A 42,084-nucleotide genomic window follows, 5' to 3' on the forward strand; every position below is an offset into this window, starting at 1 on the left:
AACCCCTAAAACCTAACACCTGTATGACTTTCAATTGCCTTGTCACCCCGTGAAACTTTATAGTTAGCAGGTTATGCATAAAATGGTTAAATATTTTTGAATAATGCGACCCTATATTACGGTAACTTGGCCTATGGCCACGCTTGGCCATAGGCCACGCCAAAGGCGAACGCGAACAAACCACTCGCTATTGCATCAAGACAATGTTGGAGTTATCAATTAGGCTTCTTATTTATTATTTAAAATATCACAAAATCCCCCTTCCTGGTGAAACCATTATATAATTCAGCAACGCCCAAAAAAAAGCAATAACTTGATAGGGTAAACAAGGCACAGATAAGCTATTAGGTATATTTAATGAATTGGAACCGTATTTGGAAAATAGGGGTAGCAGTCGCGATCGCCCTAGTTTTGGCCATCGTTGCCTACCTGGTGATAGCACAACAGAATCGACCCATCCCCGATATAGGCTCTACAGGCACCAGTAACCCTGAGCCAGAGGTGGTTGACTCAGATGCAGAGCCTTTTACCCTGCAACTGCTCCATGCTTCAGATTTTGAGGCTGGACTGGCCGCATTGGAAGATGCTCCTCGGTTTTCCGCCGTCCTGAATGCTCTCAAGGAGGACTACCCCAATACCCTTGTCCTCTCCTCTGGAGACAACTACATTCCCAGTCCGTTCCTGTTTGCGGGCAGCGATCCTAGGTTGAACGAGACCCCTGTCGGAGAAGCTAGTATTGGTCATGCCAATATCGAAATCCACAATCAACTCGGTATCCAAGCTTCCACCTTTGGGAATCATGATTTCGATCTCGGCAGCAAGGAAGTGCGGGATATCATTCAACCTGATGGAGCTTACCGTGGGGCGCTGTTTCCCTATCTCAGTGCAAACCTGGATTTCAGCACAGACCCTAACCTATCAAGCCTTATTAGTGCAAACGGTCAAGAAGTCAGTACTATTCCGGCAGGACAGGTTGCGGGGACTGCAGTGATCACCGTCAATGGTGAGCAAATTGGTATTGTGGGAGCAAGCACACCCCTTCTGCCTACCATCTCTTCCTCTGATGGAGTCACGGTGTTCCCGGAAAATCCAACAGACTATGATGCCCTGGCTGCTAACATCCAAACTGCGGTGGATGAACTGACGGCTACAGGCATCAACAAGATTATTCTCCTAGCTCACATGCAACAGTTGACCATTGAGCGGGATGAGTTAGCCCCTCGTTTGCGGGATGTAGATATAATCGTGGCGGGAGGGTCTCACACCTTACTTTCTGATGCCACCGATCATCTTCGGCTGGGAGATACCAGTGGCGGTTCCTATCCTATTCTCAAAACCAATAGAGATGGAAATGCGATCGCTGTTGTGAACACGGATGCCACCTATAAGTATGTGGGTCGTCTGGTGGTGGACTTTGATGCAAACGGTATCCTGATTCCCAGCAGTATTGACCCCAACATTAGTGGAGCCTACGCCACAGATGATCAAGGAGTTGAAGCGGTAGGAGGAACCCCAGATCCAGAGGTTGTAGAAATTACCAATACCCTGGATGAAGTGATCAGTACTCAGGATAGCAATATTTTTGGCAATACCAAAGTTTTCCTGCGGGGCGATCGCGCTTTTGTCCGCACCGAAGAAACCAACCTGGGTAACCTAACCGCTGATGCTAACCTGGCCTATGCCAAAACTGTAGATGCTACAACCGTGTTTTCCTTCAAAAATGGAGGTGGCATCCGTTCCAACATCGGGGTGATTAGCGCTGCTAACGGTGGCATCGACCCCAATGACTTTGAACTGTTGCCCCCAGCAGCCAATCCTGAAGTGGGCAAGGAAGAAGGGGAAGTTTCCCAACTCGACATCACAAACTCCCTCCGTTTCAATAATGGAGTTACCCTGTTTACTGTCACAGCGGATCAATTGCTGGAAACCATCGAGGATGCGGTAGCAGCAACAGCTCCAGGTGCGACTCCCGGCCAGTTTCCCCAAGTCGGTCGGCTTAAATTTAGCTTTGATAGCACTCGTCCTGCTAATGATCGGGTTCTATCTTTGGTTGTCCTGGACGATCAAGACCAAGTTATCGATATAGTGGCTCAAAATGGTGAATTAGTAGGGGATCCCAGCCGCACCTTTCGTGGTGTTACCATTAGCTACGTGGCTGATGGCGCTCCCTTATCCACCTTCTTGAGTGCCAATGCAGCTTTGTTCAATCGGGTTGATTTCTGGGGTGAGCCGGATAGCAATGGCAATGGGATTTTAGATGCTGAAGAAGACCTCAACAAAAACGGGGTCCGAGATGGTGCGCTTTCTGAACCTTTCGATGGTTTTGCCAATTTTGCCTCCTTTGGTTCCGAGCAGGATGCCCTGGCAGAATACCTCAATGAATTCTTCCCCACGGCAGCTAATGCCTTTAATCAGCCTGATACTGACCCGGCATTGGACGAGCGAATTCAGAACCTGGCTTTCCGGGAAGATACAGTCATTCCTGAATAACCAAGCATTGCTGAATCAAGGGATGAAATGACTGGGGTGGGCATCCTGCCTGCCCGAAAATGAAACCCACTGGACTGACACAACTAAAATGGTGCTTTAGAAAAATCCCTCAATCCCTTGTCAATTAAAGTTTTTACCAAAAATATATTCTACTACTTTAGCTGTGTCAGTCTACTACTCATTATAACGGTTATCCTTTGTTGCGGTAAGCATCCCGCTCACTATTGAAGGATAATAGTGCTAAAAGTTTTAGAAAAAATAATGGCTGCCAAAGACCTATTCCATGATGCTGTAAAACAAGCACTCCGAAAAGACGATTGGATTATCACAGCAGATCCCCTAAAAATTAAAATTGAGGGAGTTAAGCTTGAAATAGATTTAGCAGCAGATAAAGTTATAGCAGCTCAAAAAGCAGAACGAAAAATAGCAGTTGAAATAAAAAGTTTCCTCAATACTTCGGCAATTACAGATTTTCATGCGGCACTAGGTCAATTTTTAAACTATCGTCTAGCATTACAAATGAGCGAATCAGATAGAATACTTTATCTGGGAGTTCCTGTTGATACATTTGAATCATTCTTCCAATAAAAATTGCCCCAAGAAGCCGTTAAGGTTTATCAAGTAAAATTACTCATCTACAAGCCTGTTGAAGAGGTAATAATCGAATGGAAAAATTAGAAAAGTACCGATTAATAATTCGCCAACTATTAACTAATCATGCCACATTAGAAGCGAATAATTCAGATTCAGAGATTGAAGGTCAACTTATTTTTGATACAGAACATGACCATTATCAACTTCTAGATATCGGCTGGGATGGACTCAAACGAGTTTATAACTGTTTCATCCATTTAGATATCAAAGATGGTAGAATTTGGATTCAGCGAAATATGACAGAAGCTGATTTGGCACAAGATTTGGTGGAAATGGGTATACCAAAAGACGATATTATTCTCGGTTTACATCCCAGTTATAAACGTCCTTACACAGGCTATGGAGTGGCTTAGTGATATTCAGCTTATGGGCTATGGCCACGCTACTTGAGGTACCATTGGTCTTTGGGCAACGGCTGATAGCTAAACTGATCGCTGACCGCTTAATACTTACGTACTAATAGCTTTTCTGACTCAACAATGAAGACTCCTTGGTTAAAATTACTTCTCTTCAAACTTTTTCTCAGTTTCCTGACAGTATGCCTAGTCTTTGTCACTGCCACACCAGTCAAGGCATCTCCCACCGTAAATAGCTGCCCTGAAGGTATGACCTTCATTCCTGGGGGCACTTTCAAGATGGGTTCCGACGTTTACTATCCTTCCGAGCGCTCTGCGGACGATGTTACCGTTGAGAGCTTCTGCATCGATAAATACGAAGTCACTAATGGGAAATTTGCCAAATTTGTCAAGGAAACGGGTTATATTACAGTAGCAGAGCGCCCCCTCTCTTCGGAACAGTTTCCCGACTTAACAGAGGAGCAACGGGCCCCTGGTTCCCTAGTCTTTCAGATGCCGGACAATGGGGTTAGACCTGTGGGTTACCTGAGCTGGTGGAAGTGGACTCCTGGAGCTGACTGGCAACATCCCTTTGGTCCGAAGAGCAACATTAAACGTAAAAAGAACTATCCCGTCGTCCATGTTGCCTATGAAGACGTTCAAGCCTATGCTAAGTGGGCAGGCAAGTCAGTACCCACAGAAGCCCAATGGGAATATGCTGCTCACGGTGGACTCGATGATGCTACCTACAGCTGGGGTGAGCAATACTCCGCCAAGAAGGCGAATACCTGGCAAGGATTCTTCCCCTTTTTCAACACCAAAGCTGATGGTCACACCGGCACTGCACCTGTAGGTTCTTTTGAACCCAATGGTTATGGTTTGTATGACATAACTGGTAATGTCTGGGAGTGGACTTCAGATTGGTATAGCATCGGTCACAATGGCAAAGCCCACAGTCTTAATCCTATAGGACCTAATCAAAAAGAAAGCTTCGACCCCAGAGAACCGGGTGTTGCTAAACATGTAATTAAAGGCGGGTCTTACTTATGTGCTCCTAATTATTGTAGTCGCTATCGTCCTGCTGCTCGGGAGTCTCAATCACCGGATACAGGAACGACTCACATTGGTTTTCGTTTAATTATATAATGTCCAGTTGAGATGACTAGGAGTTGCGCATTGACAAGAAATACAAAATATGCAGATGATATTGTTGTTCTTCATTATATTTTTTAAATATGGAAGTATTTGACTATGATCAAATCAGAGCTACTTTGCTTAAAGGGCCTCGTGTAACCTCTCTCCTGAACCATTTTGAGAATATTGCTGCGGGTACATCTCAAGCACCTACACAAAGCATATATGCAGCCTCTGACTTTTTAAGTAAAAGCAATGAATACCGAGAATATCATACTGTATTTCAACGCAATATAGGAACATTCTATAAACATCTCTGTGCCAGTATTCCCTTTTTTATAGAAGAGCAATGCCGAATCGGTGTAGCTCTACAAAGGTTAGCAAAACACCGACTAAAAGATGAGAAAAATCCTTTTACTTATTATGAGACAAGTTCAGCAGATGGAACAAATGCAAGAACACTGGCTGAATATTCCCAAGGCATGATTAGGACTTTAACTGACTCTCCAAATCCAGCCAATGGAGAAAATTTCCATAAGCTTTGCCAACACAGCTATTCCGATTTTTATATCGGACCTTTTGCAGACATCACCCCTGAGTATATTTCAGCAAGAAACGATCGTCCTTATCTCAAATATGGTTTTGATGTCATCTATGAAAATACAACATTTCAAATGTATGATCCTAATCGTAAAGCTCAAATTGCATATGTGAAGCGATTACTTAAAAGTGATGGATTAATGATCTTTTGTGAAAAGCTGATTAATCCTGTCCGTGATGAGTATGAAAGGAGAGAACATCTAAAGGATAACCTGTTTAAGCCCCATTACTTTACTAAAGCTGACATCGATCAAAAAGTTTCGCAGATCCTTGAAGAGATGGAACAATGTCAAGTGACCTTGGATGAGTTAGTATATTCTATAAGTTATCACTTTAAATATGCGTATATGATCTGGAATAGCACTAATTTTTATGAACTTGTTGCATCTAATGATCGATCTAATTTGGAAAAATTTATTTCTTTCCTTGGGGAACATTATGTTCCGGCTCCTTTTTTATGTGAAGAAGTTTTAGTAAAACCACTTCTTTAATGTGTTAAGTAGGTGGGCATAAATAAACGTTAAAATAAAAAATACGAAAATGAAGCTGAAAGCCTTTATTAAAGGGTTTTTAAGCATTTTGAATCTCAATCGCTATTTTACGGATAATTAAGCCCACCTACTTAATTTATAATTTTAATGTGTTAAATAGGTGATTAATGATTACAAAATTATTGCTATCTGGTATCTTTATAGGCTTCTTTATTGCCTTGCCTTTTGGTGGTAACGCAGTCCTTTGTACAAAAAATACTTTATCTTATGGTAGCAAGTATGGCTTGGCTACAGGACTAGGAGCGGCTACTGCTCATACTACCTATAGTTTTATAGGATTTTCAGGACTCGTTGCGGTTAAATCCTTATTATCAACTCACCTTGGAATATTAGAAATAATAGGTGGGTTCTTTCTCTGCTACTTTGGAGTTTCTAATATCCGCAAAGATATATCCGATATTAATGCAGATAATATGCAAAAGTCAGGATTAATAAAAACGTATCTGGGATCGACACTTTTTGCCCTAACAAATCCTAAAAGCATAATCGTAGCGAGTATCCTAATAACTGAGTCAGAAATTTTTAATATGATTGACTATAATGAAGTTTTTTTATTGACTGTAATCCTATCCAGTATTTTCATGGGTTCAGCCCTTTGGTGGTTAATATTAGTGACTTTCCTCAGTTTGATGAAAAAACTATTAAACCCAATATATTTGGTTGTTTTGAACCGTATTGCTGGAGCATTAGTAATCTTTTTTGGTCTATTTTTTTCGGTGTTGGGATTCGCAAAGATCTGGCTTTTTCCTCACAGCACCTTACAATTTATGGCCTATAATTCGTAATCAGCTCGATCAAGTTTATCTTGTATGGTGGCTTGAACTATGAAACCAATCCACTACAGGCGTTTAATGAAAATGATATATACTTAGTCATAGTATGAATATTTTTGAAAAACTCGAATCCAATGTACGCATTTACAGCAGATCGTTCCCCATCCTATGCAATAGCTTTTTTTAACGAACCCTAAAACTCTCAAAAAAAACTTTTTAAAACCCTTGACAAATAAAAATATAATCATTACAATAATCAATATAAACCAAGTTGAACTTTATCACGATGTCAGAAACCTTTACTCGCAATTTCAAGAAACAACCAACTCAGCACACTCTGAAAGGTCCTCGTCAATCAGTAATTGAGAGTATGCAGATGCTGTATGCCCTAGGCTATGCCGAGATTGCTGAATGGACTCCTCTGGAACCGACTAATATTCCAGGTGAAGTGATGACGACTATGACCAAGTATTGGCTGTTGCCATAACACCTTAAATTTTGGGGGGGTTTCCCCCCTTCACCAAGGGTTTTGGAAACTTCTGACATATGTGATTGACATAGCCGTGGATAGTATTTCTACGGCTATTTTTTTTGTAAGTATATGCGCTACGGACACGCTGCGCGAACAGCAATCAGCTGACTATAAATGTAAAAACCTACTCCCTCGGTGCGCTAATGCACGTCAACTTTTGCCTCTAGCATGCATGCCTAAAGCCATTGCGCATAGCGCTTATTGACAAGATTGGTTTGGTCGGTAAAAATAGCCTTGTTTGCCTTGAAGCGGATCAGCAATTACAGCCGAGAAATCTTAGCTCATGAAAAAAAGAACGTTCTTAGTTTTCCTATCGATTCTATTATCAGTGTTTTGCCTAGGAGGTTTTTTTGGATGTCCTCCTGCTGCTGCCGACTATGACCCCTTAGTCTCTTGGAATCAGGGTGCGGCTAAGCAAAGGATTTTTGAATTTGTGCAAGAGGTTACCAATCCCAACAGTGATAACTACGTTCGTCCTAGCGGACGCATCGCGGTCTTTGATAATGATGGAACCCTGTGGAATGAAAAACCAAAAAATATTTACGGGTTATTTATCAAAGATATGCTAGGGAATGCCTTTTCCACTAAAAGGAATGCCATTTTTGAAGACCTCAAACTCCAGGGATTAACACCGGAAGACTATAAACAGAAGGCGAGGTTCTTTCTGGATAATTCAAAGCATCCCGACTTTGGAGTGCCATACATAAAGGTTACTTACCAGCCCATGGTTGAACTGGTCAATTATCTCAGCAGTAATGATTTCAAGGTCTATATTTGTTCTCGGGCGGGACTTGATTTCATTCGCTCCTATGCCGAAGATGCCTACGGTGTTCCCCCTGAAAATATTATTGGTACCACTGTCCAAACCAAGTTTATTACCAAAGACGATGGCTCTCATGTTTTGGTTAAGACGCCAATATTGGTCAAACCGATTAATAATAACGAAGGTAAAGTAGTGGACATTGACCGCTACATTGGTAAAAAACCAATTATTACAGTTGGTAATTCCGATGGTGATTTAGAAATGCTTCAGTACACTGACGAGCAGGAGGGGCCAGCTTTGATGATGCTGGTTCACCACGATGATCCCCGCGAATATGTATATGATATAGGTGCGGAGAATGCTCTGCGGGAGGCCGAGGCTCGTGGTTGGACAGTTATCAGTATGAAAGAGGATTTCGTAACAGTGTTTGGAAACGAAATCGATAAATCCCAGAAAGAATTTCAATCCGAGAACCGATCTGGATATGAAACAGAATCTAAATACGAAGGATTAATCCGCTCAGTAGTTTCTGATCGCTATCCTAGACCGTGACAGTAAATGCCAACCCCTACTTACTACTGATGGCTTCACTCCCTAATGGCTAATTTCAGGCTTTGGCAAAAGTCCCCAATGGCTGACAACCCTTCTGATGGGGTGCCATTTGCCAAACGCTTTACGATAGCGCTACCGACAATCACTGCATCTGCCCCCCAATCTTTGACCTGCTTAGCCTGTTCTGGCTGGGAGATCCCAAAGCCAACCCCAATGGGCTTATCGGTTACACCACGCATCTGATTGAGTAAGTCTTTTACCCGTGATTGCAGCTGAGTTCTCATCCCGGTGACACCGGTAACACTGACCAGGTAAATAAAGCCCTGAGACTGTTTAGCGATCGCTTCAATCCGTTCTGTTGGTGAAGTTGGTGCCACTAACAATATCACTTCAATCCCAAGCTCTGCTGCAGGTTTCAGCAAGATTTGAGCTTCTTCCAGGGGTAAGTCAGGCACCACTAACCCTTTCGCCCCCACTTCAGCAATCTGCTCTAAGAAGGAATTAATCCCTCGGTTGAGAATGGGATTGTAGTAGGTAAATAGGACAATTGGCGCTTGTATCTCTGGGCTAACGTCTTTTACCATTGCCAGCACATCATCCAACTGCACACCTTTTTGTAATGCTCTAGTAGCAGCAGCATGGATAGTTGGACCATCGGCCAAAGGATCGGAATAGGGTACTCCCAGTTCAATGATGTCAGCACCGGATTGGTCGAGTACCCGCAAGGCTTTGGCTGTGGTTTCTAAATCGGGATCCCCAGCGGTAATAAAAGGAATCAGAGCACACTGGGAGTTAGATCTCAGGGATCCGAAGCAATCGGAAATTTTTGTCATTGGTCATTCGTCATCTAGTTTTGCCCCTGCCCCTCCTGCTTAAGGGGGGATATGGAGGAATCGCCCTCTGCCTTGGTCAAACGCTTTTCCTGTTCCACCTCTGCTTGGAGTTGGGCAAGTTCTTCTGGTGTCATTTCTTCGAGTCGCTTTTGCAGGACAGCATCTTTATAGTCTTTCACCTGCTGGTTATAGGTCATGGTTTGGGTCAGGGCTCGAAACAGGTAGGTTAGCACCCACCCAAATAACCCCCCAACCAAGAGGACTTGACTCCAAATCCCGGCTTGGATTTGATCGTACCCAGCGAGCTGAAAGATCAAGTAGGCTATGCCGCCAGCAGCAAAGATACCAAGGGCAATTCCAATCGCGTCAATTCGTCGCATGAATTACTAATGATCGCTTAAGTAACTAACTTACCCTTGTGGCTGACGCCGCTTGGGGCGGAGGTTTAAGATTGGACTGAAGAGTAATAAACCTGGAAAGAATAAGAAGACCAGGAAGTACATGAAGCCCCGCTCGAAGGAGCTAGCAACGTACCACCGTTTCTGTAGGTAGAGATAGATGGCGAGAGGGAATACCAATAAGTAGGCTCCTGCCAAAGACAGGTATAGTATCGCAGTAATCATAGAATTTTGGTTTAGGACACAGAAGACAAAAATGCGTTCGCGTAGCGTGACATGCAGGTCAATCGCTCAACCCTACTATATTACCTTAGGTCGAACATGCTGCCCTGTGTTCCCCCAGAGGCAGACTTTGCCCCATCTTAAAAATTTCAAAAATTTCAATACTATACTTGCATAGTAGGCTCAGTTCATGGTTAAATAGATAACAGTGAAATCACAGTGGTTGATGGGTAAATCAAAACCCACAGCTATGTGATATCAACCAGGGGGCGTGGCGGAATGGTAGACGCTACGGACTTAAGGAAATTGAGCACTGATGGAGAAATCTGTCATGTGAATGCTCTCAAACTCAGGGAAACCTAAGTCTGGTAACAGATAAGGCAATCCTGAGCCAAGCCGGGAAAACCTCTCGGAAGGTGCAGAGACTCGACGGGAGCTACCCTAACGTAAAGCCGAGGGTAAAGGGAGAGTCCAATTCTCAAGAGCCAGCTATGGCAGTAGCGAAAGCTACGGGAGAATGAAAATCCGTTGACCTTAAACGGTCGTGTGGGTTCAAGTCCCACCGCCCCCATTTTTATCAGAGCATGGCAAAAAAAGTTGCTAGATGACTGTGGTTGGTTAACTAAGGGTTGCTAACCAAACTATGGCGCTATAGTAACTAAGTCCGCACCTCAAAAACCTGCCGAAAATATCAAGCTTGCCCTATTTGCTTGATAAGTACTGGCGTTGCTTCTTCAAGGAAAATACTTTAGAGTTTTTATCTATACCAAACGGTAAGATATTTTTACTAATAAATATAAACCATAAGCGCGTCTGACGATGCGGTTTTTAACGGATCACTTCTTTGCTACTTCTGGTGCTAACAAAACCATTCCTAGTGACCCAGGTACAAACCAATTATGAATTGGGGTTGCATAAATTTTTAAATTTGCTAATATGGTTAAAGATTTCACGAATAGAAAAAATTTGAGTCGAATTGCTGGTTTGAGTATTGGCTTTGAAGAGGTCAGTATCAGCCAACAATAAAACCCCTAATTGCTACTAGCATGGATATTTAGCAATTGTACAGGGTACTGATTAAACTAGCTTGGGTGCAGATAATTTTTCTTTCGTTTAACTCGATTATGGCTGTGGCATGACGTACTCTAAAATAATGGAAAAACATGACACTGAACATAGTCTTCAAAGAAGCATTTAAACCCAATAAATTTAAACCAAATAATAGTAAAAATAATCCAAACTCTTTACCAGAAGTTAGCCTCAGTACCACACCTAAACTATTAATCGAATCTGAGGGAACTGTTGGTAAGGTTAACCTTAGCCTGAGTGAACCTCCACCAGTAGACGGAATAACCGTAACCGTCACTGCCCCGGAAATACTAGAATTCAATCTGGAATCTTTGGCAGTAACAGGAGGAGAAATAGTAGTACCTCCGGTAGCATCAGATTTATTCGGTTTTACCATTAAGCTGACAGAACAAGATGCAACGGTTAGCTTGGCTGTGGCCGATGATGGGCAAGTAGAAGGGCTAGAGGCAGTAACCTTTACCCTAGAAGAACCACTGGGACTTTTTGAGCCAACTTTTCAAGTCAATCCTGAAGCTAATCGTGGCACGTTTCTAATTCGGGATACTCCCAAAGTTATCCCTATTCAAGATAGTCCAGATTCTTTACCAGAAGTTAGCCTAAGTACTTCTCCTAAACTATTAATCGAATCTGAGGGAACTGTTGCTAATGTTAACCTTAGCCTGAGTGAAGCTCCACCAGTAGAAGGAATAACTGTAACCGTCACTGCTCCTGAAATACTAGAATTCAATCTGGAATCTTTGGCAGTAACAGGAGGAGAAATAGTAGTACCTCCGGTAGCATCAGATTTGTTCGGTTTTACCATTAAGCTGACAGAACAAAATGCAACGGTTAGCTTGGCGGTGGCCGATGATGGGCAAGTAGAAGGGCTAGAGGCAGTAATCTTTACCCTAGAAGAACCACTTGGATTTTTTGAACCAACTTTTGAAGTCAATCCTGAAGCTAATCGTGGCATCTTTGTAATTGCGGATAGTCTCGAAATTTTCGATGGCTATACTCTATTTTAGGGGTTTACTGATATTAGTATTCCCCCATTTTAAGATAATACTTTGATTGCTGCTAGTGGTTCAAATTGATAAATTTTACATGGTATTGATACCGCTAGATTCGGTGCAGGTGATTTGTGTTTTTATAAAGAATAAGTTGATAATTTTTCAATTAGGTTAGGTAGAAATTTTTAGGTGTTAGGGCGCAGCGAGCAGGGAGAAGAGGTAAAGATTTTGTGTACCTCATTAGGCTATAAACCGCTAGATCAGGATTTAAGCATTAACGTTACCTGTAGGGTGGATGATTAATGGATCCTACAGCTTAAGGACGAGTCGCCTTTGTCGGTTTGGTGATTAATTAGATGAATCAGCTCAGCTAGAGAAAATTAATGATTAACCCAGCAGCGGACTATGATTCCCCCTGGAAAGACACCCTGGAATGGTACTTTGAGCCCTTCATTGCCCTATGCTTTGCCCACATTCACAGTGAAATTAACTGGTCTCGCCCTTGTGAATTCCTCGACAAAGAACTGCAAAAGGTGGTGCGAGACGCGGAAGTAGGACGTCGATTGGCTGACAAATTGGTTAAGGTCTGGCTCAACAATGGTCAAGAAGCCTGGATCCTAATTCATGTGGAAGTCCAAGGGAAAAAACAGACGGAGTTTGCCAAACGGATGTACACCTACCACCATCGGATTAGCGGACGCTACAATCGACCGGTTGCTAGTTTAGCAGTCTTGAGTGATGCTAACCCCCAGTGGCGACCAACCCAATACAGTAGCGAAATCTTCGGCTGTAAAATCCAGTTCAATTTTTTGATGGTGAAACTGTTAGACTACAAACAGCAGTGGCCAGAATTAGAACAAAGTGCCAATCCCTTTGCCACGGTGATCATGGCTCACCTGAAAGCAGTTGATACTCGCAGTGATGGCCAGCAACGGAAAATCTGGAAAATGGCTCTGACCAGACGATTGTACCAGCAAGGGTATCAGCGACAAGACATCCTAAACTTATATCACTTCATCGACTGGGTAATGCACTTACCCTCAGCACTAGAACAAGCCTTTAGTGAAGAACTTAACCAGTACGAACAGGAGGTCAACATGAAGTATGTCACGAGTATCGAAAGGTTGGGCATTAAGCAAGGTCGTCAAGAAGGTATTTTAGAAGGTCGTCAAGAAGGTCGTCAGGAAGAAGCTGAGCGACTGCTACTACGATTGCTTCACAGGCGCTTTGGAGACCTATCCCCTGAGATTCAAGCTCGTGTGAAGGGGTTGAGTGTCGAAAAGTTAGAACAGTTAATGGATGTGGCCATCGATGTAGACTCTGTTGAGCAATTAGTAGACCATCTGCCAGCACTACCGGAAGCCGCTGATTAAAACAACTCCTGATATATAAATCCAAGTTCTGTTCCATACCCCACACCCCACACCCTATAGCCTAGATTCTGTGTAACCATTGAGTATAGGGATGCTGAACTAAATTGGAATTGAAGTATCTCGGATCATCAGATACTTCAATTCCAATCCATTCTGGTAGTTCAATGTCCTGATTTTCATCAGTTAGTTCAACTTCTGCCAAAATTAATCCTTGATTATCCCCAGCAAACTCATCCACTTCCCAAATCAAGCCAGCGTGTTCAATTTTATAACGAGTTTTCTCAATTAGTGGACCCTGGCACAAAGTATCGAGCATTTCTTGAGCATCGGAGCCTGGGATAGGATACTCATACTCTTTTCTAGAAAAACCCACCTTGGGACTTTTGATAGTAAGATATCCTTGATCTCCCACCAGGCGCACCCGGACAGTAGTGCGGTTAGTTGTACGAATGTAACCTTGGCGATAAACACTACCAGTGCCTAGTTTCCGCCACTCTTCGCCTTTAACTAGAAATTTTCGTTCGATTTCCGTTGCCATGGGTAAAAATTATAGTGTGAATGGGTATTATTAGTCATTGGTTAATTAAAAATTGACCATTGTTCATTAACTATTGTTGATTGTCAATTTTAAAATCAGAGCAAATCCGAACCATTATGCTTATTGCTATAGTAATCAAAAACTTTATAATCTTGCCTATTTAGTTAGCGATTGCTTCATATTAAAATACCAGAGTTAATCCGGATTCTTTTATTGTCGCAAGAAATATAAAAATAGAGAGCCAATTTCGTAGAGTTCCTATATGAGTAAATCTACGGTGCGGCTAATGTAAGTAAAATTATCAGGATAAACATCGATGTCCCAACAATCAACAAGCCAAAAGAGTGGAGCAGTAGCATTAATTGATGAAATGAAAAAATTTGCCAAATTAGCTGAAGAGTTAGAAAAGCAAACTAAAGACTCTAGCGAACAAGGCTATTCAGGCAAAGGCCATAACATCTGGTGAATGAGTATAGTTAGGAGAAAAGAACTATACTCACACTCTTATTGATTGGCTAAACGGATGTAGGGTCAACGAGGGTAGGGTCAACGAGTAAGTTAAAGATTTTCAGGTTTAGGAATCGGGATGACTACGAGCAAGATTTTCACCCGATTACCACACCCGATTACCACACCCGGTCACTCCACACTCTCTTATCCTACAGCCGTCACGCCTTCAATCTCCTCATCGGCGAGATCATACAACTCCCGTAACTTCTGTAAGGTTTCGTGATCCGGTTCCCAGAATCCTCGTCCATTTGCCTCTAACATCCGGCCTACAATATTCCGAAATGCCTCAGGATTTGCCTGTCGCAACCTCTTGGCCATTTCTTCATCCAAGGCATAAGTATCTGCTGCTTGGTCATACACCCAGTTATCTTGAAAATCAGCTGTACCCCCCCAACCAATCAATGCTGTCATCCGTTGGGAAATCTCATAAGCTCCCCCAGACCCCTGATTGGCCATCGCTTCAGCCCACTTGGGATTGAGTAACTTTGTCCGATACTCCAACCGCAACAAATCCTCTAGCTTCCGGGGTGTAGTATCCTTTGAGAAACTTTCCACAAAACTGGCATTAACGGTCTTACCCCCTTGCTTTTCGGCTGCTCGCTTCAAGCCTCCAGTATTGGCATAGTATTCTTGAATATCCGTCAGCCCATATTCCACTGAATCAATTTCCTGGACTATACGACTGGTACTTTTTAGCAACTGCTCCATGACTTCCGGACGGGCTTGACCTTTATCTTGCCGTCCATAACTAAATACATTGCGGCTTTGCCATGTATTCGCTAATTCATCTCCCGATTCCCAATTACCATCGACTACTTGGTCATTGACCAGAGAACCATAATCTCCGGCTGGATTAGAAAACAAGCGAGCAGAAACATTATCTACCCCTTGCGATCGCAACGCTAACCCATGCTTGCGGATAAAATTCTCTTCCTCCGGTTCATCTGCCTCAGTCGCCCTACGGAACAAATCATCCAGCAGCTCAACAATATTGACAAAACTATCCCTAAAAATCCCTGAGAGATTTGCCAACACATCAATTCTAGGATGACCCACCTCAGCTAAGGGTATCAAAGCATACCGCACAATCCGTCCCGTTCCTTCTTTAACAGGTACTGCACCTACTAACTCCAATAAAATGCCCAAGGATTCCCCACGAGTCTTGATCGCATCCAATCCCCATAGCATTACCGCAACAGTTTCCGGATACTCCTGATGTTCCTCAAGATGCTGGGCAATAATTTTCCTGGCCACCTCCCTTCCCCGTTCATAAGCTGCTGGAGAGGGCATCCGATAAGGATCCAAAGCGTGAATATTCCGTCCTGTTGGCAAAACCCCAGGACCATCCCGCAACAAATCCCCCCCAGGAGCCGGAGGAATATACTCCCCATTCAACCCCCGCAACAAATTGCTCAACTCTTCCCCAGTCTGCATCAACAACTCACCAATCCGTAACGCCTCCTCAACCTTCTCATCCTCGACCTGTTCACGTGCTTCGGGTGTTTGGGATTCAAATTCTCCATCGACAATGGCTTTAACCATTGCTTCCGGGACATCTTCCCCAAAATAAGCCCGGAGGTAAGACCCTAACTGTTCCGAATCAGGCACTTGACCTAGAGTGTGCAGCCCAGAGGAAAACAACCGTTGTTCGACCACTAGCAGGTAATCGTACAACTTGACAAGATAGCGATTGAAGGAATCAGCACTAAACATCTGGGCATTCTCTGGACTGAAAGCAATTCCCAAGCCCTTAGCATCCTCAAAGGGACAATCGGTATCTAACCCACTATCCACAATCTTTTTACAAATTGCTTCTTTCAAGGCATAGTTCTTTTCAGGATCTTCCCGATACTCCGAGATTAAATCCCGTAGCACTACCAACTCCTTATACAAACCAGCCCGACCATAAGGGGGTACATTATGGGAAATCAACACCCCATAACCCCGACGCTTGGCTAACATTGACTCTGAAGGATTATTGGCGGCATAGATATATAGATTCGGGATATTTCCTAGCAAAATATCCGACCAAGAATACCCCGTATTCCCCAGGGGCGAACCAGGCAACCATTCCACGGTGCCATGCATGCCAAAATGTACCACCGCATGGGCATCAAAATCATTCTGTAACCACTTATAAAAGGCAGTGTACTGGGGATGTGGGGTCATGTCTCGCTCAAACATCAGCCGCATCGGGTCTCCAGAAATACCCAGGGGTGGTTGTACCCCAATCCAGACATTTCCTAACTCAATCCCACCAATCTCGAACTCATCCCCATTGGTTTTGATTCCTGTACCAGTCAAGGATTGCCATTGTTTTTCAATACGGGTAGTTAGCAAGTAGCCTAGCCATTCTTGTAGGGTTTTAACGTTAACTGTGGTTGCTGGTTGCTGGTTGCTAGTTGCTGGTTGCTGGTTAGAACATTCACCATTCAAGCTGTCACTATTAAAGCTGTCACCATTCAAGCCTTCGTCTGCTGCTTTCACCCAGCGGATTAGTTCTTCCCCATCTTCTGGTAATTCCCCAACAGTGTAACCTTGCTCTTTTAGAGTATGGAGGAATTTAAGAAGCGATCGCGGTACATTCAATAAGGCTGCTGTTCCTGTTGCTCCATACCCAGGAGGGAAACCATAGAGAATAATTGCAATTCGTCTTTGGTCTGGTGGGGTTTGTCTGAGTTGAATCCAACGCTTTACCCGTCCAGTCAGTCGCTTAACTCGTTCGGGAATCAGATAAATATTTTCTCCGACTAAACCACCTAGGGGTACAGTATCAATTGCTCCATCCAATTCCGGCAATGCATATAAAACGACACTTTGCAACCCCCCAATGCCTTGTCTTGTCCAAGAGTAAATATCTTGAATCAGTAGGGGTGCAGCAATACAGTAAGGGACATTCTTAGCAGTGAGAATACGTTTAGCTACAGCCACCTGTCTTCCTGCCTCCATAGAACCAGCTGGACCCCCTACCAACGGGAAACCGATGGTAGACACAATGGCATCAACTTCTACAGCGTCTTTAGACAGGGAAGGAGTTTCTACGTTATCCAGTTGCCGCTGTTGGGTTTCATAAGTAGATGTCATCCAATCCCGCACGGCTACATGACCTTCTACACCATTGATAAAGATGGGTAAAGGAGTTAATCCAGCTTCCTCAAAGTAGCGAATTAACTGGGGAATATAAGGTTGTTTTGTAACTACATGTTTGCGATAAAGCAGAATCCCGACAACAGGGTTTTCTCTAAGGTTGTGTTGAGAAGCTAGCGGGCTGGTAGGGCTTTTCCCAATAAGGTTTAATTGTTTAACGTTGAAGCTTTTGTACCATTCTAGGTATTGTCGTGGGGATTCAAAATACCCGTCGTAGTCCGGATGGAGTAGCCCCATGTTTGGAGTTTCCACTGGTGGCGGAATTTCTCCGACTTTCAGCTCTAAGTATTTCTCTGCCAGAGTCCAGAACATAGATGCCACATTGTCTGAGCCACCAGCATTCCAGTAACCGTAGATAATTAGCCAATTACGCAAGTCTTGGACTTTTCTAGCAGGAATATATTTCAGCAGCTTCGGACCAATTTTCAAAAAGCTGATATAACCGGCTAAGCGGTCTTCTTCCCGACCGTTGCTGAATTTGTCGAGGATGAATTTTACTGGCTTGGGCATCCCCTTGGGTTTATCCCCAATTTTGAACTGACCAATTTGAGTCAGGCTGATCAGTTCTAGAGCTGACTCGAATACCAAGCGGATGGGAATGTGTTGGATGCGATCGCGTAACCATAACACTTGGTCATAATCGAATAGTAGACTACCGAAGAAGACTTGGGCATCTTGGAGGGCAGCGTCTACAGTATCAGGGTTGGCAGTGATTTCGCGATCGCTAAATACTCTAATATCCAGTTCCGGACAGCGTATGGTGGCTAACTCAGCAGCTTTGCGATACAAGTCAGCGTTGAAGGATTCAAATCCTGCTATCAGTACAATGCGTTTCATGGAAGCAGATCGAAATAATTCTTTACACTTCGATCATATTTGATCATAATCGTTCTGATCGGCTAACCCTCCCAGTGGCCTTGGGTAAGTCGTGCCATGATTGAGAATAATTGCTAATGAGACTTCGGCGCAGTTGTCGGCAACTTCGGAGCTTGGAACAGGGAACTTCGGATTAATAATTGACGATAACAGTATCCAAAAATACTTTGATCAGAGGTCTATTGCTAATTGATAATTGTTAAATTACCCAACTCTACTTGATAGTATTCCTTCCCTCTTTTATTCTATCAAAACTTGCCATCGCCCGTCTTGCCAATTCCTTAATCTTAGAATTGATCACCCTGAGGTAAATTTACCATCAGGGCCCTTGCGATCGCTAATTGAGATTAAGCTCTGCCAATTTTATCAATCAGCAAGTTTTTCAAGTGTTTCAGGGTATTAGCAGGACATATCACCTGATTAGATCGAAACCACTGATTAAGGTCTTGTTCCAAAAGATGCAATTGAACATGGTACTGCTCACAATGGGGATTTTGAAAATGATATCTGAAGTGAATGTTTTGTGGCCTTGAGACAGTAAATCCGCTGATTTTACGATAGGGTACAAACCAAAACTGATAACTGTTAGAATTGGTATTATCCTTAGTTTCCACCTCTACCCCTAAGTCCGTAAAGGTAATGATTTTGCCGACTGTAGTATCAAACTCCCAATCTTGAGCCTGAGCGAATTTCTTTCTCAGATTCTTTTTCCAGATCGTGGCAACCTCAGGAGTGGGATACTCACCTACGAGGTCAATTAGCTCCTGTTTAGCACGCTTTAAGTTACCAGTGGCACGATTTCCCAAGAGGTTAAGCGCCCTCTCTAACGCCTCTGCCGTGCTAGGGATTTTGGGTGGTAAATTCATAATCAATTGCTGCTTGTTTTTTTTCTATCAATATCAACAGAGCTATCAATACTCGATCCGGAAGATAATCCCTGATTACACCTAAATACAGCGGTTTTAAATTCGGTCATGTACAAATCTCTGGGTTTTATTTAGCAAGAGTTGGCACCTCAAATAAATAAATAATACTTGCTATAGTTTTCTTAGTTTGCTTTATAAGCTATTGCTCATTTAAATTGGAGATTATTTAGTTATACAAAAAATGTCAAACCCTCTCCCCTGCTCCCTACTCCCTACTCCCTAAAACCCCAAGGGCGTAAGTCCATCACGCAATTTATAACTTCTATATTTGGTAAGTGATTAACCCGAGTTAGTATCAATCATCTTGCCAGTGTCATGGAAAACTCCCGAATTTTTCTACAGTTGTCAAAAAATTGGTCATAATCAAAGATAAAAGTCAGGTAATCATTTAGAGTTAGAGGTACTGAAGATGAGGATTTTACTAGTAGAAGATGATGAGCGGATTACTGACGCCCTTGCTGAAGACCTCACCGACCAGCATTATGTCGTGGATGTTGCCAATGATGGTCAAGTGGGTAGGGAACTAGTAGAGAACTTCAGCTATGATTTAATTTTGTTAGATGTGATGCTGCCAAAGATGGATGGTATTACCCTTTGCCGCAAGTTGCGCTCCAAAGGCGACCTTACTCCCATTCTAATGCTGACGGCTCGGGATACCATCAGTGATAAAATTTTAGGACTGGATGCTGGTGCAGATGATTATCTAGTCAAACCCTTTGATTTAGGGGAATTGTCAGCTAGGATTCGGGCCTTACTGCGCCGGGGAAATACTACCTTACCACCTGTACTGGAATGGGATTCCCTCCGCCTTGACCCCAGTACCTGTGAAGTCTTCTATAAAGACAACCTCTTGTCCCTAAGTCCAAAAGAGTATGCTCTGCTAGAATTTTTCCTGCGCCATCCTCGCCGTGTGTTTAGCCGTGCTCAAATCCTGGAAAACCTCTGGTCCTTTGAACGACTACCAGAAGAAGCAACCGTTAAAGCTCATATCCGAGGTTTACGACAAAAACTCGACGCAGCAGGAGCTCCCTCTGATTTGATTGAGACAGTCTATGGTTTGGGTTATCGTCTGAAAGAAAATCCCTAATCTAATTATTCAGTTGTTACTGTTGAAAGTTGCAGGTTGGCAGGTTGGCAGGTTAGCAGGTTGGTAGGTTAGAAGGTTGAATGTTTAAGGTATTCCTGAAGTAAGGAATGATATCAAGTATAGTTGGGTCAGTTAGGGATTACCAATTACTAATTACTAATTACCGATTAAGCTGTTGTGCGTTTTTTGCCTTTTGCCTTGTGCCTTGTGCCTTTTGCCTTGTGCCTTGTGCCTTGATAAAACCCATTTTAAATGCGTTTTATATTACTAATTATTAATTACTAATTACCAGATGTTTAAAGGTTTGCGCTGGCGTCTTCTGTTGTATTACCTGATGGTAATGGCGGCAATTTTAAGTGTATTTGGTGCGGGTGTGTATGTGTTTTTAACACAGAGTCTGTACCAGCAACTTGACAAAAAACTACGGACTTTAGCCCAATCCGCAGCCCCATCATTTACTGAAGTAGAAGTGAAAGGGAGTCAATACATTGAACAAGTTGATGAAGTCCCCTGGCGAGATATCTTTAACCGAGACCAACAAAGCCTAGAATGGTTTGATGCTAACGGGAAACTATTGGCAAGGCGAGGTGTGATTGTATTGACTTTCCCGCCAAAACTGGGTTCCAAGACTCTACAACTCCCCAAGACATCAGAGCCAATTAGGACCTTTACAATTTCTGTCTTTAAAGACACCTCGAAACCAAGCCAGCCATCCCTAGAGGGTTATATTCGAGCCAGTCAATCCACAGAAGATGTAGAAATTGTCCAAAGCCAACTATTTTGGGGATTAGGAATGGGAGGAATGATCGCTCTAGGGTTTGTTGGTATCGGTGGACTTTGGCTGACCCAGAAAGCTCTTGAGCCGATTGAGCAAAGTTTTAAGCAGCTTAAACAGTTTACTGCTGATGCCTCCCATGAATTGCGCAGTCCTCTGACAGCAATTAAAGCCTCTGTGGATGTGATGCGAAATCATCCTGAGCGAATTCATCCCAAGGATGCTAAGAAGTTAGTGGCTATTGCTAGCGCTACAGATCAGATGAGCTACTTAGCAGAAGACTTACTATTTTTAGCTCGGACTGATGCAGCCTTGTCAATCCCGACCCGAAAGTCAGTCCCAATTTCCCTCAATACAGTTTTGCAGAATGTGGTGGAATTGCTAGAATCATTTGCTCAAGATAAGCAGATTTATTTGGAATATAAGTGCCTGACAACAGTGTCTGTAATTGGGGATGAAGGGCAACTGACCCGTTTATTTTCCAACTTGCTAGAGAATGCCCTGCAATACACACCCCCTAAAGGAAAAGTGGTTGTTACTGTTGCCAAACAGAATCGCTGTGCCCTGGTCATGATTGAGGACACTGGCATTGGTATTGCCCCTGAACATCAGCCGTTTGTATTTGATCGCTTCTGGCGTGCGGATAAAGCTCGTTCTCGCCGAGAGAGAGGCACGGGGTTGGGACTTGCGATCGCTCAAGCAATCACTCACAGTCATGGGGGGAAAATAACCCTTACGTCTCAGGTTGGGGTTGGTAGCTGCTTTCAGATACGTTTACCGCTGGTTTAGGAAAATAGCTTCTAGGTTGGGATTTTCTTTTGAAATCATATAGCAATTCTACGACTTGTGAGGTACAAATTTCTGGTTTTTAGGGAGCGGGGAGCAGGGAGCAGGGAGCAGGTAAGAGTAACCCATCCCTAACCCCTCCCAGGAGGTGAAGAGGTAAGAGGTAAAAAATAATGTGTACCTCATAGCTACGATAAATGCTATATAGGGATCCGTGTAGGAATGAATTGTGATAATTTTTGATGCCATATTCCCTACTCCCTACTCCCTACTCCCTACTCCCTAATTTCTAACTTCCTTACCGACTTTTTTACTTTTGGGTAATAATCTCAAACTATGAAGCCGTTTAGTTGGAAAGCGTCAACTATACCTAGCATTCAGGAGAGATTATCTAAATGAAAACTCGCATTAAGTTGCTAACAGGTATTCTGGGATTAGGTGCTCTGATCAGTTTCCCGGCAATAGCGCAAGAAAAAACAGAAAACTCAGTTAAAGATGCTCTCAATGGTGCAACTGAGTCTATTACTGAGTCTATAGTAGAAAGCGCCCCCGATTCCTTGAGTAAACCCCTTCAAGAGGGTGAAAAGGTAGAAATGCCAGCTACTACTGAGGCTGAATCTACAACCAGTAACCTAGTAGAGCAAGCTGCGAGCAATGATCAATTCCAAACCCTTGTCAAAGCAATTGAGGCAGCAGGCTTAACGGAAACCTTAGCAGGTGAAGGACCCTACACGGTTTTTGCTCCCACCAATGATGCTTTTGCTGCACTGCCAGCAAATACTTTAGACAGTCTACTACTACCAGAAAACAAAGAGGTACTGGTAAAGCTGCTAAAGTATCATGTTGTAAGTGGTGCAGTTCCTAGCAGTGAAATCCAGTCGGGAGAAATTACCACTATGGCTGGAAAATCAGTGACAGTACAAGTGGGTGAAGACGGTAATGTTAGTGTCAACAATGCCCAGGTAACTCAAGCAGATATTAAAGCTAATAACGGCATTATTCATGTTGTTGACCATGTAATTCTACCGTCAAGATCTCATGCTCAATCGGAACCAGCACCAACAGGAGTCATGCAAAATTCAGATGGCGAATTAAATTCGCCAACGGAAAGCGCACCTGCTGAATAAATTTGGTGTTTTTGGTAATTATATCCCGTTCGTTTGACTACTTATTAGTCAGGTTTATTCGAGACTTTAATAGTGTCAAGTTTTAGTTAATACTTCTTAACGCTTAAAACGTCGGAATTTACCTAAACAATAAGTAATTAACCGAACTCGATTGGAGTAAATAAAAGTAGAGAACAAGGAGAAACTAAAGATGAATAAGTTGATGCCAATTTTACTAGGTGGAGTGATTCTGTTTGGTGCTGCTGCTTGCGATGATGCTAAGACAAGTGATGAAGCCTCCTACTCTATAGATCAAAAAGATGAAGAACTAGTTACCTTACGGCCTGAAGGAAACCAAGGCGATGCTATGCTCCAAGGAACCCAACAGGAAATCGAGGCAAACCTTGGAACTACTCAAGAGCAAAATCAAGCCTTGGGTAACTTAGAAAACTTTGATGAAGATCAGCAACTAGCCAGTTTAGTACTTAATAATTTGGCAACCAATCTCCCCAATAGCCAGTTAGAAGTTGAAGCGGCAGAGGGAATTGTGACTATCTCAGGAAAAGTCTCGTCTGATGATCAATTGAGTCAGATTGCACCTTTGGCAATCCAGGTTGAAGGTGTTCAGAGCGTGGATGTTCAAGCTACTGTCAAAGAGCCAAACAGCTGATCGCTGATCTGGTCAAGTACCACTCTGTTGTTGCCAATGTTACCTAATTGATGTAATTATCTAATCCATAGAGAGGAGTTAGTCGCCTATTGCTTTTGCCATAGTGGTAGGCGACTTTTGTTGTTGAGTGTTCCTCGGCTTTAATTCATGCTGTATCAATCCGATTTGAGTTGTGAAACAGTGTAAAAGCGGAAAGATGGGGAAGATGGTTAAAAGGAGAAAGAGGGGCAGGAGGGTGAAAATGCTTCGGTGCCCTTGACCGTGATGGCGAACGCGCCCCGCGTGACCTACGGTCAAGGGATTGCTCGCCATCACGGGTCGCTCTTGAAGAATAGTAGTTATTGTCAATAAATTAATTGCCATGGCTATAAATAGCAATTGATTGTGATTGGAGCAAGGGTAAGAATACCGATAAAAAGATTAAGATTGGCTTGGATTATCAGTGCATCCGTTTTTATAGCAATCTTGTATGATTCCTCAACAGTGACAGTTTGCAACTCAAACTGACGAACTAAGGGAGCATTGTTTACCTAGGAATTAGGATTGCTATATCCTTGTGGTGCTCAAGGGGGATAGGATTGTTGAAAAAGTCCCCAAATTCTTGGATCAGGTGCAACTTAGTATGATCATCAAGTCAATTCCTGTTGAAACCATAACCGCCCAGCAAATCATTGATACTTGTCTTCGCATGAACAGTCTTGGTATCAATCAAGGTACCAGTGGTAATGTGAGTGTCAGGGTTAGAGACAGTATCGGTGAGGCAATAGCAATTACTCCCAGTGGACTAGACTACGAAGAGCTCACTCCTGATAAACTATGCAAAATTTACTTCGGCAAAGACAAAGAAGCTGTTTTTGCTGAGAATAATCGTTATTTACCCAGCAGTGAATGGCGATTTCACTATGACATACTGTTGAATCGAACTGATGTCAATGCTATTGTCCATACTCATAGCATCCATGCTACAGCATTGGCTTGTATGGGTATAGCTATACCCAGCTTTCATTATATGGTGGCTAGGACAGGTGGGAGCAGTATAAAAGTAGCTGATTATGCTACCTTTGGCACTCAAGAACTTAGCAACAACGCCCTAAAAGCACTGGAAAATTCCCTTGCCTGTTTGTTAAAAAATCATGGTATGATTGCCTGTGGCAAAGATTTAAGCCACGCTCTGAAAGTCGCCCAAGAGCTAGAAACCTTGGCTCAAATGTATATCAAAATCCTCAGCGTTAACAAGATTTATGGAGAACCTCAATTATTGAGTGATGAAGAAATGCAGATAGTTATAGACAAGTTTAAAACCTATGGAGTTCAGCCAAATATTGATAATGGGTGATTAGATAGTAATATCTTATAGAATTTATCAAATAATCAAATAGTTTAGGTACACAAGTTTTTGATTTTCCGGAATAGGGAATAGGGAACAGGGAATAGGGAATAGGGAATAGGGAACAGGGAATAGGGAATAGGGAATAGGGAACAGGTAAAAAATAAGTGTATACAACCTCATTAATATCAGAACCCCTATAGATATTACCATAGGGATAATTAGGGGTACTATAGTTAAAGTGTTAACAAAATTAAGCAAAAAATTAAAATTAGTTAACACTAGGCAATAAAATATTAATAAAATATATATTTTTAGTTAAATTTTCAGTTTACAATCCACCATTGGAATTAAGGATGTGATAAAAAATAAACTTAACGACAGAAGACAATTATGGTCACTGCCCCTACACCAAAGACAACACCACAGCCAACGGTCAAAATCGGCCAAACTAAGCTGCTGATTAATAACGAATGGGTAGAGAGCGTCTCTGGGAAACGATTCGAGACGATTAACCCTGCTACAGGAGAGGTGATCTGTGATGTGGCTGAGGCTGATGCCCCAGACGTTGATAAAGCAGTAGTGGCGGCTAGGACAGCCTTTACCAGTGGAGACTGGCCGAAAATGTCTGCCACCCAGCGGGGGGAGTTACTCTACAAGCTAGCTGATTTAATCGAAGCAAACAAGGAAGAAATAGCACGGCTGGAAACCCTAGACAATGGGAAGCCCTATAGTGATTCCTTTAATACAGATTTGTCCCTAGTCATTGGCTGCTATCGGTACTATGCTGGCTGGGCAGATAAGATTCAAGGCAAAACAATTCCGATCAACGGACCCTACTTCTGCTACACGCGCCATGAACCTGTGGGAGTGGTTGGTCAGATTATTCCTTGGAACTTTCCACTGTTGATGCAAGCTTGGAAGTTAGGCCCAGCATTGGCAGCTGGTAACACCGTGGTGATGAAAACGGCGGAACAGACTCCTTTATCAGCGTTGCGGATCGGTGAACTGATTCTCGAAGCAGGTTTCCCTCCTGGTGTGGTGAATCTTCTCTCAGGCTATGGACCAACCGCTGGGGCTGCGATTTCACATCATATGGATATTGATAAAGTTGCCTTTACCGGCTCCACTGAGGTAGGGCATCTAATTATGGAAGCTGCTGCTAAGAGTAACCTCAAGCGGGTCACTCTAGAACTTGGTGGTAAGAGTCCTAACATTGTCTTTGCTGACGCTGACATGGATAAAACCATTGAGGGCGCTCACTTTGCCCTGTTCTTTAACCAAGGACAGTGCTGTTGTGCTGGTTCCCGGCTGTTTGTGGAAGAGAAGTGCTATGACGAGTTTGTAGACAAGTGCGTGAAACGGGCGCAAAATCGCACAGTTGGTGACCCCTTTGATGCCAACACAGAACAGGGTCCCCAAGTGGATCTCGAACAGTTCAATAAGGTGATGAGCTATATTGAGTCTGGTCAGCAGGAAGGAGCTCAGATGTTGTGTGGTGGTGGCCGAGTTGGCGATCGCGGTTACTTCATCGAACCGACAGTGTTTGTTGATGTCCAAGATCAGATGAAGATTGCCCAAGAAGAAATCTTTGGACCAGTGATGAGCATTATTAAGTTCAAAGATATTGATGAAGCGATTAAGCGGGCAAATGATACCATGTATGGCTTAGCAGCAGCCGTGTGGACACAGGATATTACTAAAGCTCATGCGATCGCAAACAATGTCCGTGCTGGTACTGTCTGGGTGAATTGCTACGATGTGTTTGATGCCGCTGCTCCCTTCGGTGGTTTCAAACAGTCTGGGATTGGTCGTGAACTTGGGGAGTATGGCTTGCAGCAATACACCGAGGTTAAGACAGTGACAGTTAAATTGTAGCATTGTAGCAATCTAAAAGCCTGGGTTTTACTATCAACTACCCGAAAAGAAGGTTAGTAAACAGCACAAGAAAATGTCGCAGAGTCTACCAAAAACTCTTATTATTTGTTAGACTTAAATTAGGGTAACACCGACAGGGATTATTATGTAACTTAAATTAAAGCCGAAAACCAAGGGTTTAATAGTTGCGCTCTCTATCCCGGTGTAACCAACTTTGTTGACATTTTTATGGCGCTCGCGGGATATTCCGTCAGAGCTTTGGGAGATACCCCCTGGATGTGAAAGCATCTTGCATTAGCGGGCCTTGGTCTATTTTGGTAGACTTTGGTAGCTAAAAAGTATCGGCTACAGCTAGTTAGTTGGTAATTTAAGACAAGATAATGGGTAATGGGGAATTGTCAGCCAATTTCCTATTGCCCATTACTTTATGCTCTGCTCAAGGTTCAAGTTAAAGTTCAGGTAAGCATTGAGCGTTCAGCGGTGAGCTAAAAGCTCACGCTACGCGAACAGCGGTCAGCGGTCAGCGCTCAGCGGTCAGCTAAAGGCTCACGCTGGGCGAACAGCTTTGTGGAACAGGGTTCTAGCCTGTGACTTAACTCAGATTAAACAAATGGTTACCTGTTGTCTTGATGCAGTCGCTCATGGCGCATGGGTCTGTGTGCGGAACCTGCGTCCGCACCTTGTAAGCCCCGTGGAAACCCCCGCATGAAGGCGCTGCATCGCTTATTCAAAAGTACCGATCTAGTAGCACCATCTGTAGCCCATTAGCTGTTCGCGTAGCGGTGCATAGCACATAAGCTGAAAGCTGATATAGCGCTACGCGCCAGGCATGCTAGCAATAGGCATGAAGCGCAATAGTGAAGAAAAAAGCTTACTAATCAAGGGATTGAGCTATTTTATTTTTCATTCATTTGTCTTAACCATAGTGCGTAGTGCTATAGCTGATAGCTTACGTTATTTTTTAAGATTTCTTGATCCGGATCAATTTAGAAAAAAAACAAGTGTTCAGTGTGAGTTTTCCAATTAACAGCAGTTTATTAAATTTTGTTAAGGACCCTTGGCTCACATCGACTAAGATAGAAGAGAATTGGATAAAAGGGCTAATTAGAGAGATTCAGAAGGTTTCATGAAATACGGAATTGATATTGGTCACAACTTGCCCGCTGATACAGGAGCTCAAGGTATCAGAGTAGAAGATAAAATGACTAGGGACGTCGGAACGAGAGTAATTTCCAAATTGAGAGACTTGGGACATCAGGTAGTTGAATGCAAGCCTAAAAGTGCGAGTACTTTGGGCAGCTCACTGCGGCAACGGTGCAATATTGCCAATGCTAATCGAGTTGATCAGTTTGTTTCAATTCATTTTAATGGGTTTAATGGTCAAGCTAATGGAACAGAAGTATTTGCGATTAGTGATACTGCCAAAAAAATTGCCCAGCCAGTTTTAGAAAAAATAGTCGAGTTGGGTTACTTCAATAGAAAGGTTAAAAATGGCTCTCATTTATATGTTCTGCGATATACCAATATGCCAGCAATTCTAATAGAAAGCTGCTTTTGTGATTCCCAGAAAGATATGGAACTCTACGATCCAGAAGCATTGGCTAATGCAATTGTTCAAGGATTAACAGGAGAAGAACCACCAACTACTAAATCTTCCTCTGACGATAATGTGCTGGAATTACAAAAATCTCTCAATCGCCTAAAAATCAAAAGTCCTGCTGGTCAGCCATTAGTAGAAGATGGATCTCTTGGTCAGGCGACTATCGCAGCAATAAAAACATTTCAAGCTATTGTAGGAATTAACCAAACTGGTATTGGTGACTCGACGACATGGCAGACTATTAATCAGATTCTTGAGCAACCCATACTTAGACCTAATCATGCTGCAGGTACCACGGTAAAATATCTCCAACGTCGGGTGGGAACTCAGGCAGATGGTATCTTTGGTTCAGGCACCGCAAGTGCTGTGATCAGATTTCAGAAACAAAAGGGTTTAACGGCTGATGGTATCGTCGGAGCACAAACGTGGAGTAAATTGATTGACTAGCAAGGCTTTGAGCGAAGTTTAGCCTTGAACAGGTGCGACCCGTGGCGAATTTAATTACGGGTCAAGCGCACCTCAAGCAGTTGCCTCACGTCTCACCCGAGCGATCGGGGAGGGTGAGATTAATGGCCGACAGTAATTAGAAGAGTTCAAGATAATAACGAATATTACTCGTTATTAGGATACTTTTCCGTTAACAGGATAAGATAGTCTAATGCTCCATATAATCGGGACAATTTATCAATGGTAAAATTTTCGATATTTTGAGTAAAAATATCCCTTTTTAATCGTCCAAACTGCCATAAATTACCATCAGTAACTATGCCGTAAACAGGACGTTGAATATCTTGAGGTGCGACCCGTGGCGAATTAAATTCGCCAACGGAAAGCGCACCTAAGAGTTTTTGGGAAGCTACCAATTCGGCAAGGCATTGTCCCCAACCTTGTTGAAAATCATTTTTCTTCGCTTCAATAATAATAACCAGTGGTTTTTCTAAAACCGTTTTTCCTAATTCTGATTTTGTCGAAAATATGTAGTCAGGAGTCCCTGACAGAACTTGGTCATAAAAGATGCTTTTTTGAATCCAGAAAGCATAGGTTTTATAGTATTTTTTATAGAGTTCTCGCAACAAGGGAGAAATGATGATTTCACTCCGGGAGGCTTCCGAGCTGAATACATCTATCGTTTCTTTATAAAACTCTAGGTCTTTCAAGAAAATTGCGGGTGGGTCAGTGTCTTGAGAAACTATAAACGTTCCTTCTTCGTATTTAATTTGGTAGTGTTTCTGTACATCAGCTATAGTTTTAAAATCACTAAATGCCATAGTTTATTATCAGTCTCCTGATCGGGTCTAATTATATCTTAGACATCACACTAAGCACCTAAACAAAATTAATTTCCTACTACCAATCTCTGTAACCCTTACATCGTAAGGTTTTGAGTTTTGGAAAATGTGTAATTAATTTTGTGCACCTGCTTATCTGGTTATGATATTGGAACAGATGTGCGGCGTAGCCTAAGAGACTGTTGATCAAGTAAATTATAAAGTACATCTTAAAACAGCGATTCGTCGCTTACTGTCATAGCACTTACCAAGGATAAAGAGCGTTCGCGTAGCGTAGCCCTTCGGGCTAATCGCTCTTAAGCAGAAAATACGAGTATAAATACTTAATCAACGACGAAAATCAAGACAGTTGCGGACGCAAGTGACCCACGCAGACCCAAAACCACTCTGTATTGCATCAAGACAGCATGCCCATAGGCCATAAGCTGATAACTGATAGCTGATAACTGATAGCTGATAACTGATAACTGATAGCTGATAACTGATAGCTGATAACTGATAGCTGATAACTGATAACTGATAGCTGATAACTGATAGCTGATAACTAATAACTGATAGCTGATAACTGATAGCTAAAAAATTAACTTATGAAAAAATCGATATTCAAAGAAAACCGAAAGTATACATTTAGTGACTATTTTGCGATGACCAATCCCACTGAGGAAATTGTTGGTGAGTTTGGTTACTCCTTTGCTATTGAAGTAATTGACCTCCCTAAGTCTAGCAACTATGACCTAGATATCATTCAACAGCTCAACCATACCTACTACACCATTATTCCCAAAATAAACATTACCTCGGAAATTGCCAAACGGGAATTTCTGATTGCCCCACTAATCCTGGAAATTGCCAAGCTGCTCCCAGTTAAAGTCAATGTTGAGTATCCCCTAGACATTAACGATCAGCTAGGGGGAGCCCTAGACTACTTATTAAAAAGTCACCAAAATCTGATTATTATAGAAGCAAAAAAGAAAGATATTGATGGTGGTTTCAACCAGTTAGCAGCAGAACTAATTGCTTTAGATAAGTATGAAGAGAGCGAATCTATTGAAATTCTTTATGGTGCTGTCACTCTGGGGGATATTTGGAAATTTGGAATCCTGGAGCGGAAACGGAAGCACATTGCCAAAACTATTCAAAGTCAGACTATTCCTAGGGATACAGAAGAGATATTCTCAATTCTGATTGGAATACTGAGCTTAAAACAAGAGCAGACTTCAATTAAGCTGTAATCTATAATCTATAATCTATGACCTGCAACCTATGGTCAATGGGGAGTAACCGATCATGATTATTGTCATTGACAACTACGACAGCTTTACCTACAACTTAGTACAGTACCTAGGAGAATTGGGTAGCCAATTACCTGTGGCATCAGAGATTCAGGTCTATCGCAATGATAAAATTGATATACAGAAAATCCGCGAGCTCAACCCAGATGGGGTAGTGATTTCTCCAGGCCCAGGACGTCCTGAAAATGCTGGGATATCAAGTGATATCTACAGCATTTTGGGGTCAAATCTACCCATTATAGGGGTTTGTTTGGGTCATCAAGCCTTGGGTCAGGTATTTGGCGGGAAAATTGTTTCGGCACCAGTATTGATGCATGGCAAAACCTCAGAGATTCATCACACTGGGGTTGGGGTTTTTCGGGGATTACCCAATCCTTTCACAGCGACTCGCTACCATAGCTTAGTTATTGACCGTAGCTGCTGTCCTGATGTCTTGGAAATCACGGCTTGGGTGGATGATGGCACAATTATGGGAGTTAGACATCGGAACTATACACACATAGAAGGCGTCCAATTTCATCCAGAGAGTATTTTGACCTGTTCTGGTAAGCAACTTCTAAAAAACTTCTTAGAATCGCTGCCAGCATCTGCTACTCTCTCTATATCTCCGTGAAAATAAACTTGTTTCCAAGAAACCATGAAACGGCGACAGTTGATGCGCTATGTGAGTGCTGGTGTACTCACAACTCTTTCAACCGGCTTAGCTTCTGGACTCAGTTCTTACCAAGCACAGCCATCACGCAATGTATTGACAGTAAAGTGGCTTGGTCATACCTGCTTTTTATTTACTGGGGGTGGTGTGCGAGTTTTAGTCAACCCATTCCAAACCATTGGGTGTACGGCTAAATACAAATCACCAAAAGTAGAGGCAGATTTAGTCCTAATCAGTAGCCTACTACTAGATGAAGGAGCAGCGGAAGGGATACCGGGGAGTCCCCGGCTCCTATTTGAACCGGGTATTTTTCAAGTAAATGGGCTAAAATTCGAGGGAATTAGTATTCCTCACGACCGAGTCGGTGGACGTCGGTTTGGTAATAACGTGGCTTGGAAATGGACTCAAAATGGTATCAATATCCTACACCTGGGAGGAGCAGCAGCCCCTCTAGATATTGAGCAGAAAATTTTGATCGGGCGTCCTGATTTAGCGTTGATTCCAGTGGGAGGGGGACCAAAAGCCTACAACCCTCAAGAAGCTAAACAGGCATTTGATGTGCTTAAGGCAAAGATCATGATTCCTACTCATTTCCGAACCAAGGGGGCTGATGCCGAACAGTGTGATATTTTACCAGTGGAGGAGTTCTTAACATTGATGAAGGACACACCCATACGCCGTGCCAAAAACGATACCATTAGGATTAGCTCAGGGGATTTATCCCAAGATGGGTCAGTGATTCAACTAATGAGTTACAACTACAACTTTTAAATGCGCTTGCCTAGCCCCTTACCCAGACTGCAACCGCCTTTCTGGATTGGTGGAGTGGTGACAGTAGGCATGATTTTCTGGATTGAAACCCTACGGCAGTTTGGGTTTGTTGTTCCAACTCCCTTTATACTTCTTTTCTTTGCTGTTGCCCTAACTGCCAGTATCGACGGATTACTTGCTGGAGTTACCAGTGCCACAGTATGGGCAATTTACCTAATCTATGCTTCTGCTGTTCACTTTGGCCCACCGAGTTTAACCGGGGGTTCAGTAGAGGTGAGTTTGGGGATTCTAGTGGTGGTCTTACTGGCTGTGCGGCTCGGCTGGATAAAAGACCAGAATCAGAAGCTGATCCAAAAGTTACGACAAGCCAGCCTTGAGCTAGAACGACGGATTGAACAACGCACTGCTGAACTCTTAACTGCTAATTCTAGACTAGCCAATGAGATTCGCGGACGCATTCTGGCTCAAGAAGCCCTCGGAAAAAACGAATTGGCATTACAGTTAAGCCAAAATCGACTCGAAAGTATTTTGAGTTCCCTAGAGGATGTGGTTTGGTCCGTGCGCCCCCAAACCTCCAGACTGCTTTACCTCAACTCCGCTGTTGATAATCTTTATGGTTATAGCATATCCGATTTTTTAGGTAACTCAAATCTTTGGCTAGAGGTAATCCACCCAGAAGACCGAGAACGAGTTCAGCAGAAGCGCAATTTTTTCAACAATAACTCATTGCCGTTGTCACCCCAATCACTCCTGGCACTTGACGGTATTGACTTAGAATATCGAATCGTGCGGTCTGATGGGCAGGTGCGCTGGATTCGTGATCACGTCCAAATTCATACCGATACCCATGGCTACCCGATACGCATTGATGGTATTGTCACAGACATTACCAAAGCCAAGCAAGTCGAGGAAGCTTTGGGAGAGAGTGAGCGAAAATTCCACGCCATCTTTGACCAGACCAGTCGATTTACATGGCTGCTGCAACCAGATGGTACCTTGCTCGAAGCCAACCAAACTGCCCTTGACTTTAGCGGATTAACTCTGTCAGAGATTGTGGGTAAACCCTTCTGGCAAATCCAATGGTGGCCACAGTCTACTCAAACCCAGAATCCTTTAAAAAATGCGATCGCTCAAGCAGCTAGGGGTGAGTTTGTCCGTTATCAAGGGTCGGTGCTAGGGTTACAGGGTCAAGTGATCACGATGGAGTTTTCCGTTAAACCGTTGCGGGATGAGAACGGAAATATAGTGTTGTTAATCCTAGAAGGTCGAGATATTAGCGATCGCATCAGAGCAGAAGCAGCAACTCTAGAGGCTCAAAACAAGGACATACTGCTTAAAGAGATTCACCACCGGGTCAAGAACAATTTACAAATTGTTTCAGGAATTCTTTACCTCCAATCCCGATATATAGATGATGAAAGTATCCTGGAGGTCCTCTGTGAAAGCCGCAATCGTCTCCAAGTCATGGCCTTAATCCATGAGAAATTGTATGGCTCTAAGAACCTGAGCCAGATTGACTTCCAAGATTATATTCAATCCCTGACTAAGGACTTATTAGAATCTTACGCCTGTAGTAATCATCCCCCTAGGATTAAAGTTAATTTTGTTAAAATATTTATAGACATTGACAGGGCTATTCCCTGTGGTTTAATTATTAATGAATTAGTATCGAATGCCCTCAAATACGCTTTTCCAGAAGGAGATAGCGGTGAAATTATTGTTGACTTTAAGTGCCATGAGGATAACTATTTTGAACTGATGGTCAGTGACAATGGTCTTGGCATCCGAGAAGGTATAGATTTAGCTAACCCCAAGACCCTCGGTCTACGGTTAGTCCATACCCTAGCTACTAAGCAACTCAAAGGTGAGGTTGAGTTAGATACAAGTCATGGTGTTATGTTTAAAATTAAATTTTCATAAAGTTTAAACTTGTTTAAACAAGCTTAAAGCATTAGGAAATTTTTGAAGACCCACCTCGAATTGTGATATAGAACTATCAGGTTGTGAGGCAGTTAGCTAACCGGCAGCAGACAACCAAAGAAAAAATTATTAACGTAAGGAGAGCACACTGGCTTGGCTTTTAGGTTAAGACAAGGGACAACCCAAAGTAACTTGAAAAGCAATTCCATAACTAAGAAATGTCACAAATAAACATCTTAGTGGTTGAAGATGAAGCGATCACAGCTGAAGTTATTGCTGAACAGCTCATACAGTTGGGATACACCGTAACCGATAGCGTTACCTCTGGCACGGGCGCTATCAGCAGCACTGCCAAGAACCAACCTGATTTAGTCCTGATGGATATTACCTTAGATCCAAATGATATAGATGGCATAACTGCTGCTCAGCGCATCCGAGAGCAATTCCAGATTCCAGTAGTCTATTTGACAGCCCACTCTGATGAGACTACCCTAGCCCGAGCTAAGAAGACAGCACCGTTCGGGTATCTGATCAAACCATTTAACGAACGGGAATTGCGGGTAGCGATTGAAACCGCCCTCTATCGGCACCAGCTGGAAAAAGAGTTACTCAAACAGCAGGATCTGCTAGGCACAATACTCAGCTCCACTAATGATGCCGTGATCGCTACCAATGAAACAGGGGCAATCACCTACATTAACCCAGCAGGGGCAACCCTCACTGGCTGGACAGTAGCAGAAGCTTCTGGGCAAAGCATTACAGATGTGATTCAAATTGTAGACGAACTCACTGATACCCCACTCCAGAACCCAGTCATGGAAGTGCTTCAGGAAGAAAGGGTCATTTTTAGGGATCAGGGTATAGGTTTGATTGCCAAAGACGGTAGCAAGATCCCGGTGGGAAATAGTGCTTCCCCCATTACAGAAGAAGATGGTAGCATCAAGGGTGTAGTTCTTGTGCTGTGGAATATCAGTAAACAGCAAAAACCCGAATTATTGGCAGTAGAAAGAGCAAAATTGCCAGCAAAAGCTGGCGCTAGCATACAAGCGGAAGCTCAAGCGGGTCAACTATTGTCTGCAGTAAAAGAACTAGGGGAACTGAAATCTGACCTAATCGCTAGGATTTCCCATGAGTTTCGCACTCCCCTATCGATTATTTTAACTGCTGCTGAACTCCTGCAAAAATACGGGTCTAAGTTGTCACCCCACAAACAAGAAAGAAACTTGTATCGGATTCAATCATCAGTGATGCGAATGACTCGAATTATGGAGGATGTTCTGACCTTAAGCAAGGCTGAATCCGGTGAACTCCAGCTCAACTGTGTGCCAGTAGATGTGGTTGAATTCTGCCGCAGTTTAGTGGAAGAGCACCAAATCATGGTGGGAAAGCGCTATACTATCGGTTTGATTCCTCAGGATTCCCCTGGCCTAGTTGAGCTGGATGAACAAATCCTACGGCAAATTTTGAGCAATTTGCTGACCTTAGCAACTCATTACTCCTTGAAGGGTAGTATGATTGCTTTGGAAATGTTTTGTGAAGATAACCAAATTGTGTTCCAGGTAAAAGACCAAGGCCGTGGGATTGTGCCCGAAAGTCAGGGACAATTATTTGAAGCGTTCTTCCGAGCTAGTAATATTGGTTCTATGTCTTCTTCAGGAATGGGGTTAAGCATGATCCGCAAGTTTGTGGATTTGCATCGTGGTCAAATTACCTTAACTAGTCAAGTCGGAGTTGGGACAACCTATACGGTAAAATTGCCATTAACCAGTTCTATCTAGGTGGGGTTGGGCTAAAAAAAATATAGCTAACAACTAAAATAACTAAGGATGATTCCACAAACCGAATATAAAGAACGTCGTGAACAGTTGATGAGTAAGATTGGCAACGGAACCGCAATCTTTCGGAGCGCCCCGGTTGCCATTATGCATAATACTGTGGAATACAATTTTCGACAGGATAGCGATTTTTTTTACTTGACAGGTTTCAATGAACCAGAGGCCGTAGTTGTACTAGCGCCCCATCACGAAGAACACCGATTTGTTCTGTTTGTGCAACCGAAAGAACCAGAGAAAGAAGTCTGGACAGGCTATCGGACAGGTGTGGAAGCAGCAAAAGAAAGATTTGGTGCGGATGAGACCTATCCGATTACTGAGTTGAATGAGAAGCTACCTCAGTATTTAAAAAAGGCCGATCGAATTTATTACCACTTGGGACGGGATAAACCCTTCAATAATACCATCCTGAAACACTGGCAAAGGTTGATGGCACTTTATCCCAAAAACGGCACCGGACCGATGGCTCTCGAATCCACTAACTTAATTCTATATGGGATGCGCCGGGTTAAGAGTACTACGGAATTGACGTTAATGGGTCAAGCTGTGGAAATCTCTGTGGATGCCCATAACCATGCTAGAGCATTTACTCAACCTGGACGTTATGAATATGAAATCCAGGCAGAGCTAGAACATAATTTTCGGCGACGAGGTGCCATCGGACCGGCTTACCCGAGTATAGTAGCATCTGGTGCCAATAGCTGCGTCCTACACTATACCGAGAACGATCGACAGATGCAAGACGGGGATTTACTACTGATTGATGCTGGTTGTTCTTATGGGTATTATAACGCTGATATTACTCGGACATTTCCAGTGGGTGGTAAGTTTACCCCAGAGCAGAAAATTCTGTATGAGTTGGTATTGAAGGCACAGTTGAATGCGATCGCACAAGTTAAACCAGGGAATCCCTTTAATCAATTTCATGACACTGCTGTGAAAATCCTAGTGGAAGGGTTAATCGATTTGGGGCTCCTGGCTGGTGATAGTGAGGAAATTATTAAAGAGGAGAAATATAAACATCTATATATGCACCGCACCGGTCACTGGCTCGGGCTGGATGTCCATGACAGTGGAGGCTACAAACAGGGGGAAAACTGGCAGATTTTTCAGCCCGGTAATGTAGTAACAGTGGAACCAGGACTTTATATTGGTCCTGATATTGAGCCTGTGGAAGGTCAGCCAGCTATTGATCAGCGCTGGCGCGGGATTGGGATTCGGATTGAGGATGATGTGTTAGTGACTGAGTCAGGGAATGAAGTCTTGACTGCTGGTGTGCCGAAATCCGTAGAGGAGCTAGAGACTTAAGCTATTGTGCATCTACACCAAGATATCAGCCCGTGGGTGGTGCGTTGTAGAATTAAGAATGGTGAATTAAGAATGGTAAATTAAGAATGGTAAATTAAGAATGGTAAATTAAGAATGGTGAATTAAGAATGGTGAATTAAGAATTAAGAATTAAGAATGGTGAATTAAAAATTAAGAAGGTAGAATTAAGAATTCTAGGTTCTAAAGTTGAAATTATGTATGCTGACAGAAAACCTTCAACTTTAAATTGATAATTCCCAATTCTAAATTCTAAATTCCCAATTCTAAATTCTAAATTCTAAATTCTTAATTCAAAACGTCTTTGCGGTATGGGTTAGTGGATCAAACTCAAATCGCTGGTCGTAGTTTGTTTCCCCATAAATATTAAAGGTAATTGTTGGTTCATCTCCCATTGCTTCTACACTATGGATTGCATCAGAGGTAAAACTAATAATATCTCCAGGGAATAGGATTTTTTCCCCAACTTGTTCGATGCGATCGCAAAAATCTGGGTCATCAGTACGCCGCCAAAACGTGTTTTTTTCCTGGCCACTGATCACCGCTACTACTCCCCATGTACCATGGTTGTGAATGGGAGACACTCTTCCCGGTAGCCAGACTACATTTTGGACGGTTAAGGGATAATTGATTTCATCATAAAGCATTTGCACCGACCAGCCTGGGTCAGGGTTAGGTTCAAGATATTCACCCTGTAGCCAATAGGAACTAGTGAGTAAGCGACGTACCAAAGGACGAATGACTTGGAGCAGTTGGCCCTCATCGTTAATCTGATCAAGAGTATCCTCTAGGTCAGTCAGAAACCGATAGAGTCGATAGGGTTTTGTTGACCATTCCCAGTCACTAGGTATCTCACAAGATTCACAGTCCCCTTGATTCGTCACCAACCAATCACTACTTTCCATACAGTTTACCTAAGCAAGGTTTTCCATATATGTTTTATAAGCTATCAGGTTTTAGGTTTTAGGTTTTAGGTTTTAGGTTTTAGGTTTCAGAATACAGCGTTTTTCATAACTATAAGGTACACATAATTTTTTCGCTGTTACCTCTTCCCCTCCTAGGAGGCAGGGCTGTTTCAAAGTCTGAGTGAAATTTGACTGGTGGGAAAGTAGCTAAAGTGCTACTGGTCATTTCTCAGCTCTTCCTCAGTTATCTCTCAGTTGTAATTCAGTTTAAACCAATACAGTCTAAGCCATTTCAATTAGCACTCATGTACAATGCAGTTGACACTCCCCGGTCATTAGACGCGAGGATTCTTTAATCAACGACTCGACTTGCTGAACCTGGCCGGAACCAAGAACAGTAGAGGCCAAATCTCCTAAAGCGTTTAGGTCTGTGACCCAAGTTCCGGTGTGCCCCACCGTACTCAAAGCTCTTTTAAGGATGTTGATTGCGGCGTTGTGTTCGCGAAGCGGTTCCGAAGGAACATCCCTATCTAGCTGACATCCACACTTACAGATGTGAGTCCTAGTCGATAGAGACTTTTTAACTATTTCGCCGCATCCGGAACAGTTTTGGCTAGTATAGGCGGGATTAACTGCGACAGTTACTTTTCCAAATTTAGTTCCAAAATGTTCCATCCATTTCCTGAATTGATACCAACCTGCGTCATTAATAGATTTTGCAAGACAATGATTTTTTACTAGATTTTTAACTCTCAAGTCTTGCCTTACGGCACGCTGCGCGAACGTAGGCCACCAGGTCGTTAGACCGGATTACGCAACGAGCCAGTCTCTTAGCATGTTCTTCACGCTGCCTACTTATCTTAAGGTGTGTCCTACCTAGCCTATTAATAGCTTTCTTCCGGTTAGCAGAGCCTTTCTTTTTTCGAGAAACCCGGCGTTGATGGAATTTAAGACGTTTTTCTACTGTCCTGTAAAAACGAGGATTGGGTTCAGTCTTTCCAGTGGAATCAGTATAGAAGTCTTTTAGCCCGACATCTAACCCAATGGCTGTACCAGTCGGATCTAATTCTTCTTTAATTTCAGCTGAAACACAAAACTGGACATAGTAGCCATCAGCCCGGCGGACTATCCGAACTCGCTTTATTTGCTTCTTATCAAAACCCCACAATTCCCAAGTTCCCTTCAACTTGAGCTTTCCAATCTCCTTTTTATCACTAAACGTAATTGACTTCTTGTCAGGGGACAACTGCCACCCAGACTGTTTGTACTCCACTGAGCGACAGTTTTTTTTGAACTTAGGAAAACCTTTCTTTCCGGGTACTTTTTTCTTGCAGTTGTCAAAGAAACGAACGATTGATGACCATGCTCTCTCAGCACTAGATTGCCGAGCAGTAGAGTTCAATTCATTGGCAAAAGGAAAGTTTTTGGCAAGGACGGCGCTGTATTTGTTGAGGTCGAATTTATTAGCACCTTTGTTGTCCATCCAGTACCTGAGACAGCTGTTGCGTATGAACTTAACTGTCCGGATCGCCTCATCAATAGCGGAGTATTGATGCCTTTTCCCCTTTGCTTTGAATTCTAAAACAATCACCAGTTTCTTGAAGTTACCGTAAGAATAGTGGAGCCTTAATCAAACAGTTTTAAACCTTTTTGCATAGCCGACCAACCATAAAGGCGACCCTATTCTAAGGTTTCGTCTGGGACCTCAACTGTCCTTTACTTTATTTTACAACACCCAGACTAAACTTTCGGATTATTTAGGAATATTTTTCTCACGGCGCGTCAAGCCGCTATTCGCTTTCAACCCCGTGTCTTTAGACCGGGGATGAAAGCGTTTATAATTTTATAAAAATTAACCTTCATTAAAGCAAAGGAGGGAAGTGCAATGAAAATTAAGTATATTGCTACTATCGCTGCTGCCTCAATTGTCACTCTAGGACTAGTAACATCCTGTGGTGGTGGTTCCACAACCAATACTGCTCCTGGTGAGAGTACTACAGAGCAAGGCAATCCTTGTGCTGGTAAAAAGAATCCTTGTGCTGGCAAAAAGAATCCTTGTGCCGGTAAATCCAATCCTTGTGCAAGTAAAAAGAATCCTTGTGCCGGTAAATAAGGTTCGTTGACCATGTCCACCGATGATCACCGGTACCTAAGATGCTGTGATCATCGGTGGATTTGCCCCTATTGCTGTTGGTGTGATGGCAGCTTAGCATTTCCCTAGGCATACTACCTGGGCATACTAGGCGATTACTCAATTGCTGCCTCGCGCTATGTCTGTGCCAGCCGCTCTTCCCTTGACCTGTAGGATTTCTAAGCCATCTGATCATAATACGTTGGAACAAAAGTTTGACAGGTTGTCATGTATATGACAGCTTGTCATATAATTGAACCGTTGACAGTCATGGTTCAATTTTTTTATGAAAAACATAGCATTGAAAAAGCTACTATCACTGCTAGTGGTAACGGTCTGTATCTTAACCTTTACCTATGGTTGCGCTGGCGACACTACAGCGACTGTTCCTCCAGAAACCACACCTGCCCCAGCTGCTCAAGTTGCCCAAGAGGTAGAATCCCCAGCGGAAACCACTGAGGTGGCAGAAGAAGAACCCGCCCCAGCCGAAGCTACTGAGGTGGCAGAAGAAGAACCCGCCCCAGCCGAAGCTACTGAGGTGGCTGCAGCACCTGAGACTGCTGCCGCAGCTGGTGCAGAAACTTACACTGTAAAAATGGGTACAAACAATGGGCAACTAAAATTTGAACCAAGTACTCTTACCATCAAAGCTGGTGAGACTGTCAAGTGGGTGATGAACAACATTGGTCCTCATAATGTTATTTTTGATGACTCCCCATCACTGACTCACAAAAACATGTTGATGGCTAAGGGTTCTTCCTATGAATCTACCTTTGATGAGCCTGGTACATACTCCTACTACTGTGCCCCTCACCGTGGTGCTGGCATGGGAGGCACAATCATTGTTGAAGCTGCATCATAGTAGCACTAGCACTAGGGCTGTTGATCAAGACTTTATTTTGAATGTGAAAACCACACAGCTTTCACAGGATTAACCATTCTAAGACTTACGCGATCGCAAATCGTGGTAGTTTAGTGAATCGAAATCAGGACTTACCCAAGCACTATAACCCTAGGGTATAACCCGTTAAGGGCGCAGGGTTTGCGCCCTTAACGGGTTTCAAATCAGGAAGAAATAAAGAAGTTTGACAGCTTGTCTTTTGACGGAAAGAAAAACATGATCTGACAATCCTTTATGGACTAGCCCACTTGTTTTTTTAATCTCATGAGACAAATTGCATTGAAAAAGCTATTATCACTCCTAGTCGTAACGGTCTGTGTCTTGACCTTTACCTATGGTTGCGCTGGCGACACTACAGCTACTGTTCCTCCAGAAACCACACCTGCCCCAACTGCTGCAGTTACTGAAACCGTGGAATCCCCAGCGGAAACCACCGAAGTAGCAGAGGAAGAAACTGCTCCTGCTGAACCAGAAGCAGTAGCAGAGGAAGAAACTACTCCTGCTGAACCAGAAGCAGTAGCAGAGGAAGAAACTACTCCTGCTGAACCAGA

The 42,084-nt window shown here is 43.1% G+C and carries 33 protein-coding genes and 3 pseudogenes; 27 read left to right on the top strand and 9 right to left on the bottom strand.

Translation table 11 applies throughout. The annotated features are described in order from the left end of the window. Positions 1–357 precede the first annotated feature (357 nt). From AC4II3_RS08415 to AC4II3_RS08450, 8 genes and pseudogenes are all read left to right on the top strand, one after another. Positions 358–2,490 (top strand): bifunctional metallophosphatase/5'-nucleotidase, encoded by a 2,133-nt coding sequence (locus tag AC4II3_RS08415; protein ID WP_488013819.1) that lies wholly within the window; start codon positions 358–360, stop codon positions 2,488–2,490. Positions 2,491–2,751: 261 nt separating this feature from the next. Further along, positions 2,752–3,168: pseudogene (locus tag AC4II3_RS08420) on the top strand (XisH family protein). After that, on the top strand, positions 3,156–3,497 hold the full coding sequence (locus AC4II3_RS08425; RefSeq protein WP_488029271.1) for an element excision factor XisI family protein: 342 nt from the start codon (positions 3,156–3,158) through the stop codon (positions 3,495–3,497). Before AC4II3_RS08420 ends, AC4II3_RS08425 begins: the two are co-directional and overlap by 13 nt. A gap of 126 nt (positions 3,498–3,623) precedes the next feature. Continuing rightward, positions 3,624–4,625: a formylglycine-generating enzyme family protein gene (locus AC4II3_RS08430; RefSeq protein ID WP_488016823.1), complete on the top strand. Its 1,002-nt coding sequence runs from the start codon at positions 3,624–3,626 to the stop codon at positions 4,623–4,625. An 89-nt stretch (positions 4,626–4,714) separates the two neighbouring features. Further along, positions 4,715–5,704 (top strand): class I SAM-dependent methyltransferase, encoded by a 990-nt coding sequence (locus AC4II3_RS08435; RefSeq protein ID WP_488016825.1) that lies wholly within the window; start codon positions 4,715–4,717, stop codon positions 5,702–5,704. Positions 5,705–5,871: 167 nt separating this feature from the next. Further along, complete coding sequence (locus AC4II3_RS08440; protein WP_488016827.1) at positions 5,872–6,549, top strand: LysE family translocator; 678 nt, start codon at positions 5,872–5,874, stop codon at positions 6,547–6,549. Between the two features lie 274 nt (positions 6,550–6,823). Further along, a complete protein-coding gene (locus tag AC4II3_RS08445) occupies positions 6,824–7,024 on the top strand; it encodes a hypothetical protein (RefSeq protein WP_488016829.1) in 201 nt (66 codons plus the stop codon). A gap of 328 nt (positions 7,025–7,352) precedes the next feature. Continuing rightward, positions 7,353–8,384: an HAD family hydrolase gene (locus tag AC4II3_RS08450; RefSeq protein WP_488013506.1), complete on the top strand. Its 1,032-nt coding sequence runs from the start codon at positions 7,353–7,355 to the stop codon at positions 8,382–8,384. 35 nt (positions 8,385–8,419) lie between these two features. On the opposite strand, the gene trpA is transcribed toward AC4II3_RS08450, so the two are convergent. Genes trpA through ndhL form a run of 3 tightly spaced genes read right to left on the bottom strand, consistent with a single transcriptional unit; the run spans position 8,420 to position 9,873 of the window. Next, a complete protein-coding gene (trpA, locus tag AC4II3_RS08455; protein WP_488013508.1) occupies positions 8,420–9,217 on the bottom strand; it encodes a tryptophan synthase subunit alpha in 798 nt (265 codons plus the stop codon). 14 nt (positions 9,218–9,231) lie between these two features. Next, a complete protein-coding gene (locus AC4II3_RS08460; RefSeq protein WP_488013510.1) occupies positions 9,232–9,597 on the bottom strand; it encodes a DUF3007 family protein in 366 nt (121 codons plus the stop codon). 30 nt (positions 9,598–9,627) lie between these two features. After that, entirely contained in the window at positions 9,628–9,873 is a 246-nt protein-coding gene (gene ndhL / locus AC4II3_RS08465) for an NAD(P)H-quinone oxidoreductase subunit L (RefSeq protein WP_293095318.1), read from the bottom strand. 1,127 nt (positions 9,874–11,000) lie between these two features. Here ndhL and AC4II3_RS08470 point away from each other — a divergent pair. Both AC4II3_RS08470 and AC4II3_RS08475 read left to right on the top strand, forming a co-directional pair. After that, a complete protein-coding gene (locus AC4II3_RS08470; RefSeq protein WP_488029270.1) occupies positions 11,001–11,930 on the top strand; it encodes a hypothetical protein in 930 nt (309 codons plus the stop codon). A 368-nt stretch (positions 11,931–12,298) separates the two neighbouring features. Continuing rightward, on the top strand, positions 12,299–13,288 hold the full coding sequence (locus AC4II3_RS08475) for a DUF4351 domain-containing protein (protein WP_488013514.1): 990 nt from the start codon (positions 12,299–12,301) through the stop codon (positions 13,286–13,288). 61 nt (positions 13,289–13,349) lie between these two features. On the opposite strand, the gene AC4II3_RS08480 is transcribed toward AC4II3_RS08475, so the two are convergent. Next, positions 13,350–13,826 (bottom strand): CYTH domain-containing protein, encoded by a 477-nt coding sequence (locus AC4II3_RS08480; RefSeq protein ID WP_293051327.1) that lies wholly within the window; start codon positions 13,824–13,826, stop codon positions 13,350–13,352. 316 nt (positions 13,827–14,142) lie between these two features. On the opposite strand from AC4II3_RS08480, the gene AC4II3_RS08485 reads away from it, so the two are divergent. Next, positions 14,143–14,292: a hypothetical protein gene (locus AC4II3_RS08485; RefSeq protein ID WP_488013517.1), complete on the top strand. Its 150-nt coding sequence runs from the start codon at positions 14,143–14,145 to the stop codon at positions 14,290–14,292. Between the two features lie 188 nt (positions 14,293–14,480). Here AC4II3_RS08485 and bchH read toward each other — a convergent pair whose 3' ends face one another. Both bchH and AC4II3_RS08495 read right to left on the bottom strand, forming a co-directional pair. Then, complete coding sequence (gene bchH / locus AC4II3_RS08490; protein ID WP_488013519.1) at positions 14,481–18,320, bottom strand: magnesium chelatase subunit H; 3,840 nt, start codon at positions 18,318–18,320, stop codon at positions 14,481–14,483. Between the two features lie 386 nt (positions 18,321–18,706). Then, a complete protein-coding gene (locus AC4II3_RS08495; protein WP_488013521.1) occupies positions 18,707–19,225 on the bottom strand; it encodes a hypothetical protein in 519 nt (172 codons plus the stop codon). Between the two features lie 469 nt (positions 19,226–19,694). On the opposite strand from AC4II3_RS08495, the gene AC4II3_RS08500 reads away from it, so the two are divergent. The 7 genes from AC4II3_RS08500 (at position 19,695) to AC4II3_RS08530 (ending at position 28,961) form a co-directional block, all read left to right on the top strand. Further along, entirely contained in the window at positions 19,695–20,372 is a 678-nt protein-coding gene (locus AC4II3_RS08500) for a response regulator transcription factor (protein ID WP_488029269.1), read from the top strand. 292 nt (positions 20,373–20,664) lie between these two features. Then, positions 20,665–21,936, top strand: a complete 1,272-nt coding sequence (locus tag AC4II3_RS08505) for a sensor histidine kinase (RefSeq protein ID WP_488016766.1) — start codon at positions 20,665–20,667, stop codon at positions 21,934–21,936. A 392-nt stretch (positions 21,937–22,328) separates the two neighbouring features. Further along, positions 22,329–23,060 carry a fasciclin domain-containing protein gene (locus tag AC4II3_RS08510; protein WP_488016767.1) on the top strand — a complete coding sequence of 244 codons (732 nt, stop codon included), beginning with the start codon at positions 22,329–22,331 and terminating at the stop codon, positions 23,058–23,060. Positions 23,061–23,250: 190 nt separating this feature from the next. Further along, positions 23,251–23,709: a BON domain-containing protein gene (locus AC4II3_RS08515; RefSeq protein WP_488029268.1), complete on the top strand. Its 459-nt coding sequence runs from the start codon at positions 23,251–23,253 to the stop codon at positions 23,707–23,709. Positions 23,710–24,331: 622 nt separating this feature from the next. Next, positions 24,332–25,045 (top strand): class II aldolase/adducin family protein, encoded by a 714-nt coding sequence (locus AC4II3_RS08520; protein ID WP_488016992.1) that lies wholly within the window; start codon positions 24,332–24,334, stop codon positions 25,043–25,045. Positions 25,046–25,429: 384 nt separating this feature from the next. Then, entirely contained in the window at positions 25,430–26,914 is a 1,485-nt protein-coding gene (locus AC4II3_RS08525; RefSeq protein ID WP_488016996.1) for an aldehyde dehydrogenase family protein, read from the top strand. Between the two features lie 1,126 nt (positions 26,915–28,040). Continuing rightward, positions 28,041–28,961, top strand: coding sequence for an N-acetylmuramoyl-L-alanine amidase (locus AC4II3_RS08530; RefSeq protein WP_488017316.1), 921 nt, complete (start codon positions 28,041–28,043; stop codon positions 28,959–28,961). Between the two features lie 164 nt (positions 28,962–29,125). Here AC4II3_RS08530 and AC4II3_RS08535 read toward each other — a convergent pair whose 3' ends face one another. Further along, positions 29,126–29,782 carry a hypothetical protein gene (locus tag AC4II3_RS08535; protein WP_488017318.1) on the bottom strand — a complete coding sequence of 219 codons (657 nt, stop codon included), beginning with the start codon at positions 29,780–29,782 and terminating at the stop codon, positions 29,126–29,128. A gap of 608 nt (positions 29,783–30,390) precedes the next feature. On the opposite strand from AC4II3_RS08535, the gene AC4II3_RS08540 reads away from it, so the two are divergent. The 6 genes from AC4II3_RS08540 (at position 30,391) to AC4II3_RS08565 (ending at position 37,578) form a co-directional block, all read left to right on the top strand. After that, positions 30,391–31,035, top strand: a complete 645-nt coding sequence (locus AC4II3_RS08540; protein ID WP_488011939.1) for a hypothetical protein — start codon at positions 30,391–30,393, stop codon at positions 31,033–31,035. Positions 31,036–31,090: 55 nt separating this feature from the next. After that, entirely contained in the window at positions 31,091–31,708 is a 618-nt protein-coding gene (locus AC4II3_RS08545) for an anthranilate synthase component II (RefSeq protein ID WP_488011941.1), read from the top strand. A gap of 24 nt (positions 31,709–31,732) precedes the next feature. Then, positions 31,733–32,518: an MBL fold metallo-hydrolase gene (locus AC4II3_RS08550; RefSeq protein ID WP_488011943.1), complete on the top strand. Its 786-nt coding sequence runs from the start codon at positions 31,733–31,735 to the stop codon at positions 32,516–32,518. Continuing rightward, entirely contained in the window at positions 32,519–34,438 is a 1,920-nt protein-coding gene (locus tag AC4II3_RS08555) for a sensor histidine kinase (protein WP_488011945.1), read from the top strand. 218 nt (positions 34,439–34,656) lie between these two features. Next, a complete protein-coding gene (locus AC4II3_RS08560) occupies positions 34,657–36,216 on the top strand; it encodes a hybrid sensor histidine kinase/response regulator (protein WP_488011947.1) in 1,560 nt (519 codons plus the stop codon). A 48-nt stretch (positions 36,217–36,264) separates the two neighbouring features. Further along, positions 36,265–37,578 carry an aminopeptidase P N-terminal domain-containing protein gene (locus tag AC4II3_RS08565; RefSeq protein WP_488011948.1) on the top strand — a complete coding sequence of 438 codons (1,314 nt, stop codon included), beginning with the start codon at positions 36,265–36,267 and terminating at the stop codon, positions 37,576–37,578. A 311-nt stretch (positions 37,579–37,889) separates the two neighbouring features. Here the strand turns inward: AC4II3_RS08565 and AC4II3_RS08570 are convergent, their stop codons facing one another. Both AC4II3_RS08570 and AC4II3_RS08575 read right to left on the bottom strand, forming a co-directional pair. After that, positions 37,890–38,501: a cysteine dioxygenase family protein gene (locus tag AC4II3_RS08570; protein ID WP_488011950.1), complete on the bottom strand. Its 612-nt coding sequence runs from the start codon at positions 38,499–38,501 to the stop codon at positions 37,890–37,892. 303 nt (positions 38,502–38,804) lie between these two features. Next, a pseudogene (locus AC4II3_RS08575) lies at positions 38,805–40,092 on the bottom strand (RNA-guided endonuclease InsQ/TnpB family protein). A gap of 294 nt (positions 40,093–40,386) precedes the next feature. On the opposite strand from AC4II3_RS08575, the gene AC4II3_RS08580 reads away from it, so the two are divergent. From AC4II3_RS08580 to AC4II3_RS08590, 3 genes and pseudogenes are all read left to right on the top strand, one after another. Then, positions 40,387–40,614 (top strand): hypothetical protein, encoded by a 228-nt coding sequence (locus tag AC4II3_RS08580; RefSeq protein WP_488011952.1) that lies wholly within the window; start codon positions 40,387–40,389, stop codon positions 40,612–40,614. A 556-nt stretch (positions 40,615–41,170) separates the two neighbouring features. Then, a complete protein-coding gene (gene petE, locus AC4II3_RS08585) occupies positions 41,171–41,494 on the top strand; it encodes a plastocyanin (RefSeq protein ID WP_488011962.1) in 324 nt (107 codons plus the stop codon). 303 nt (positions 41,495–41,797) lie between these two features. Further along, positions 41,798–42,084, top strand: a pseudogene (locus AC4II3_RS08590) (hypothetical protein); the annotation flags it as partial.

This window comes from Moorena sp. (assembly GCF_982860115.1).

Coding starts and splice junctions, on each gene's coding strand:
- AC4II3_RS08415 (WP_488013819.1), top strand. CDS start 358: ATGAATTGGAACCGTATTTGGAAAATAGGGGTAGCAGTCGCGATCGCC.
- AC4II3_RS08425 (WP_488029271.1), top strand. CDS start 3,156: ATGGAAAAATTAGAAAAGTACCGATTAATAATTCGCCAACTATTAACT.
- AC4II3_RS08430 (WP_488016823.1), top strand. CDS start 3,624: ATGAAGACTCCTTGGTTAAAATTACTTCTCTTCAAACTTTTTCTCAGT.
- AC4II3_RS08435 (WP_488016825.1), top strand. CDS start 4,715: ATGGAAGTATTTGACTATGATCAAATCAGAGCTACTTTGCTTAAAGGG.
- AC4II3_RS08440 (WP_488016827.1), top strand. CDS start 5,872: ATGATTACAAAATTATTGCTATCTGGTATCTTTATAGGCTTCTTTATT.
- AC4II3_RS08445 (WP_488016829.1), top strand. CDS start 6,824: ATGTCAGAAACCTTTACTCGCAATTTCAAGAAACAACCAACTCAGCAC.
- AC4II3_RS08450 (WP_488013506.1), top strand. CDS start 7,353: ATGAAAAAAAGAACGTTCTTAGTTTTCCTATCGATTCTATTATCAGTG.
- trpA (WP_488013508.1), bottom strand. CDS start 9,217: ATGACAAAAATTTCCGATTGCTTCGGATCCCTGAGATCTAACTCCCAG.
- AC4II3_RS08460 (WP_488013510.1), bottom strand. CDS start 9,597: ATGCGACGAATTGACGCGATTGGAATTGCCCTTGGTATCTTTGCTGCT.
- AC4II3_RS08470 (WP_488029270.1), top strand. CDS start 11,001: ATGACACTGAACATAGTCTTCAAAGAAGCATTTAAACCCAATAAATTT.
- AC4II3_RS08475 (WP_488013514.1), top strand. CDS start 12,299: ATGATTAACCCAGCAGCGGACTATGATTCCCCCTGGAAAGACACCCTG.
- AC4II3_RS08480 (WP_293051327.1), bottom strand. CDS start 13,826: ATGGCAACGGAAATCGAACGAAAATTTCTAGTTAAAGGCGAAGAGTGG.
- AC4II3_RS08485 (WP_488013517.1), top strand. CDS start 14,143: ATGTCCCAACAATCAACAAGCCAAAAGAGTGGAGCAGTAGCATTAATT.
- bchH (WP_488013519.1), bottom strand. CDS start 18,320: ATGAAACGCATTGTACTGATAGCAGGATTTGAATCCTTCAACGCTGAC.
- AC4II3_RS08495 (WP_488013521.1), bottom strand. CDS start 19,225: ATGAATTTACCACCCAAAATCCCTAGCACGGCAGAGGCGTTAGAGAGG.
- AC4II3_RS08500 (WP_488029269.1), top strand. CDS start 19,695: ATGAGGATTTTACTAGTAGAAGATGATGAGCGGATTACTGACGCCCTT.
- AC4II3_RS08505 (WP_488016766.1), top strand. CDS start 20,665: ATGTTTAAAGGTTTGCGCTGGCGTCTTCTGTTGTATTACCTGATGGTA.
- AC4II3_RS08510 (WP_488016767.1), top strand. CDS start 22,329: ATGAAAACTCGCATTAAGTTGCTAACAGGTATTCTGGGATTAGGTGCT.
- AC4II3_RS08515 (WP_488029268.1), top strand. CDS start 23,251: ATGAATAAGTTGATGCCAATTTTACTAGGTGGAGTGATTCTGTTTGGT.
- AC4II3_RS08520 (WP_488016992.1), top strand. CDS start 24,332: ATGATCATCAAGTCAATTCCTGTTGAAACCATAACCGCCCAGCAAATC.
- AC4II3_RS08525 (WP_488016996.1), top strand. CDS start 25,430: ATGGTCACTGCCCCTACACCAAAGACAACACCACAGCCAACGGTCAAA.
- AC4II3_RS08530 (WP_488017316.1), top strand. CDS start 28,041: ATGAAATACGGAATTGATATTGGTCACAACTTGCCCGCTGATACAGGA.
- AC4II3_RS08535 (WP_488017318.1), bottom strand. CDS start 29,782: ATGGCATTTAGTGATTTTAAAACTATAGCTGATGTACAGAAACACTAC.
- AC4II3_RS08540 (WP_488011939.1), top strand. CDS start 30,391: ATGAAAAAATCGATATTCAAAGAAAACCGAAAGTATACATTTAGTGAC.
- AC4II3_RS08545 (WP_488011941.1), top strand. CDS start 31,091: ATGATTATTGTCATTGACAACTACGACAGCTTTACCTACAACTTAGTA.
- AC4II3_RS08550 (WP_488011943.1), top strand. CDS start 31,733: ATGAAACGGCGACAGTTGATGCGCTATGTGAGTGCTGGTGTACTCACA.
- AC4II3_RS08555 (WP_488011945.1), top strand. CDS start 32,519: ATGCGCTTGCCTAGCCCCTTACCCAGACTGCAACCGCCTTTCTGGATT.
- AC4II3_RS08560 (WP_488011947.1), top strand. CDS start 34,657: ATGTCACAAATAAACATCTTAGTGGTTGAAGATGAAGCGATCACAGCT.
- AC4II3_RS08565 (WP_488011948.1), top strand. CDS start 36,265: ATGATTCCACAAACCGAATATAAAGAACGTCGTGAACAGTTGATGAGT.
- AC4II3_RS08570 (WP_488011950.1), bottom strand. CDS start 38,501: ATGGAAAGTAGTGATTGGTTGGTGACGAATCAAGGGGACTGTGAATCT.
- AC4II3_RS08580 (WP_488011952.1), top strand. CDS start 40,387: ATGAAAATTAAGTATATTGCTACTATCGCTGCTGCCTCAATTGTCACT.